Annotated in this window: 54 protein-coding genes (2 of these 54 only partly in view); 40 read left to right on the top strand and 14 right to left on the bottom strand. The window is 59.0% G+C overall.

Going from position 1 to position 57524, the window contains the following annotated elements:
* The 13 genes from ACFO6X_RS11145 to ACFO6X_RS11085 form a co-directional block, all read left to right on the top strand.
* Positions 1–503, top strand: partial view of a class I SAM-dependent methyltransferase gene (locus ACFO6X_RS11145; protein ID WP_382433007.1) — the end only. 682 nt of this gene lie to the left of the window's left edge; 503 of the gene's 1185 nt are visible here — the last part of the coding sequence; the start codon falls outside the window, past its left edge; it ends in the stop codon at positions 501–503.
* A complete protein-coding gene (locus tag ACFO6X_RS11140) occupies positions 500–1273 on the top strand; it encodes a cephalosporin hydroxylase family protein (protein WP_382433005.1) in 774 nt (257 codons plus the stop codon). The genes ACFO6X_RS11145 and ACFO6X_RS11140 overlap by 4 nt, the downstream gene beginning before the upstream one ends.
* Positions 1274–1298: 25 nt before the next feature.
* Positions 1299–2117, top strand: a complete 819-nt coding sequence (locus ACFO6X_RS11135; RefSeq protein ID WP_382433003.1) for a hypothetical protein — start codon at positions 1299–1301, stop codon at positions 2115–2117.
* An 18-nt stretch (positions 2118–2135) separates the two neighbouring features.
* On the top strand, positions 2136–4874 hold the full coding sequence (locus tag ACFO6X_RS11130; RefSeq protein WP_382433001.1) for a glycosyltransferase: 2739 nt from the start codon (positions 2136–2138) through the stop codon (positions 4872–4874).
* A 150-nt stretch (positions 4875–5024) separates the two neighbouring features.
* Positions 5025–5882 (top strand): flagellar motor stator protein MotA, encoded by an 858-nt coding sequence (gene motA, locus ACFO6X_RS11125; protein WP_382432999.1) that lies wholly within the window; start codon positions 5025–5027, stop codon positions 5880–5882.
* Positions 5883–5890: 8 nt separating this feature from the next.
* Positions 5891–6817: a flagellar motor protein MotB gene (gene motB / locus ACFO6X_RS11120; RefSeq protein WP_382432997.1), complete on the top strand. Its 927-nt coding sequence runs from the start codon at positions 5891–5893 to the stop codon at positions 6815–6817.
* A gap of 65 nt (positions 6818–6882) precedes the next feature.
* On the top strand, positions 6883–7266 hold the full coding sequence (gene cheY, locus ACFO6X_RS11115; RefSeq protein WP_281242833.1) for a chemotaxis response regulator CheY: 384 nt from the start codon (positions 6883–6885) through the stop codon (positions 7264–7266).
* A 9-nt stretch (positions 7267–7275) separates the two neighbouring features.
* On the top strand, positions 7276–7911 hold the full coding sequence (locus ACFO6X_RS11110; RefSeq protein ID WP_382432995.1) for a protein phosphatase CheZ: 636 nt from the start codon (positions 7276–7278) through the stop codon (positions 7909–7911).
* A 108-nt stretch (positions 7912–8019) separates the two neighbouring features.
* Positions 8020–9171, top strand: coding sequence for an EscU/YscU/HrcU family type III secretion system export apparatus switch protein (locus tag ACFO6X_RS11105; protein ID WP_382432993.1), 1152 nt, complete (start codon positions 8020–8022; stop codon positions 9169–9171).
* Complete coding sequence (flhA, locus tag ACFO6X_RS11100; protein ID WP_382432991.1) at positions 9168–11255, top strand: flagellar biosynthesis protein FlhA; 2088 nt, start codon at positions 9168–9170, stop codon at positions 11253–11255. Before ACFO6X_RS11105 ends, flhA begins: the two co-directional genes overlap by 4 nt.
* Positions 11252–12841: a flagellar biosynthesis protein FlhF gene (gene flhF / locus ACFO6X_RS11095; RefSeq protein WP_382432989.1), complete on the top strand. Its 1590-nt coding sequence runs from the start codon at positions 11252–11254 to the stop codon at positions 12839–12841. Before flhA ends, flhF begins: the two co-directional genes overlap by 4 nt.
* Complete coding sequence (locus ACFO6X_RS11090; RefSeq protein ID WP_382432987.1) at positions 12834–13649, top strand: hypothetical protein; 816 nt, start codon at positions 12834–12836, stop codon at positions 13647–13649. Before flhF ends, ACFO6X_RS11090 begins: the two co-directional genes overlap by 8 nt.
* Positions 13650–13662: 13 nt before the next feature.
* On the top strand, positions 13663–14382 hold the full coding sequence (locus ACFO6X_RS11085; protein ID WP_382432985.1) for an RNA polymerase sigma factor FliA: 720 nt from the start codon (positions 13663–13665) through the stop codon (positions 14380–14382).
* A gap of 70 nt (positions 14383–14452) precedes the next feature.
* On the opposite strand, the gene ACFO6X_RS11080 is transcribed toward ACFO6X_RS11085, so the two are convergent.
* The 3 genes from ACFO6X_RS11080 to flgA all read right to left on the bottom strand — a co-directional run bounded on the left by ACFO6X_RS11080 (position 14453) and on the right by flgA (position 16085).
* Positions 14453–14845, bottom strand: coding sequence for a hypothetical protein (locus ACFO6X_RS11080; protein ID WP_382432983.1), 393 nt, complete (start codon positions 14843–14845; stop codon positions 14453–14455).
* 56 nt (positions 14846–14901) lie between these two features.
* Entirely contained in the window at positions 14902–15222 is a 321-nt protein-coding gene (flgM, locus tag ACFO6X_RS11075) for a flagellar biosynthesis anti-sigma factor FlgM (RefSeq protein ID WP_382432981.1), read from the bottom strand.
* Between the two features lie 95 nt (positions 15223–15317).
* Positions 15318–16085 carry a flagellar basal body P-ring formation chaperone FlgA gene (flgA, locus tag ACFO6X_RS11070; RefSeq protein ID WP_382432979.1) on the bottom strand — a complete coding sequence of 256 codons (768 nt, stop codon included), beginning with the start codon at positions 16083–16085 and terminating at the stop codon, positions 15318–15320.
* Positions 16086–16344: 259 nt separating this feature from the next.
* Between flgA and flgB the strand changes: the two genes are divergently transcribed.
* The 9 genes from flgB to ruvA all read left to right on the top strand — a co-directional run bounded on the left by flgB (position 16345) and on the right by ruvA (position 23118).
* Positions 16345–16788 carry a flagellar basal body rod protein FlgB gene (gene flgB / locus ACFO6X_RS11065; protein WP_382432977.1) on the top strand — a complete coding sequence of 148 codons (444 nt, stop codon included), beginning with the start codon at positions 16345–16347 and terminating at the stop codon, positions 16786–16788.
* Positions 16789–16816: 28 nt separating this feature from the next.
* The gene (gene flgC, locus ACFO6X_RS11060) at positions 16817–17221 is read left to right on the top strand and encodes a flagellar basal body rod protein FlgC (protein WP_382432975.1); all 405 of its coding nucleotides are present in this window, start codon (positions 16817–16819) and stop codon (positions 17219–17221) included.
* Positions 17222–17258: 37 nt separating this feature from the next.
* Positions 17259–17924 (top strand): flagellar hook assembly protein FlgD, encoded by a 666-nt coding sequence (locus ACFO6X_RS11055; RefSeq protein WP_382432973.1) that lies wholly within the window; start codon positions 17259–17261, stop codon positions 17922–17924.
* Between the two features lie 37 nt (positions 17925–17961).
* Positions 17962–19266: a flagellar hook protein FlgE gene (gene flgE / locus ACFO6X_RS11050; RefSeq protein ID WP_382432971.1), complete on the top strand. Its 1305-nt coding sequence runs from the start codon at positions 17962–17964 to the stop codon at positions 19264–19266.
* A gap of 38 nt (positions 19267–19304) precedes the next feature.
* Positions 19305–20045, top strand: a complete 741-nt coding sequence (locus ACFO6X_RS11045) for a flagellar basal body rod protein FlgF (RefSeq protein ID WP_382432969.1) — start codon at positions 19305–19307, stop codon at positions 20043–20045.
* Between the two features lie 12 nt (positions 20046–20057).
* The gene (flgG, locus tag ACFO6X_RS11040; RefSeq protein WP_382432967.1) at positions 20058–20840 is read left to right on the top strand and encodes a flagellar basal-body rod protein FlgG; all 783 of its coding nucleotides are present in this window, start codon (positions 20058–20060) and stop codon (positions 20838–20840) included.
* 30 nt (positions 20841–20870) lie between these two features.
* Positions 20871–21569 carry a flagellar basal body L-ring protein FlgH gene (locus ACFO6X_RS11035; RefSeq protein ID WP_382432965.1) on the top strand — a complete coding sequence of 233 codons (699 nt, stop codon included), beginning with the start codon at positions 20871–20873 and terminating at the stop codon, positions 21567–21569.
* 98 nt (positions 21570–21667) lie between these two features.
* Complete coding sequence (locus ACFO6X_RS11030; protein ID WP_382432963.1) at positions 21668–22321, top strand: hypothetical protein; 654 nt, start codon at positions 21668–21670, stop codon at positions 22319–22321.
* Between the two features lie 224 nt (positions 22322–22545).
* A complete protein-coding gene (gene ruvA, locus ACFO6X_RS11025) occupies positions 22546–23118 on the top strand; it encodes a Holliday junction branch migration protein RuvA (RefSeq protein ID WP_382432961.1) in 573 nt (190 codons plus the stop codon).
* Here ruvA and ACFO6X_RS11020 read toward each other — a convergent pair.
* Positions 23115–23951 (bottom strand): IclR family transcriptional regulator, encoded by an 837-nt coding sequence (locus ACFO6X_RS11020; protein WP_382432959.1) that lies wholly within the window; start codon positions 23949–23951, stop codon positions 23115–23117. The two genes, ruvA and ACFO6X_RS11020, sit on opposite strands and share 4 nt — an antisense overlap.
* A gap of 122 nt (positions 23952–24073) precedes the next feature.
* Here ACFO6X_RS11020 and ACFO6X_RS11015 point away from each other — a divergent pair, with 122 nt between their 5' ends.
* The 4 genes from ACFO6X_RS11015 to ACFO6X_RS11000 all read left to right on the top strand — a co-directional run bounded on the left by ACFO6X_RS11015 (position 24074) and on the right by ACFO6X_RS11000 (position 28097).
* Positions 24074–25030: an MBL fold metallo-hydrolase gene (locus tag ACFO6X_RS11015; protein ID WP_382432957.1), complete on the top strand. Its 957-nt coding sequence runs from the start codon at positions 24074–24076 to the stop codon at positions 25028–25030.
* 122 nt (positions 25031–25152) lie between these two features.
* Positions 25153–26805 carry an FAD-dependent oxidoreductase gene (locus tag ACFO6X_RS11010; RefSeq protein ID WP_382432955.1) on the top strand — a complete coding sequence of 551 codons (1653 nt, stop codon included), beginning with the start codon at positions 25153–25155 and terminating at the stop codon, positions 26803–26805.
* A gap of 16 nt (positions 26806–26821) precedes the next feature.
* Positions 26822–27082 (top strand): DUF2783 domain-containing protein, encoded by a 261-nt coding sequence (locus ACFO6X_RS11005; protein ID WP_382432953.1) that lies wholly within the window; start codon positions 26822–26824, stop codon positions 27080–27082.
* Between the two features lie 49 nt (positions 27083–27131).
* The gene (locus tag ACFO6X_RS11000; RefSeq protein WP_382432951.1) at positions 27132–28097 is read left to right on the top strand and encodes a Bug family tripartite tricarboxylate transporter substrate binding protein; all 966 of its coding nucleotides are present in this window, start codon (positions 27132–27134) and stop codon (positions 28095–28097) included.
* A gap of 8 nt (positions 28098–28105) precedes the next feature.
* Here the strand turns inward: ACFO6X_RS11000 and ACFO6X_RS10995 are convergent, their stop codons facing one another.
* The gene (locus ACFO6X_RS10995; RefSeq protein ID WP_382432949.1) at positions 28106–29578 is read right to left on the bottom strand and encodes a carbonic anhydrase family protein; all 1473 of its coding nucleotides are present in this window, start codon (positions 29576–29578) and stop codon (positions 28106–28108) included.
* A gap of 102 nt (positions 29579–29680) precedes the next feature.
* Between ACFO6X_RS10995 and ruvB the strand changes: the two genes are divergently transcribed.
* The 6 genes from ruvB to ACFO6X_RS10965 are packed head-to-tail and all read left to right on the top strand — an operon-like array spanning position 29681 to position 40000.
* A complete protein-coding gene (ruvB, locus tag ACFO6X_RS10990) occupies positions 29681–30736 on the top strand; it encodes a Holliday junction branch migration DNA helicase RuvB (RefSeq protein WP_382432947.1) in 1056 nt (351 codons plus the stop codon).
* The gene (locus ACFO6X_RS10985) at positions 30733–32031 is read left to right on the top strand and encodes an efflux RND transporter periplasmic adaptor subunit (protein ID WP_382432945.1); all 1299 of its coding nucleotides are present in this window, start codon (positions 30733–30735) and stop codon (positions 32029–32031) included. Before ruvB ends, ACFO6X_RS10985 begins: the two co-directional genes overlap by 4 nt.
* A gap of 11 nt (positions 32032–32042) precedes the next feature.
* Complete coding sequence (locus ACFO6X_RS10980; protein WP_382432944.1) at positions 32043–33263, top strand: ABC transporter permease; 1221 nt, start codon at positions 32043–32045, stop codon at positions 33261–33263.
* Positions 33260–34003 (top strand): ABC transporter ATP-binding protein, encoded by a 744-nt coding sequence (locus tag ACFO6X_RS10975; protein WP_382432942.1) that lies wholly within the window; start codon positions 33260–33262, stop codon positions 34001–34003. Before ACFO6X_RS10980 ends, ACFO6X_RS10975 begins: the two co-directional genes overlap by 4 nt.
* A 38-nt stretch (positions 34004–34041) precedes the next feature.
* On the top strand, positions 34042–35190 hold the full coding sequence (locus tag ACFO6X_RS10970) for a response regulator (protein WP_382432940.1): 1149 nt from the start codon (positions 34042–34044) through the stop codon (positions 35188–35190).
* A 28-nt stretch (positions 35191–35218) separates the two neighbouring features.
* Positions 35219–40000: a PAS domain S-box protein gene (locus tag ACFO6X_RS10965; protein ID WP_382432938.1), complete on the top strand. Its 4782-nt coding sequence runs from the start codon at positions 35219–35221 to the stop codon at positions 39998–40000.
* On the opposite strand, the gene ACFO6X_RS10960 is transcribed toward ACFO6X_RS10965, so the two are convergent.
* Genes ACFO6X_RS10960 through ACFO6X_RS10940 form a run of 5 tightly spaced genes read right to left on the bottom strand, consistent with a single transcriptional unit; the run spans position 39997 to position 43459 of the window.
* Complete coding sequence (locus ACFO6X_RS10960; protein WP_382432936.1) at positions 39997–40638, bottom strand: histidine phosphatase family protein; 642 nt, start codon at positions 40636–40638, stop codon at positions 39997–39999. The two genes, ACFO6X_RS10965 and ACFO6X_RS10960, sit on opposite strands and share 4 nt — an antisense overlap.
* Before the next feature lie 5 nt (positions 40639–40643).
* On the bottom strand, positions 40644–41588 hold the full coding sequence (gene ttcA, locus ACFO6X_RS10955; protein WP_382432934.1) for a tRNA 2-thiocytidine(32) synthetase TtcA: 945 nt from the start codon (positions 41586–41588) through the stop codon (positions 40644–40646).
* A complete protein-coding gene (locus ACFO6X_RS10950; RefSeq protein ID WP_382432932.1) occupies positions 41585–42241 on the bottom strand; it encodes a lysozyme inhibitor LprI family protein in 657 nt (218 codons plus the stop codon). The genes ttcA and ACFO6X_RS10950 overlap by 4 nt, the downstream gene beginning before the upstream one ends.
* A gap of 19 nt (positions 42242–42260) precedes the next feature.
* Entirely contained in the window at positions 42261–42632 is a 372-nt protein-coding gene (locus ACFO6X_RS10945) for a dihydroneopterin aldolase (RefSeq protein ID WP_382432930.1), read from the bottom strand.
* A gap of 29 nt (positions 42633–42661) precedes the next feature.
* Positions 42662–43459, bottom strand: a complete 798-nt coding sequence (locus ACFO6X_RS10940) for an SDR family oxidoreductase (protein ID WP_382432928.1) — start codon at positions 43457–43459, stop codon at positions 42662–42664.
* A gap of 9 nt (positions 43460–43468) precedes the next feature.
* On the opposite strand from ACFO6X_RS10940, the gene ACFO6X_RS10935 reads away from it, so the two are divergent.
* From ACFO6X_RS10935 to trxC, 3 genes are all read left to right on the top strand, one after another.
* The gene (locus ACFO6X_RS10935; protein ID WP_382432926.1) at positions 43469–44605 is read left to right on the top strand and encodes a class I SAM-dependent methyltransferase; all 1137 of its coding nucleotides are present in this window, start codon (positions 43469–43471) and stop codon (positions 44603–44605) included.
* 30 nt (positions 44606–44635) lie between these two features.
* The gene (locus tag ACFO6X_RS10930; RefSeq protein ID WP_382432924.1) at positions 44636–44830 is read left to right on the top strand and encodes a DUF2905 domain-containing protein; all 195 of its coding nucleotides are present in this window, start codon (positions 44636–44638) and stop codon (positions 44828–44830) included.
* Positions 44831–44898: 68 nt separating this feature from the next.
* The gene (gene trxC, locus ACFO6X_RS10925) at positions 44899–45336 is read left to right on the top strand and encodes a thioredoxin TrxC (protein ID WP_382432922.1); all 438 of its coding nucleotides are present in this window, start codon (positions 44899–44901) and stop codon (positions 45334–45336) included.
* A gap of 16 nt (positions 45337–45352) precedes the next feature.
* On the opposite strand, the gene ACFO6X_RS10920 is transcribed toward trxC, so the two are convergent.
* Complete coding sequence (locus ACFO6X_RS10920) at positions 45353–46609, bottom strand: multifunctional CCA addition/repair protein (RefSeq protein WP_382432920.1); 1257 nt, start codon at positions 46607–46609, stop codon at positions 45353–45355.
* A complete protein-coding gene (locus tag ACFO6X_RS10915) occupies positions 46606–47178 on the bottom strand; it encodes a 5-formyltetrahydrofolate cyclo-ligase (RefSeq protein WP_382432918.1) in 573 nt (190 codons plus the stop codon). The genes ACFO6X_RS10920 and ACFO6X_RS10915 overlap by 4 nt, the downstream gene beginning before the upstream one ends.
* 14 nt (positions 47179–47192) lie before the next feature.
* Here ACFO6X_RS10915 and ACFO6X_RS10910 point away from each other — a divergent pair, with 14 nt between their 5' ends.
* The gene (locus ACFO6X_RS10910) at positions 47193–49229 is read left to right on the top strand and encodes a lytic transglycosylase domain-containing protein (protein ID WP_382432916.1); all 2037 of its coding nucleotides are present in this window, start codon (positions 47193–47195) and stop codon (positions 49227–49229) included.
* Between the two features lie 98 nt (positions 49230–49327).
* Here ACFO6X_RS10910 and ACFO6X_RS10905 read toward each other — a convergent pair whose 3' ends face one another.
* Positions 49328–50884, bottom strand: a complete 1557-nt coding sequence (locus tag ACFO6X_RS10905; RefSeq protein WP_382432914.1) for a diguanylate cyclase — start codon at positions 50882–50884, stop codon at positions 49328–49330.
* A gap of 294 nt (positions 50885–51178) precedes the next feature.
* Between ACFO6X_RS10905 and ACFO6X_RS10900 the strand changes: the two genes are divergently transcribed.
* The gene (locus ACFO6X_RS10900; RefSeq protein ID WP_382432912.1) at positions 51179–53176 is read left to right on the top strand and encodes a methyl-accepting chemotaxis protein; all 1998 of its coding nucleotides are present in this window, start codon (positions 51179–51181) and stop codon (positions 53174–53176) included.
* Between the two features lie 8 nt (positions 53177–53184).
* On the opposite strand, the gene purT is transcribed toward ACFO6X_RS10900, so the two are convergent.
* Positions 53185–54387 carry a formate-dependent phosphoribosylglycinamide formyltransferase gene (gene purT, locus ACFO6X_RS10895; RefSeq protein WP_382432910.1) on the bottom strand — a complete coding sequence of 401 codons (1203 nt, stop codon included), beginning with the start codon at positions 54385–54387 and terminating at the stop codon, positions 53185–53187.
* 238 nt (positions 54388–54625) lie between these two features.
* On the opposite strand from purT, the gene ACFO6X_RS10890 reads away from it, so the two are divergent.
* From ACFO6X_RS10890 to ACFO6X_RS10880, 3 genes are all read left to right on the top strand, one after another.
* Complete coding sequence (locus ACFO6X_RS10890) at positions 54626–55474, top strand: 3-hydroxybutyryl-CoA dehydrogenase (protein ID WP_382432908.1); 849 nt, start codon at positions 54626–54628, stop codon at positions 55472–55474.
* A gap of 115 nt (positions 55475–55589) precedes the next feature.
* Positions 55590–56621 carry a serine/threonine protein kinase gene (locus ACFO6X_RS10885; RefSeq protein ID WP_382432906.1) on the top strand — a complete coding sequence of 344 codons (1032 nt, stop codon included), beginning with the start codon at positions 55590–55592 and terminating at the stop codon, positions 56619–56621.
* Between the two features lie 125 nt (positions 56622–56746).
* Positions 56747–57524 carry the 5' portion of an ABC transporter substrate-binding protein gene (locus ACFO6X_RS10880; RefSeq protein ID WP_382432904.1) on the top strand. It continues 239 nt past the right edge of the window, so 778 of the gene's 1017 nt are visible here — the first part of the coding sequence; the start codon lies at positions 56747–56749; the stop codon falls past the right edge of the window.

Below are 57524 nucleotides of genomic sequence, written 5' to 3'. Positions count from 1 at the left end.
CATCGCTGCGTACCGCCTTTGAGCAGGCAGGCTTTGCAGTGCAACAGGTAGATCACCTCTTTAACGGTCAGTACCTGTGGTTAGAAGCCCAACCTACCGTCGGCCCCCTAAAGACCTCCCCCCACCCGCTCACCGATACCATTGCCTTGGCACTGGCCTACAGCAACGAGGAAGATAAACTGCGCCAACTCTGGCACGAGCGGCTACAGGCGCTGCGCCAACACGGCAAAATCGCCCTTTGGGGCGCGGGTGCGAAGGGGGCTACCCTCGCCAATTTGGTCGATCCAGAGGCTACGCTGATCGACTGCGTGGTTGACATTAACCCGCGCAAGCAAGGCCACTACCTTCCGGGCACCGGCCATCCGATTATTGCCCCCACTGATCTACCACAGCGGCAAATAAAGCAGGCCATTTTGATGAACCCCAATTACCGGCAAGAAAACCTGCAATTGCTGGCCCAAGCCCATATTCCACTGGAACTGATCGACTGGAGCGAATCTTGAAAATTATCCTAGATACCGAAGCACAAACCCTGACGGTCGAAGACGCAGACCAGCCACAGATTTTTCCCCTGTATTCCAAGGCTGCCTTTGAAGTGCTGTCTCGCCAATGGGTGCGGGTGGGTTGGAACCAAAAATACCAATACACTTTTAGTTGGATGGGCCGCCCTGTCATTCAGCTACCTGAAGACATGCTGCGGATGCAGGAGGCTATTTTCCGTATCCAACCCGACGTCATCATTGAAACGGGCGTGGCCCACGGCGGCTCACTGATTTTTTACTCGAGTCTGTGCAAAGCGATGGAGCGAGGGCGTGTGATTGGCATTGACATTGAAATCCGCCCACACAACCGACAAGCCATTGAGGCCCACCCCTTGAGCGACCGCATTACCTTGATCGAAGGCAGCTCTACCGCCCCTGACATCGTGGCGCAAGTAAAATCACAGGTGCAGCCCGACGAAAAGGTGCTGGTCATTTTAGACTCTAACCACAGTTATGCCCATGTGCTGGCTGAGTTACAAGCCTATGCCGATTTGGTGACGCCAGGCTCTTATATTGTGGCTACCGATGGCATCATGTTCGATTTGGCTGATGTTCCTCGTGGCACCCCTGATTGGGCCACAGACAACCCTACTTATGCCGCCCGCGACTTTGCCGCGCAGCATCCAGAGTTTCGTATCGAACAACCAGATTGGCCTTTTAACGAGAGTGAGCTGAACCAAAATATTACCCACTGGCCGGGTGCTTGGTTGCTGCGCTTACCACAACCCTGAAAATTGGCCCTGCGGATAGATTTTTATGCACTCCCTTTTTTGCATTACCCACCAACCCCAGATCACGATTGATCTGGACCCCAGTGCCACCATTGTGTGGCTAGGGGCCGCAGGGCAGGCTCCACAAATGGGGCATCAGGTGCTGGATGTACATCAAGCTTACCCTGACCTCATGGCTTGGCATCCATTTTTAACTGGTGCCGCAGGCACTTTTGCCATTAGGCGATTTTTGAATGCACAAGCCCAAGAATTTTCCGATTTTGATTTAATCACGTTAACACAGTACCGAAAATTTATCTCACGGCAGGCATTTGGACGCACCACCGATAGCTTTCCAACCATGCGTTTTATCAATCAATCAACGCAGGTTCCGAACTATGCTGCTTGGTTTACTGAGCCAGAACAATGTTTTTGTATTGCCAACCCACGCAACATTGGCAATACTTTTCAACAATATATTCACGTTCACCAAGCCCCAGATTTTTTGCGCTATTTAGCCATTGCCGTGGAGCATGGGGTTATCACCCCTGATGAATGTTTTCAGCTCATTAACCATCCCACCATCATTCCTGGTGGCATTGAAGTGGGCACATTGCCCATCAACATCTTTTTGGCGATTGCAGAGCAACTAGAAGTGGTGTGTTTACAGTTTCTGGAACACCACCGCCCGGTCAAACTGGATGCCTACCATCGGCGGGCACTGGCTTTCTGTAATGAGCGGCTGGGCAGCTACTTGCTGCAAAAGGTGTTGCTCGAAATTTTTGGGCCAACCATCCCATCCGAGGTCATCGGCTACATGCACACCGTAGACATTGGTGCTACCGAATACCGCGTCGGAACTTGAGAGGACCACTCATACGCTATGAACCATACTTCTGCCAGCGCCAGTGACAACCGCTCTAAGCTGTCCCAGATCACACAAAAACTCAAAGACCGTCTGGCCCCGGCTGTAGCCCAGGCACGGACTGACGAAAAACACCGTGCCTATGCCAGTTGGCTGGAAGACTTTCGCACCAGCGCAGCCCATTGCTTGCCAGTGCTGCCAGCGCAACGTTTGCACCTGCGGGTATTGCTGTGCTGCGCTGCATCCACCGAAGCGGCTTTGTTAGAGCGCACCCATGCCAGTTTGGCCGCCCAGACGCGCCCGGCAGATCAGGTAGACACTATCTGCAACCACCAAACGCCGCTGTGGCAACAAGTGCCAGAGCAGGGGTGGACACTGCTATTGCACGCTGGCGATACCCTGGAGCCACAAGCCCTTTTTATGCTTGAGCGCACCTTGGTAGACCAAGCCAGCGCCGATACCGTGCTGCTGTATTGCGACCACGATGAATGGGGGCCAGACGGCCAGCCAAAGCAACCACGCCTCAAACCCGCCTTGAATGTCGATTTGTTGCGTAGCCTGCCTTACATGGGCCGCGCCTTGGTGCTGAAAAATGCTTGGGGCCAAGCCCAACTGGGTGAGCAAGGTCTGCCCGATTTGGCCGACGCCTACCACTGCGCCCTGCAAGCCAGCGTGTTGCCCGGCAAGGCTGTGCTGCACCTGCCGCTGGTGCTGCTGCATTTATCCTCTACCGCAGACAGCTTGTTCACCACCCAATCGGAGATGTGGCAACGTCTGGCACAGGTGTTAGTGCAACATTTGCAGGTGCAAGCCCCAGCAGCCGAGGTGCTGGAAGGGCCGGGGCCGGGCACTTTCCATGTGTTGTACCCGTTAGAGCGCACCCCCTTGGTCAGCATCGTCATTCCGACCAAAGATTTGCTACCTTTTCTCAACCGCTGTATCGACTCTTTGCTGTCGCAAACCGACTACCCAGCTTTTGAGATTTTGCTGGTAGACAACGACAGCCAAACCCCCGAGGCACGAGAGTTTCTGGCGGGCCTGTCTGCTTTGGGCAGTGATCAAATTCGGGTGCTATCAGCACCAGGCCCGTTTAATCTGTCCAGATTGAACAATCTGGCGGTGGCCCAAGCGCGGGGCGAGTTCGTGCTGTTGCTCAACAACGACACCGCCGTGCTGCAAGCAGATTGGCTCAGCCAGATGGTACGCCACGGCTTGCGTGATGGCGTAGGCGTGGTGGGGGCGCGGCTGCTCTACCCCGACACCACCGTGCAACATGCAGGCATCATTATGGGTTTGGGTGGGCCCGCAGATCACCCGCTGCTGGGGTTAGATAACAGCGAGCCCGGCTATATGTTCCGGGCCCAAGTGGCACAAAATTTTTCTGCGGTGGCGAGTGCGTGTCTATTGGTGCGCAAGTCTGTCTATGAAGCCGTGGGCGGCATGGACGAAGCCACCTTTGGTGTGTCGTACAGCAGCATGGATTTTTGTTTGCGTGTTGGTCAAACGGGCCAGCGCATTGTCTGGACACCCTTGGCCACCTTGCTGCATGAGAGCGGTGCCAGCCAAAAAGCCCAATTGGAAACCATCAGCCCAGAACAAAAAACGCAACGGTTTCAGCGTGAACAAGCAGCCATGTACCAACGTTGGCCGCATATCATCGCCAACGACCCAGCCTACAACCCCAACCTATCGCTGATTGGTACAGGCTACGAGGTGGAATCAAACCGCCTGCTGCGTTTTGATCACTTTCCACAGCCGCTACAGCACAAGGTGGCAGCCTTTCATGCCGATGTACAGGGCTGCGGCCACTACCGCATCATCCAACCCATGCAGGCCATGCTGGATGCGGGGTTATGCCGTGGCGGTGTTTCGCCAGAAATTTTTAGTCCTAACCTGGCCTTGCGCAGCGGGGCCGATATTCTGGTGTTTCAGCGCCCCAACACCGAAATTATGCTGGCCCACCTCAAAGCCCTGACTGCTTTGAAGAATGTGCGCAAAATTTACGAGGTGGATGACCATCTGAGTAAAGTGCCCGTCAAAAGCGCCCACTACGACCTGATACCTCGGGATTTGCGCGGCAAGATGCTCAAGGCCATTGGCCTGTGCGACCGCTTGGTAGTCTCTACCGAAGCCTTGGCGCATGAGTTGGGGAGTTACAACGACGATGTGCGCGTGGTACCCAACCGCTTGGCCCCAGCCATGTGGGGTGCCACGCCCCCCCAACGCCCAGCACGCAGCCCAGGCCAAAAACCACGCATTGGCTGGGCAGGCGGCATCAGCCACCAAGGCGACTTGGAGATGGTGGCAGCCGTCATCAGAGACTTGGCCGATCAGGTAGATTGGGTCTTTATGGGCATGTGCCCCGACAACATCCGGCCTTACATCAAAGAATTTGTACCCGGAGTGCCCACACTCGAATATCCAGCCAAGCTCATGGCACTGACCCAAGATTGGGACTTGGCCATTGCCCCGGTAGAGAGCAATGCCTTCAACGAGTGCAAATCCAACCTGAAGCTGCTGGAATACGGCTGGTGTGGCGTCCCTGTAGTGTGCTCGGACGTAACACCTTACCATTGTGATTTAGCAGTCAGCCGGGTGAAAAACCGCTACAAAGACTGGCGTGATGCCATCTTGGAACGGGTGTCTGATTTGAGTGCCTGCCACCGTGATGGCCTGACACTACAGGCCCAAGTGGCACAGAATTGGAGGCTCACTGGTCAAAACCTACAAGACTGGTATCAGGCTTGGACAAGCTAATAGACCCCAGTTAGCCCTGCTTTTTGCCATAACTACAGGCATCACAACCAGAGCGCATCCGGTACATTAACATCCGTCAGCATCAGGCTCTGCATTGCAAGAGCTGCTGCTTGTTCTGATCGCCCCTGTCACAGCCACCTTTCATCCAGCATGCCCGTCATTATTGGTTACCTTGTCAGCCTGGTCTGCGTCTTCGGCGTGTTCATCTTGCACGGCGGCAATATTGGCGTAGTGCTCAAGGCCTTGCCCTTCGAAATGGCCACCATTGGTGGTGCAGCGTTAGGAGCCTTCGTCATCAACAACCAACCCAAGGTGCTCAAATCCACCATGAAAGGGCTGGCTGGTGTCTTCAAAGGATCTAAATACACCAAAGCACGCTACCTAGAGCTGATGGCTATGCTGTATGAGATTTTGCAAAAGGCGCGCAAAGAAGGCTTGATGGCCATTGAGGGCGATGTAGAAGCCCCCCACGAGTCTGAACTGTTCAAGAAATTTCCCAACGTGGGCTCCGATCACCATGTGGTTGAATTCACCACCGACTACCTGCGCATGATGGTCTCTGGCAACCTTAATGCCCACGAGATAGAAGCCCTGATGGACAACGAAATTGACACCCACCACCAAGAAGCCCATGCCCCTGTGGCGGCCATGGCCCGCTTGGCTGGCGGCCTGCCTGCCTTTGGTATTGTGGCTGCGGTGTTGGGGGTGGTGAATACCATGGGCTCGGTGGGTCAACCCCCGGCTGTGCTGGGTGGCATGGTAGGCTCGGCCTTGGTCGGTACCTTTCTCGGTATTTTGTTGGCCTACGCCTTTGTGGAGCCTTTGGGTGGTCTGATGGAGCAAAAAGCCGAAGACGCAGCCAAGGAATTGTTGTGCATCAAATGCACTTTGCTGGCCAGTATGCAAGGCTACAACCCAGCAACCGCTATCGAGTTTGGGCGCAAAGTGTTGTTCTCCACAGAACGCCCCACCTTCCTGGAATTGGAAGAATACGTGCGTAAGAAGTAAGCCACATCATGGCCACCGAAAAGAAACTTCAGCCCATCATCATCAAGCGCGTCAAGAAGGGCGGCCATGCTGCCCATGGCGGCGCGTGGAAGATTGCCTACGCCGACTTCATGACGGCCATGATGGCCTTCTTCTTGCTGATGTGGCTGTTGGGTTCCACAGCACAAGGCCAGTTGCAGGGTATTGCAGACTATTTCAACTCGCCACTGAAGGTGGCGCTCAGTGGTGGTGATGGTGCAGGCAACAGCACCACGGTGATGCCAGGGGGCGGCAACGACCTCACCAAAGTGCACGGCCAAGTCAAACGCTCGGACGCCCAAGACAAAACCGAACTGGCCAAAGCCCAACAGGCACAACAGGACGCACAGCGCATCAAGTCGTTGCGTGCCAAAATCGACGCCATCATCACGCAAAACGCTCGGTTGAATGAATACAAATCCCAAATCCGGATTGATGTCACGCCCGATGGCCTGCAAATTCAGATTGTGGATGACCAAAACCGGCCCATGTTCGACAGCGGCAGTGCGTTGGTCAAACCCTATATGCGCGATATTCTCCAGGCCATTGGCTCCTCCCTTTCGGATGTAGAAAGCCGCATCAGCTTGGCTGGTCATACCGATGCTGTACCCTATGGTTCTGGTCAACGGGGTTATAGCAACTGGGAACTCTCTGCTGACCGGGCCAACGCCTCTCGCCGAGAATTGGTAGCCTCAGGCATGCCTGACAACAAACTAGCCCGTGTGGTGGGCCTGGCCAGCAGTGATTTGCTGCAACCGAACGATCCGCGCGCACCAGCCAATCGGCGTATTACCATCACGGTCTTGACACGCGAAGCGGAGGAAAGATTGCTCAGTAAAAGTGCCCTGATTCTCCCCGCAGCACCATTGCCCAATGAAAAGCAGGAAAATCCCCCCGCTACTAGCTCCAAGCCATAGACTGGCGCTATCGATTATGCTTCCCATGACAACATATACTGCAATCCCGACCGAAAGGGTCTCACGTGTCTGACCTTCGCTTCCTGATCGTTGACGACTTCTCTACGATGCGCCGCATCGTCCGCAACCTGCTCAAGGAAAGTGGGTTCTCTGATGCCGATGAAGCCGAAGATGGCGTAGCGGCACTGCACAAGCTGCGTTCAAGCAAGTTTGACTTTGTCGTCACCGACATCAACATGCCCAACATGAACGGCTTTCAGCTGCTGGCAGAAGTCAAGGCTGATGAAAAACTCAAGCACCTGCCGGTGCTGATGGTCACGGCTGAAGCCCGCAAAGAAGACATTGTGGCGGCAGCTCAGGCTGGCGCGGCAGGCTACATCGTCAAGCCCTTTACCAAGGCCACGCTGGAAGAGAAGGTTAACCTGATCATCAAAAAGCAGGGGCTGTAAGCCATCGCCATGGACACCAGCCACACCCCTCCTGCGACCAGCACTCCGGTGAGTGATGTACACCAGCGGATTGGCGTTCTGACGCGTCAGTTACACGACTCGCTCAATGAGCTGGGCTATGCCAAAAAGCTACGCAGCAGCATGAGCGAATTGCCCGATGCCCAAAGCCGCCTGTCGTACATCGCTCGGCTGACGGGTGAGGCCGCAGAGAAAGTGCTGGGGCGCGTAGAGCAGGCCAAGGCACAAAATGATCTGTTGGCCGAAGAAACCCGGCGGGTCACAGCCTCGCTGGTGAAAGACCCAGTGGCTGCGGTGGCCAAGGGTGAAATCATGAATTTCCTCAACGACGTTGAGCAAATTGCCCGTACTTCGGACGAGCATTTGACCGAAATCATGATGGCACAGGACTTTCATGACCTCACCGGCCAAGTCATCGCCCGTGTGGTGTCTTTGGCCGCCACAATTGAGGAGCAACTGGTGCAATTGGTGCTGGACACAGCCCCTCCTGGGGTGGCACCACCGCCCATGCCCGTGGAGCCTGCCCATGAGCATTTGGCAGGGCCAGTGGTCGATCCAGAAAACACCCCTGATGTCGTCACCGATCAATCCGAGGTGGATGACCTGTTGGCCAGTCTGGGCTTCTAACCCACCACCACCTTCACAGCCCGAATAAGCGGTGCCAGTGGCCCGCTTATCGGGCTTTAGATTTTGTCGCTGCTCACGACAATGGCATGACCACCCCGTCATGCCATCATGGAATCGAGCCAAGACCGCACCCTTCCCGCGACCGAGCGCAAGCTCCAAAAGGCCCGCACCGACGGGCAGGCCGCGCGTTCGCGCGATTTGTCTCATCTGGCCATCTTGGGCATGGGCGCGGCCAGCATGATGGTGTTGGCCCCTCACCTGTTGGATCGCATCCAATTGGAGATGAGCCACCAATTGGTGTTTGATGCCGCTACGGTGCGCACCCCTGCCCACATGCTGGAGCGGTTGCAACAGATGATGACTGTCGGCCTGGTAGCCAGCGGTGTGTTTGCATTGCTCACCAGCGCCGCTGCCCTGCTCAGTGCCGTGGCCTCGGGTGGATGGGTCTGGAGCTTCAAGCCCATCACGCCTCAATTTAGCCGACTCAATCCGCTCTCTGGCATCGGCAATCTCTTTTCTAAGCAGCAAATGGCCAACGTGGCCAAGATGGTGCTCATGACCTGCATCCTGAGTTTTGTGGCCTGGAAATACATGGGCAACAGCATTGAGGAGATGGCTACTTTGATTTTGCAACCCTCGTCAGATTCGATTGGCTTTGTTGCCAATTGGCTGACGGGTGGCATGGCCATGCTGCTGCTGGTCGTTTTTCTGATGGCCTTGATTGACGTGCCGTTGCAAGCCTTCTTTTTCAAAGACCGGCTCAAGATGTCCCACGAGGAAGTCAAGCAAGAGCACAAAGAATCGGACGGAAATCCAGAAATCAAGGGCCGCCAGCGCCAGCGCCAACGCGAGATTGCCGATGGTGCCAGTGTGGGGGCTGTGCCCAAGGCCGATTTTGTGGTGATGAACCCCACCCACTATGCCGTGGCCTTGAAGTACGACAATACCATGACGGCGCCACAGGTCATTTCCAAAGGCACGGACCTGATCGCCATGACGATTCGCGATCTGGCGAAGTCACACAACATTCCGGTGTTGCAGTCGCCCATGCTGGCGCGCGCCTTGTATGCCCATGCGGAGTTGGATCAGCCCATTCCGCACACCCTCTACACCGCCGTAGCCCAAGTGCTGGCCTATGTGTATCGCCTCAAAGCCGCTTTGCGCGGTGAAGGGCCGATGCCCGATGCCCTGCCCGAAGTCAACGTACCCCCCGAACTTGATCCGCTGAATCGCCAAGCCCAGCAAGGAGCGACCCCATGAGCCTTTCTGTGAACTCTGCCCGCCAATGGGTAGGCAACAATGCCGCCGCTGCCCAAGGCCTATCGGCCCCGCTGCTGGTGGTGGCCATTCTGGCCCTGATGGTGCTGCCCATTCCAGCATGGATGCTGGACGTGTTTTTCACCATCAATATTGCTGTGGCATTGATGGTGATGATGGTGGCAGCCTACATGCTCAAGCCGCTGGACTTTGCGGCGTTTCCATCGGTGCTACTGCTGTCTACGCTGATGCGCCTGTCGCTGAACGTAGCCTCTACCCGTGTGGTACTGCTAGAAGGCCACACCGGCCCCGGTGCTGCGGGGGCAGTGATTGAGGCCTTTGGTCATTTTCTGATTGGCGGCAACTTTGCCGTGGGTCTGATTGTGTTCTCAATTCTGGTGGTGATCAACTTTATCGTGATTACCAAAGGTGCCGAACGCATCGCTGAGGTGTCGGCTCGGTTTACCCTGGATGCCATGCCCGGCAAGCAAATGGCCGTGGATGCTGACTTGAACGCCGGGCTGATAGACGAGAAGGAAGCCAAGCGCCGCCGGGCCGAAGTAGGGGAAGAAGCCAACTTCTTTGGTTCTATGGACGGTGCCTCCAAGTTTGTGCGTGGCGATGCCGTGGCCGGTATTCTGATTTTGCTGATCAACATCATTGGCGGCTTCACCATTGGTGTGTTGCAACATGGCCTGTCGGCCAGCAAAGCTGCGGACACTTATATTTTGATGGCAGTGGGTGATGCACTGGTGGCACAGATTCCAGGGCTGTTGATCTCGGTGGCGGCTGCGATGGTGATCTCCCGCGTGGGCAAAGACTCGGACATGGGCCAGCAGATCGTGCATCAGCTGTTCACCTCGCCACGCGTGCTGGGCATTACCGCTGGCATCCTGATTTTGTTGGGCGTGATTCCTGGCATGCCGCACATGGTGTTCTTGGGTGTGGGCTCGGTGCTGGGGTATGCCGCTTGGGTACTGATGCAGCGGGCCAAGGTGCCCCCACCATCGGAAGCCCCGGCTGCCGTAGCTACACCAGCAGAAACCGATGCTACTTGGGATGATCTGCAACCCGTAGACTTGCTGGGTCTGGAGTTGGGCTACCGTTTGATTGCGCTGGTAGACAAATCCCGCCAGGGCGACCTGCTCACCCGCATCAAGGGGGTACGGCGCAAGTTTGCCCAAGAAGTCGGCTTTCTGCCACCACCAGTGCATGTGCGCGACAACCTCGAACTCAAGCCCAGTGCCTACCGCCTGACCCTGCGTGGCGTGGTGGTGGGCGAGGGCGAAGCCTTCCCCGGCATGTATCTGGCCATCAATCCCGGCGGCATCACCACGCCACTGATCGGCACCCCAACCACCGACCCTGCCTTTGGTTTGCCCGCCCACTGGATCGACGATCAGCAAAAGGAAGCGGCGCAAATGGCAGGCTTTACCGTGGTTGATTCGGAAACTGTGATGGCGACACATTTGTCACACTTGATGCAAGTTCAAGCCGCCAAATTGCTCAGCCGCACAGAGACGCAGCAATTGGTGGAACATGTTGCCAAGCTGGCCCCCAAATTGATAGAAGAGGTGATCCCGAAAATGGTTTCGATCACAACGTTCCAGAAGGTGCTGCAATTGCTGCTCGAAGAGTCGGTGCATATCCGCGATATCCGCACCATCATTGAGACTCTGGCCGAACATGCAGGCGCCATCACCGATCCGCACGAGCTGGCACGCCGGGTGCGGGTTGCACTGTCGCCCGCCATCGTGCAGCAAATTTACGGCCCCACCCGTGAGCTGAGTGTGATTGCCATTGAGCCGGGGCTGGAGCGCCTGCTGGTGCAGGCTCTGGCCAATGCCAATGGCCCCTCGCTAGATCCCGGTGTAGCAGACATCCTGACGCAGCGCGCCGCCGAGATCGCGCTCAAGCAAGAAGAAATCGGGTTGCCCGCCTGCCTGCTGGTGCCCGACACCATCCGCAGCGCCATCTCCCGTCTGGTGCGGCGCGTGGCACCTCGCCTGCAAGTGCTGGCACACAGCGAAATTCCTGAAACCCACACCATCCGCATTGGGCCCATTCTCAAAGGAGCATCGGCATGAACATCAAACGCTTTTATGCAGCCACTGCACGCGAAGCACTGGCCAAGGCACGCATGACCTTTGGGGAGGGTACCGTCATTCTGTCTAACCGCACCACCCCAGAAGGCGTGGAAGTGGTTGCCACCGCAGAAGAGTCCCTGACTTCGCTAGAGCAAGCTGGAGAGCCAGCAGAGCCCACCAGGGCATCACCAGCTCCAAGCCTTAAACCTGTGGCCCCAGCCCGTGCTGCTGCCCCCCTGACAGAGCGCGAGCCTGTGGCGGAGCGCAACCCAGTGCATGAAGACACAGAGCAACTGGCGATGAGCACCCTGTCATTCCAAGACTATGTGCGCGAACGCATGTTGCGCCGCCGTCATGAGGCGTTGCAGGGGGATGACAGCAGTATCGAGAGCAGCCCCGCTCCTCACCAACCAGCCCCCGCCCGGCGCCCAGAGCCTGCCCGAACCGCCCCCGTGGCCCGCGAACGCACTGCGCCAGCGCCACAGGCAGCCACTCCTGGCCTGTACCCGCCCGGCTTTGACGTAGCGCCAGAGCACAGCCCCCCAGTGCGGGCCACAGCGCAACCCATCACAACCCGGCGTAGCACCGAACCCATGGTAGCCCCTACCAAGGCCGTAGCTCCAGCGCCTGTCCGGCAAGAGAGCGTGATGGAAGAGTTGCAATCGATGAAGGATTTGATCGAAGAACGATTCAACACGCTGTCTTGGCTAGGTCAGGCCAAGCAAAACCCGATCCAATCCAATCTGATGCTCAAACTGATTGGTGCAGGTTATTCGCCCACCTTGGCCCGTGCCGTGCTGGAGCGCCTGCCCGACAACTTCAACGCTGGCGATGCCGTGCGGTGGCTGATGGAAGTGCTGGAACGCAACCTCAAGACCGATGCAGACACCGAAAGCCTGCCACAAGAAGGTGGTATCTATGCTTTGGTTGGCACGACTGGCGTGGGCAAAACCACCACCAGCGCCAAACTGGCTGCCCAATGCGCACGCATGTATGGGGCCGCGAGCGTAGGTTTGATCACTCTAGACACCTATCGCATTGGTGCCCATGAGCAATTGCGCTCTTATGGCCGCATGCTGGGTGTGGTGGCCCATTTGGCCCACGACCAAGCGGCCCTGCAAGACCTGCTCGGACTGCTCAGTGGCAAAAAAATGGTGCTCATCGACACGACTGGTGTAGCTGCGCGCGACCCGCGCAAGCGTGACATGCTGGATGTGTTGGACTTGCCCGAAATCAAACGTCTACTGGTGGTCAATGCCAGTAGCCACGGCGACACTCTGGACGATGTATTTGCCTCGTTCAAGAGCCGGGGACCACAACAAGCGATCTTGTCCAAGGTGGATGAGGCCGTCAAACTGGGCCCACCGCTGGATGCGTTGATTCGTAACCGCATGGTGCTGCGTGGCGTGACCAATGGTCAACGGGTGCCCGAAGACTGGGAAACCGCCGATGCCAAAAAGCTGGTCAGCCTGTCGATGCGTTCTACCGCCCGCTCCGCCTTTGAACCCAAGGTGACGGATTTGAACTTCTTCTTTACCCGGCCCACCGCCTCTTTTGCCCAAGAAGGGATGGCTGGCCATGCTTGACACCCATTTCCACCAGGGCATGGGTCTGCAATGCCACCAGCCCCAAGATGAGCTGCGCCTGCTGGTGGTCACCAGCCAAGAAGACGGTGGCAAAACACTGTCTACCCTATGGCAGTTGTGCGGCCACTTACAACGCTTAGGCTACCCAGTGGTGGTGCTGGATGCCACCGCCGTGGAGACCGAGCGCGCCCCAGGCCTGCTACAGCTACTCACCCATGCCCCGTGGGCCGATGCCAGCACACATGGCGTGCATGCAGATGCGTCTGCCCTGGCCGTAGTGCCTGCAGCCCTGGGCATGCTGACGCTGGCCAACACCGCCCAGCGCAAAGGCCAAGCGGCACAAACACTGGAGCAGCTAGAGCCTATTTTCCGCCGCTATGCGGTGATGGTGCTCTATGCGCCCATCGAATTGTTGAGCACCCCTTTGTTGGCAGGCAGCAGCACCATGCCACTGTTGGTGACCAAGCCCGGCAAAAATGCTCTGATGGAGTGCTACCGCCAGATCAAGCACCTAACGCTGCATGCCAACCTGAACAGCATGGTGGCCTACGTCAGCCCCAGTGCCACCGGCAAAAAAGCAGAACAAGCCCGCAACAGCCTACAGGCACTGGAACGCTGTGTGGCCCACCACCTAGGCCAACGCCTGCACGGCACCCTTCTACCAGACAACAGCAACGCTGACTTGCAGCGTTTGGCATTGTTGCTGCTGGACAATGCCAGCGCCATTACCACGCCCAGCTCCATGGCTTGGCATGCTGGGCAATGGGCAGCCAGTTCAGCCGCATCACATCTTTTCCAGAGCCATTGACACTGCTCCAGTGATGTACACCGCCAAAGGCCAGCTTGACCGCGATGCCCTGATCCGCCAATACCTGCCGCTGGTGCGGCGCCTGGCCACACATATGCTGGCCAAGCTGCCTCCGAATGTGGAACTGGATGATTTGGTGCAGGTGGGGATGATCGGTTTGACCGAGGCGCTCTCGCGCTACGAAGCCAGCCAAGGCGTGCAGTTTGAAACTTTTGCCACCCAACGTATCCGGGGGGCTATGTTGGATGAACTGCGCAACGGTGACTGGATGTCGCGCAGTTCACGCAAAGGGCAAAAGGACATTGAACGAGCCATACAGCGGTTGGAACAGAGTCTGGGCCGTAGTCCGCTGGAATCAGAAATTGCGCAGGAGATGGGCATGGAACTGCAAGAATATCAACACCTACTGAGCAAAGTGCGCGGCACCCAATTGCTCTATCTAGAAGATTTGAGCCGTGGAGACGGCAACGGTGCCCATGATTTTCTGGATCGCCACCTCGCAGACAACCAAGCCGACCCGGCCAGTCTGTTGCGCAGCCAGCGCCTGCGGGATGCGCTGGTACAGGCCATCACCCAACTGCCCGAGCGCGAGCAGTATGTGATGAGCATGTACTACGAGCACGACATGAATCTGAAAGAAATTGCCGCCGTGCTGTGCGTGACTGAATCACGCGTGTGCCAATTGCACAGCCAAGCCATTGCACGCCTGCGTGCCAAAATGCGAGCACACTGAACAGCCGCCGCGCAAACGTGCGGCCTGCTGCCCTCTGGTATACGCCCGGTCTGACCGGGCGTTGTGCTTTTTAGCCAGCCGCACTGTAGATGCGTGCAGCACTTGCCGTGCTGGCCTGCACACCCAGCGCCACACCATAGGTGGGTGTGGGGTGAACAGGGGGTGGCAACAGCACAGCCGCCTGGCGCTCGGCCAGTGCGGCCAAACGGGCCAGACTGTCGCGCTGCACCGATAAGGTGCTGTGAATTTGCTGGATGCGCTGCTCTAACCCTTGGGTCACAGTGGCTACCTGCAAACCCTCTAGCGCAGCAATGAAGTCTACCGATACCTGGCGCATACGCTCACTGCATGTTTGCAAGGCCAGAGGATCGGCGGCCAGCAAGGCTGCCGACAATTCTTGCAATTGCAGCTCAACGGCGTGCAAGGCATGTTCGAGAAAGGCAGGAGAAGAAGGAGCAGTCATGGGAATGTGGACATCAAGGACGTGAAAAACAACACCAAACCAAAATGGCTTGGCACTCAGCCATCACGCGCTGGCACCAAGGCCAGCGACTCTTGGGCATCAGACAACAGCCGATCTGCAATGGCCCCAGCATTGATCTGGAACGTACCAGCGGCAATGGCCGCACGCACTGCCTTGACCCGTTCTGCATCAAAATCTGCGGCGGCATCCCCCGCAGACTCCAGTTCGCGGGCACCACGCGAGAAGCTGACCATGACCGGCACACCAGCAGCCCGCGCTGCTGCCGCACCTTTGGCAACCCCCTCGGCGCCCGGTGCTGCCGCCGACCGCGCCTGCGCCACGGCACTGGGCAACTCCGCTTGATGTCCTATCTTCATGTTTTTTCTCCACACCCCTGCCACTGCCGGGGCTTCAGTGCTGATGTTATCGGCGCCTGAACCGCAGACTTTAGCCACAAGGCGACAAGGCCACTTCAGAACTGGGTCTCAACCCAACCGTCTTCATTGACCACTCCCGTAATGATCTTGCCATTGGGCATACGCACCCGCACCGTATCACCAGCGCCTGCAGCCCCCATCGCCTGCCCACTACCGCTGATGGCAAAACCGCCCCCCTTGGAGAGCACGCGCACCTGTGCGCCAGCTTGAAACAGCCGTGGCGCCCGCAACATCGACTGGCGCAACGCCTGCCCCGCCGACAAAGACCGGGCCGCCACCTTGCCCACCCACTGAGCGGGATCTGCCACGACCATATCGACTTCGGCGGCCCAGTCCACTTCAGCCTGTGCTGCATCTGCCTGTGACAACACCGCTCCCAAAGCCACTGGCCCAGTCAACACCCAAGCGGGGCCGTGGGCTTTGATGGTAATGGGCAAAAATACATTCCAACGGCTAGGGCCAATGGCACAACGCAAGCCCAAACGGCTGCGCCCCCACAGGCGGGTGCCTGTGGGCAAATAGGGTTCAATGCGCTCGCACGGTGCCAAGCGCAGCCGGGGGTCTAAGGCGCCCACGACCACTTCCATACGCAATGGCACCGCCATCTGACTGGCGGCCTGGGTACTGTGCAGCATCTGCTCTACCCACTGGCGGGTGGTTTCTTCAATGCCGGGCTGCTGTGCCCATGACACGCCAGCACTGCACAACCATGCAAGCAGCCATGCCCACCTGCGCGCCACACCGACACAGGCAACACGCCAGCGGCACAACAACACCGGCACAGAAACAAGCGCAACGAGCATGAGACCTCTCTCCTGTGCTGACAAGCCGACGTCCCCATCCGCGCACCCGCGTGGATAGACAGACAAGACGGACAGACGGGCAGCGTAATAGCCCCAACTATCCCCTGTTTTTACCCCACCCAATGGCACAAACTGCACAGACAAACCAGCCTTCTTCGGTGCTTCATCCACAGGCAGCCTTTTCATAATTGCCGCACGCCCAAGCCTCTTTTTCCCCTGGCGGTGGCGCACCACGCAAACCACGGCAAAAGGCACCGCCATGATCAACAAGATGACCGAGCGACTGGACTTTCACGGCAACGCATTGCTGCTGCGGGCCGAGCGTCAGCGTGCCATCGCCAGCAATATTGCCAATGCCGACACGCCGGGCTACTTGGCCCGTGATTTTGACTTTGCCAGCGCATTGCAGGAATCCATGCGTAGCGGCCAAGTGCTAGGCCAGCAACAAGAGTTGCCCAAAGCACCTGTCGTACACCCCAGCCATATGGCATTGCCCACCGTGCAGGTAGGCCAAGCCCGCACTGGGGACAACCCAGCCGCCTTGGGCTACACCGTACAGACGCAGCCCAGTGTGGACAACAACAGTGTCGATCTGGATCGCGAACGGGCCAACTTTGTGGACAACTCCGTGCGCTATGAAGCCACGCTGCGCTTTATCAATGGCAGCGCCAAAACCATGCTCAGTGCTATTCAGGGCCAGTGAACCGGAATCGGATTAAAGGATACCTACCATGTCGATGTTCTCGATCTTCAGCGTTTCGGGCAGCGCCATCAGTGCCCAATCCCAGCGTCTCAATGTGGTGGCCAGCAACTTGGCCAACGTCGATGCGGTGGCTGGCCCCGATGGTCAGGCGTACAAAGCCCGTCAAGTGGTCTTCCAAACCGCCCCCATGGGTCCAGACAGCTCGGCAGGCGTACGCATCCAGGCCATCCAAGAAGACAACACCCCTGGCAAGCGCGTGCACGACCCCAATCACCCTTTGGCCGATGCCCAAGGCTATGTGAATCACTCCAACGTCAATGCAGTAGAGGAGATGGTCAACATGATCTCTGCCTCACGCTCCTACCAAAACAACGTCGAAGTCATGAACACGGCCAAGTCGCTGCTGCTCAAGACCCTGCAAATGGGCCAATAAAGCCCGGCCCCGCACCTCTTTCTGAAAGCGCATCGCCATGAGCACCACCATCAACTCGACCACGGCCAGCACGGCTGCCAGCGGCACCACCAGCACCAGCGGCATCAATGTCAACAGCGCAGACGCTCAGCAGGATCGTTTTCTCAAGCTGCTGGTGGCACAGATGAATAACCAAGATCCGATGAATCCGTTAGACAACGCGCAGATGACCTCACAAATCGCGCAGATCAATACGGTGACCGGCATTGAAAAACTCAACACCACTGTGCAAAGCTTGGCCAGCCAATTTGCTGCACAGCAACTGATGCAGGGCACCTCCATGGTGGGCCGACAAGTGCTGGTCGAAGGCAACCAACTGGCGGTGGACAGCGAATCCAAACAAGCTTACGGCGCGGTTGAACTGGCCAGCTCGGCCAGCAACGTCAAAGTGCAGGTGCTCGATGCCAACAACAAGGAAGTGGGCACAGTGGAGCTGGGCGCCCTGAAAGCTGGGCGCCACAACTTTGCTTGGGATGCCTCAGCTTACGAAGGCGAAGGCACCTTGCGCTTCAAGGTCGTGGCAACCAATGGCGAGACCGCTGTGGGCAGCACCGCACTGAATATCGACCAAGTCTCTGCGGTCAGCCTGAGCAATGGTGCATTGCAATTGGAGCTGGCCCGTGGCGGCAACACCACCCAGTCGGCCCTGAAGGCCGTTCTTTAATTTCATTGGTCTCATTACAGGCTAACAGGAGCACACCATGGGTTTTCAACAAGGTCTTTCGGGCCTGAACGCCGCCAGCCGCAATCTGGATGTCATCGGGCACAACATTGCCAATGCCAACACCACGGGCTTTAAAGGCTCACGCGCTGAATTTGCCGATTTGGTCGCCTCGTCCATGGGCGTAGCCAGCGGCCAGAACAACGGCATGGGCGTGGAAGTGGCTGCGGTATCGCAGCAATTTACCCAAGGCAACATCACTGCCACCGGCAACAGCATGGATTTGGCCATCAATGGCAATGGCTTTTTCAAGGTCAAACTGCCCAGCGGCCAAGATGCCTACACCCGTGCTGGTAATTTCCAGCTCGACAAGAACGGGGATGTACGCACCAATGGCGGAGCCCAAGTCATGGGCTTTGAGGTAGACCCGACCACCGGCATTGCCAGCACCACCACGGTGCCTTTGAGCTTTCCGTTGGGGGCACCGATTGCAGCCAAAGAAACTACCAGCATCACGGCAACGTTCAACCTTGATGCCCGAGCCAAGGATGCAGCAGGTATTGCTGCGCAGGTAGGCCCACCCGTTGTAGCTGCGGTGCCTGCCACGCCCCGTTCGACCTATGGCACTTCGGTGGACGTCTACGACAGCGAGGGCGTTGCCACGCCGGTACAACTGTATTTCATGAAGACCGCCAACGCCAACGAATGGGGGGTCTACACCACGTTGGATGAAACCGCACAGCCCACCGGCAGCCCGCCCTACACCATCACGTTCGATGACAACGGCAAAATCACCGGCCCAGCTGCAACGGCACCAGACACGGGCTTTGGGGTGCGCATGACCGACATCATGCCCACCAACAACGCCAACTTGACCGCAGCCATCAACAGCACCGGCACTCCGGCTGGCGTTTTTCTCGATCTCTCGGCGGTCTCCCAATTCGGCACAGCTTTTGCCGTCTCCGACCTCAAACAAGACGGCTACACCGCTGGCAACCTGACCAGCATCAACATCGGCAACGATGGCTCCATCATGGCCAGCTACTCCAACGGCGTGACCCGTGCTGAAGCCCAAGTGGCCCTGGCGAGCTTTCGCAACCCACAGGGGTTGACGCCCATTGGTGGCAATAACTGGGTAGAGACCGTTGACTCGGGTGCCTCCATGCTGGGTAAACCGGGCAGTGGCAGTTTTGGCACGCTGCGCTCGGGCGCGTTGGAAGACTCCAACGTTGACCTGACAGCCGAACTGGTGGGCATGATGACCGCCCAGCGCGCCTACCAAGCCAACGCCCAAACCATCAAGACGCAAGACCAGGTGTTGTCCACCATCGTCAATCTGCGTTAATTGCCTTAGCCCGCCCGCCCTGATTACTGAGAAACGCCATGGACCGCATCATCTACACCTCCATGACCGGCGCCAACGCTGCCGCCCACCGGCAGGCGGTGCTGTCGCACAACTTGGCCAACGTCTCTACCCAGGGCTTTCGGGCCGAGATGTCTACCTTCCGCTCTGTACCTATCCAAGGCAGTGGCTCCAGCACCCGTGTGTTTGCGCTGGAGGCAACCTCTGGTCACGTCGAGACCCCTGGGCCGGTGCAGCGCACAGGACGCAACCTGGATGCGATGGCAGTGGGCAACTCTTGGTTTGCCGTGCAGGGGCTCGATGGCACCGAAGCCTATACCCGCAATGGCAGCTTTGAAGTCACACCGGCGGGCCAACTCGTCACCAACACCGGACTGACCGTGCTGTCGGACGGTGGTGGTCCGATTGATGTGCCCCAAGGGGCAGAAGTATCGCTAGGTTCGGATGGCACCCTTACCGCCAAAACCGCAGGCCAGCCGCCTGCCACCATTGGTCGCCTGAAACTGGCTACGCCCACAGCCGAAGATCCATTCAAACGTGGCGATGATGGCCTGTTTCGCCCCGCCTCCGGCAACCCTCTGCCCAACGACGCCAACGCCCGCCTGCTGGCCGGTGCTACCGAAGGCTCCAACGTCAATGCAGTGGAAAGCATGGTGGGCTTGATTGCGGCCTCGCGCCAATTTGAACAACAGATGCGCCTGCTGCAAACCGCCGAAACCAACGACAAAACCGCCAGCCAGTTGCTGAGCATGAACGGTTAAAAGGAAAACGCCATGATCAACTCCCTGTGGATTGCCAAGACTGGCATGGAAGCCCAGCAGACCCAGCTGGATGTCATCTCGCACAACCTGGCCAACGTCTCGACCACCGGCTTCAAGCGCAACAATGCCGTCTTTGAAGATCTGATTTACCAGAACCTGCGCCAAGTAGGTGCCAACACCACCGAACAGAACCAACTGCCCACCGGCTTGCACTTGGGCTTGGGTGTGCGCACAGTGGCTACCAGCCGCAACTTTACCCAAGGCAGTTTGCAGCAATCCAACAACAGTCTGGATGTGGCTATCAACGGCAACGGTTTTTTTAGCGTGACCATGCCCGATGGCACGTTGGGCTACACCCGCGATGGCTCCTTTCAACTCGATGCCCAAGGTCGGTTGGTCACCTCTAGCGGCCTGCCAGTAGCCAACGGCATCACCATTCCGCCAGGCACCACCAGCATCAGCATTGATGCCACTGGTGCGGTGTCGGCACTGCTGCCGGGCAACCCACAACCGCAACCGATGGGCCAGTTGGCCATGTCTAGCTTCATCAATCCAGCCGGGCTCGAGCCTATGGGGCAAAACCTGTTTCGGGAATCGGCGGCCTCGGGCCAACCACAGGAAGGCACCCCCGGAACCAACGGTTTGGGCGTGGTGAAACAGGGCTATCTGGAAACCTCCAACGTGAACGTGGTGCAAGAGCTGGTGACCATGATTCAAACCCAACGGGCCTACGAAATGAATTCCAAGGCCATCTCCACCTCGGATCAGATGCTAGCCAAGCTGAACCAGCTTTGAGCACGCCCGCCATTTTCTGGAGATCGCACCATGTCTCGCTCCCCCACAGCTTTTCTGTTTTGCGCCAGCCCCGCGCTGGCGCTGTTACTCACTGGCTGTGCCAACCTCTCGCCGCCGCCACCCGTGGATGTGCTGCCCACGGCTGCACCGGCCATCAGCGCCCCCATCGTGCGCACCAGCGCCCCCATAACAGGCAGCCTGTTCCACAGTGCCAGTTACCGCCCCGCGTTTGAAGACCGCCGTGCCCGCATGGTGGGTGACACAGTGACCGTACAGATCACCGAAAACATCACCGCCAAGCAAACATCGTCTTCTACCGTCGATCGCGAGAGTGGCATCAGTGGTGGCATTACGGCCTTGCCCTTCATGAACAGCACTACGCTGACCAACAAGACCAAGATTGCTGCCGAATCCACCAACAATTTTTCAGGCAAAGGGGGCACCGAGAGTGCCAATACCTTTACGGGGTCCATCACTGCCAGCGTGATCGACGTCCTGCCCAATGGGCATCTGGTGATTGCGGGCGAGAAACAAATTGGCGTCAACCAAAATGTGGATGTGCTACGCTTCTCGGGTACGGTAGACCCACGCTCCTTGCAGCCTGGTAGCTTGGTGGCCTCCACCCAAGTGGCCAATGTGCGCATCGAGTCACGCGGCCGTGGTGCCCAAGCCGAAGTGCAGGCTATTGGTTGGCTGGGGCGGTTTTTTAACAGCATATCGCCGTTTTAATGCCGCATCCCACGGCCAAGGCCGTGGGCCACATCATCCGCTGACTCTTTCAAGGTACGGGGTTTTCTTCCCTCGTTTCTTTTTTAAGAGTGTTGACCATGCGTTCTTCAAAATTTTGGCTTGCTGCTGCGCTGGCTACAACGGCAGTATCCAGTGCGTATTCTCAAACGGCTGCAGAGTACACCAAATACTCCGTGGTGATTACCACCACAGTGCCTAAGGGCTCAGCGTCTGAAACCATCGCCAAGAGTAAAAAAACAGCGGTGCCCACCAACACCAAATATACGCCCTGTATTACGGGTGATGTGGGTCGGGATCAGCTGTCTTTTACCATCAAGTTTGATGCAGGCGATGCCGCTGAAAACCTCAGAAATTTTTATGTGGTTCTCAAATCACCCACCAACAAGCTGTACTCTCTATTGCGTGAAGTGCAAGGCGGCAGCTTGAGGGTGGTTTTTTCTGAGTCGTTGTTGGTTGGCAATACCTATACCGACCTCAGCGATAGCAGTGCCTACACCCACAGAGATAACAATCTTGGTGGCGCACAAACCGAAATACTGCTGGGTGGCAATATGCTGTTGGATGGCTTGGAACCCGGTTTGTGGTCTGTTACAGGTATTATTGCCAAAACCAACGCCGCTTTGCCCATCATGAAGCCCAGAAGCTGGGCCGCTTGGGATACGGCCTCTTTTGTGGTGGGCTCGCCTTGGCCCCTGGCTGGATATGCGTGCACAACGTATGCCATGGGTTAATGATGGCAATGTAGCCATCCAACAATAGCCCGTCATCACAACACGGGTTTATGTTGTCCGCCCTTTTTGATTTTCTTGGCACCGCACACCAAGCCACCAATGGTTAAGAATATCCGTGGGGCGGCGGTGGACGTCCACAGCACAGCACAGCACATGACCACCATGCCTGTTCCCCAAGCCCAACGCTATGATGCAGCCCCTGTCCTCTAGCACCACAACACCCCATGATTGGACGCCTCCAAGGCACCCTGGCCCAAAAAAACCCACCCCAGGTATTGATTGACTGCCACGGTGTGGGCTATGAGGTAGATGTGCCCATGAGCACCTTCTATCAACTGCCCCATTTGGGCGAAGCCGTCACCCTGCTCACCCATCTGGTGGTGCGCGAAGATGCGCAATTGCTCTATGGCTTTGCCACGGCAGCAGAGCGCGAGGCCTTTCGCCAACTCATCAAAGTCTCGGGTATTGGGCCACGTATGGCACTGGGTGTGTTGAGCGGCATGGGGGTGGCCGATTTGGCCCAAGCCATCACCTTGCAAGAAGGCGGACGGCTGGTCAAGGTGCCAGGCATTGGCAAAAAAACTGCCGAGCGCCTGCTGCTCGAACTCAAAGGCAAACTCGGAGCGGACATCGGCACACCGGCACAGGTCTCTAGCCCCGCACAGACGGATATTTTGCAGGCCTTGTTGGCACTGGGCTACAACGACAAAGACGCCGCAGCCGCCCTCAAAGCACTGCCCACCGATGTGGGTGTGAGCGAGGGCATCAAACTAGCCTTGCGTGCATTGGCACGCTAGCGTTGCACCGCCTCACCCACCAGTCCCGGCCCAGAAGCCCCCAAACGGCGCGAGAGCGACTGCGCCGTTTCACGCAACTGCTGTGCCGCCATGCCCTCCACCCCCACATCTAATGTGGCTACCGGGCCGATGGCCGTCAGGCACAACACCAGACGGCCAAAACCATCAAACACCGGGGCAGCCACAGCCCCAATGCCACGCACCAGCCCCTCGCGCACGGTACTGACCCCCTGCTGGCGAATGGCCCTCAACTCCTGCGCAAACAACGGGTCTTGCAGTGCCTGGGCATCTCCATCGTGTGCCAGCGCCTGCTCGACCTGGGCACGGGGCATAAACGCGGCAAATAACTTGCCATTGGCCGTGTAACGCACCGAGGCCGTGGTGCCGTGGCGCATGGTGACATGCACATCCGCCGGCCCCTGCTCCACTTGGATGATGGTCGGGCCGTGGTTGCCCCAAACAGAAATAGCCACCGTGGCCCCGACACGCAGCGCCAGCCCCGGCAACTCAGTAATCGCCATGCGCACCGGATCTTTCTGTTGCAGGCTGATCAACCCCAACTGCATGGCGAGTGAACCCAAACCGTAGTGCCCCGTGGCAGGGTCTTGCTCTACCAAGCCCAATTTGCCAAAGCTGACCAGATAGGGATGTGCCTTGGCCGCCGTCATGCCAGCCTCTCGCGCCAAGTCTTTGAGCGCCATCGGGCGCCCGGTATGCACCAGCGCCTTAAGCAACTGGCCGCCCACCTCCACACTCTGGATGCCCCGCGATGTACGCGGAGCCACTTCTTCGGGCATGGATTCTGAAAGGGAATGTTCACTGTGCATTGGCATAGCCTCAATTGTGTCTGGATTCGGAGGGTGCGGGTTTCTACCTAATGAAATGAATTCGACTAAAACAAATAATCAACTATCATTGTTCCATTCCATCAAATTCATTTGTTGATAACAAACCCATGAGCACCAAAACTTTTGCCTCTGCCGCTGATCTGGACATCAAGAAGGTGAGCTTCGACAAGCTTTCTGACCATGCCTATGCCTACACCGCCGAAGGCGACCCCAACACGGGCATCATCATTGGCGATGATGCCGTGATGGTGATTGACACCCAAGCTACGCCGGTGATGGCACAAGATGTGATCCGCCGCATTCGCGAAGTGACCGACAAGCCCATCAAATACGTCACCCTGAGCCACTACCATGCGGTGCGCGTGCTGGGTGCCAGCGCCTACCAGCCCGAACACATCATTGCCAGCCAAGACACCTACGACCTGATTGTGGAGCGCGGCGAGTTTGACAAGGCGAGCGAGATTGGCCGCTTTCCACGCCTGTTCCAAAACGTAGAAAGCGTACCGCCCGGCCTGACTTGGCCCACCATCACCTTCACGGGCAAGATGACGCTGTGGCTGGGTAAGCTGGAAGTGCAGATCTTGCAACTGGGCCGGGGCCACACCAAGGGCGACACCGTGGTGTGGCTGCCCCAAGAGAAAATCTTGTTCAGCGGCGATCTGGTCGAGTTTGATGCCACCCCCTACGCTGGCGATGCCTACTTTAAAGACTGGCCGCACACGCTCGATGCCATTGCCGCCCTGCAACCCGAAAAGCTGGTGCCAGGCCGTGGTGCTGCCCTGCAAACACCTGAGCAGGTGCAAGCCGGTTTGGCGGGCACCCGTGCCTTTATCAGCGACCTGTACGAAAGCGTGCAAGCCGGCGCTGCCGCAGGCCAAGACCTGCGCAAAGTGTACGAAGCCACCTTTGCCAAACTGCAACCCAAATACGGCCAGTGGGTGATCTTCAACCACTGCATGCCTTTTGACGTGACCCGTGCCTACGACGAGGCAACGCAATACCCCGACCCCCGCATCTGGACTGCCGAACGTGACGTGCAGATGTGGCAGTCGTTGGAGGGCTGACCTGACCCAGCCCACTCCCCTCCACGCTTACTGATTTTTATCTCCCCTCCCAACGGGCGCGCACGGGTTGCGCAGCCTGCTGGGCGGAGCTTTGCCCTCCCCTCCATGCCCACCAGCACACCATGACATCTGCCCACACCCCCTCTTACCCCTTCCACGGCACCGGTGCCGAGGTACAGGCCATCGAGTTTCCCTACACCCGCTCACCCGATCAGGATGCGGCCCAACCGGTGCAACACCCCATTGTGGTGATTGGTGCAGGGCCAGTGGGCCTGAGCATGGCAATTGACATGGCCCAACGCGGCCACCGCGTTGTGGTGCTGGACAACGACCACCGCCTGTCGATTGGCTCGCGGGCGCTGTGCTTTTCTAAGCGTGCGCTGGAGGTTTGGGATCGCCTAGGCGTAGGCCAACCAATGGTGGACAAAGGTGTGTCGTGGAACCTGGGCAAGGTGTTTTTCCATGACGATCTGGTGTACCAATTTGACATGTTGCCGGAAGAAGGCCACGAGCGCCCAGCCTTTATCAACTTGCAGCAGTACTACTGCGAAGGCTATTTGGTAGAACGCTGCCTGCAACTGCCGCAAATTGACATCCGCTGGGACAACAAAGTCACTGGCATTGCACCCCGCAATGACGGCGCGCTCTTGAGCATTGACACCCCCGATGGTGCCTACCAAATTGATGCCGACTGGGTGATTGCCTGCGATGGGGCACGCTCCACCATGCGTGGTTTGATGGGGCTCGAGAGCAAGGGCCGCATCTTTCAAGACCGCTTTTTGATTGCCGATGTGAAGATGAAGGCGGACTTTCCAGCCGAACGCTGGTTCTGGTTTGACCCGCCCTTTCACCCTGGCCAAAGCGTGCTGCTGCACATGCAGCCCGATGGCATGTGGCGCATTGACTTCCAATTGGGTTGGGATGCCAACCCCGAAGAAGAAAAGAAACCCGAGAACATCATCCCGCGCGTGCAAGCCTTGTTGGGCAAAGACACCGAATTCACGCTGGAATGGGCCAGCGTCTATACCTTTGCCTGTCTGCGCATGGACAGCTTTGTGCATGGCCGAGTGCTGTTTGCTGGCGACTGCGCCCACGGCGTCTCCCCCTTTGGTGCCCGAGGAGCCAACAGCGGCGTGCAAGATACGGACAACCTGTCTTGGAAGCTCGACTGGGTGCTCAAGGGGCGCGCTGGCGTAGAACTGCTGGCCACCTACGGCCCCGAGCGCGAATACGCTGCCGATGAGAACCTGCTCAACTCCACCCGTGCCACCGACTTCATCACGCCCAAGAGCGAGATCAGCCGCCTGTTCCGCGATGCCACGCTCGATTTGGCCCGCGACCATGCCTTTGCCCGGCGCATTGTCAACAGTGGGCGCTTGTCGGTGCCAGCCACACTGCACCACTCCAGCCTGAACACGCCAGACGTTGATACCTTTGCAGGCACGCAGGTGCCCGGTGCCGTGTTGTTGGACGCCCCCGTGCGCCGCAACGGCCAGCCCGGTTGGCTGCTGCGCCAGTTGGGTATGGATTTCACGCTGCTGGTGTTTGGCGAAGTGCCCGCTTGGGCACATGGTCTGCCCCATGTGCAGGCGTTGTCTATCGGACAAGACATTGAAGATGTGCAATGGTTGGCAGCCCAGCGTCTGGACGCCCGGCCAGGCACTGCCTACCTGATCCGCCCAGATCAACATGTCTGCGCCCGCTGGCGCAACCCCACCGAAGCCGCCGTGCGTGCCGCTCTGGCCACGGCCACCGCCACCCCTTTCCAGTCTTGAATTCGGAGTCGCCGCCATGCTCAATACCCAGCCCACCCTGTCGTCATACGATGACTTTTATGAAGCCCTGCTCACCGCCCACCAAGGCCTGACCACAGCGCAAAGCCATGCCATGAATGCACGACTGGTGCTGCTGCTGGCCAACCACATTGGCGACAACGCCGTGCTGGCCCAGGCGCTGCAACTGGCCCGCGGCCAAAGTGCATCCACCGAATCTGCCTCGATGGCCGGGCGTGCAGCCATCACCCCCGTGGCCCCCGTGCACACAGACGTCTGAAGCCCTGCCATACACTGATCCATACCTATTATTCGAGGAGACAAATTTCATGCAACGCAAACACTTCATCAGCTCTTTGCTCGGTCTGGCCCTCGCCGCAGGCACTTTCAGCGCCAGCGCCCAGCAAAAGCCGATTGAATGGGTGGTGGGCTATGCCGCTGGTGGCGGCTCGGACGTAGTAGCACGCACCATTGCCGAAGAAATGGGCAAGAGCATGGGCCGCAGCATCGTTGTGACCAACAAGCCCGGTGCTGGCACCAACATTGCCGCCGAGTACACCGCCCGCTCCAAAGATTACGGCAACACCCTGTTTACTGCCGACTTTGCCACCCTGGCGGCCAACCCTACGCTGTTTAGCAAGTTGGCTTACAACGCCGAAAAAGACTTCCAACCCGTGGGCCTGCTGGTGCGCTTTCCGCTGTTCTTGGTGGTATCCAACAACGTACCGGCCAACAACCTGAAAGAGTTCACCGCTTGGGCCAAGAGCCAGCCCGAAGGTGTGAACTGGGCCTCGGTGGGGCTGGGCAGCCCTCACCATCTGGTGGGAGAGTTGTTCCGCGAACAAAGCGGCCTCAAACTCACGCATGTGCCCTATAAAGGCGCAGCCCCAGCCATCCAAGACGTGATCGGCGGCCAGGTTTCGGCCATGTGGGTGGAAAGCTCCACCGCTTATCCCTTCCTTAATGGCAAGAAGGTGAAAGCGATTGGGGTAGCCAGCCCGCAGCGGGTGCCCACCATGCCTGATGTTCCTACCATCCACGAACAAGGAATCAAGGGTTTTGAAGGCTATGCCTGGCAAGGACTGGTAGTGCCCACAGGCACTTCTAAAGAGGCCACCGGCCAGTTCTCTCAGGCGCTGCAAAGCGCCTTGGGTTCGACTCCAGTCAAGGCCAAGCTGCAAGCTTTGGGCGTTGAACCCATGCCGGGCACAGCCGAGCACATGGCTACGTTTTCACGCAATGAACGCGAAAAATGGGGCAAGATCATTACCAAAGTGGGCGTGAAACTGGACTAAAGTGAGGATCACGGCCCGGCCAGCACTTGGCGCCCATACAGGGGCTGGGGTGGCCGAGCATGGGGCGGCAGCAGAGCAACCAGGCGCTGCCACTGCTCCGGTGCCACGCTGGCGGGGGTTTTGAGCACCAGTCGCAACACGCCCTCTGTGCAAGGGGGCGTGGTGAGAGAGCCGAGGTACTGGTAGTAATGCCGCTCGGCAGGCAACAGGTCATAAAGCTGCAAGTTGCCCGGAGATAACGGCACCCGCTCGCCCGCATGCAACGGCAAATGCCTCCACAACTGGGCCAGAAAGGGGTTGGGTGCCCCCAGCCGCAAAGGCACCGACACCACAGCCCACTGGCTGGTGGGCGCACGGTAGAGCAAGTCCACCGCCATCACCACATTCTCTACGGCGCCAATGCGCTCCTCTGCGGGGTAGTGCATCTGCACGCGTTGCAACTCCCACTCCATGCCACGCAACGTGAGCGTGCTCAAGCCTTGCACATTCAGCTCCAGAGAGCGGCCCGTATGCTCTAACACACCAGTAAACACTTGATTGCCCAGCGGCAAAGACGCCGTAGGCCCAGGCTTTTCTGGTGGCTTAGCCAACTCGATGGGCGATTGGCGCTGGCCGCTGGCACAGGTAGCAAACGATGGATGCAACTGCCCCCAAGCCTGCGGGCCTGTAGGCCCAGCGTAGCCCCAAGGCACCGCCGCCGCATCATCCCACACAGACAAGGGGGAAGGAGAGGGCACTAACACCTGTGCTGCAGCCAACTCGGCGGCACGGTCGGCAGCGTAGCGGCGGCTGGCACTGGCACTGGCACTGGCACTGGCACTGGCACTGGCACTGGCACTGGCACTGGCACTGGCACTGGCACTGGCACTGGCACTGGCACTGGCCTCGGCTGGTGCTGGTGCTGGTGCTGGTGCTGGTGCCTGTGGTGCCTGTGGTGCCACCACAACGGGCATGGGTGCTGGCGCAGGGGCTGCAACCGGCACCACAGGAGCCGCCGTGGGTGGCGTGGTAGATAACTCGATGGTGGGTGGCAAGGGAGTGACCGGTGCCGTGCCCTCTTCTGCCACTGGAGTAGCCGCTGTAGCGGCTGCTGTGGCGGCCAAGCCAGCCGCCGCGGCAGCCGTGGCTTTGTTGCGCCTGCGCGGGGCTGGGGCCGCAACCGGCTGGCCCAACTCCACCGCCAAGGTAGGAATGGTGTAGCGCGGTTCGTTTTTTCCCTTGCCCGAGCGCCCGGTACGCCGGGGCGACGCATGTTTTTGGTTGGTGCGCTCCAGCGCAGCATTGATGCGCTCAATCAACAAAGCACGCTCTTGAGGATTACTCAAGCGCAAGGGTGCTGGCGCTGCAGGCGCTCGGGCAGCAGGAGCCGATGCTGGCTCGGCCGCACCAACAGGGCTGCACAAAGCCACAACCACCAGCATTGCCAAAGCCGGGCAGGTGCAGCGCAAGGCAGGCAGACAGAAAGCAGGGGCGATTTTCATGGCAAGAAAGCGGAGGCGAGCAGGATCACACTTTAACTTGGCTCTGCCAAGTCGGGGGCAGGGAGGCTATAGTTTCGGCCTGCCTTGCCTGCCGGAACCACCGTGACCATCCACACCGACGATTTTGCCCCCGCACCGCCCAAACGCATGGTATCTGCCGCCCCGGTCTCGCCGCAGGAGGAAGCCCTTGAACGTGCGCTGCGCCCCAAAAAACTCCAAGAATACGTAGGCCAAGCCAAGGCGCGCGAACAACTGGAGATTTTTATTGGCGCCGCACGCAAGCGCCAAGAGGCACTAGACCATGTGCTGTTGTTTGGCCCCCCAGGTCTGGGCAAAACCACCCTCAGCCACATTATTGCGGCCGAGTTGGGGGTGAATTTGCGCCAGACCAGCGGCCCCGTACTAGAAAAGCCCAAAGATCTGGCGGCACTGCTGACCAATTTGGAAGCCAACGATGTGCTGTTTATTGACGAAATTCACCGCCTCTCGCCTGTGGTGGAAGAAATCCTCTACCCAGCACTGGAAGACTACCAAATCGACATCATGATTGGTGAGGGGCCAGCGGCCCGCTCCATCAAGCTGGACTTGCAACCCTTCACCTTGGTCGGAGCCACCACCAGGGCTGGCATGCTGACCAACCCACTGCGCGACCGCTTTGGCATCGTGGCCCGGCTAGAGTTTTACACCCCCGAAGAATTGGCACTGATTGTGACCCGCAGTGCGGGCCTGCTGGGCACCCCCATGGATGCTGCTGGTGGCTTTGAACTGGCCCGGCGCTCACGCGGCACACCACGCATTGCCAACCGCTTGCTGCGCCGTGTGCGAGACTATGCCGAGGTCAAAGGCGACGGACACATCACCCAAGAGATCGCCCAACGGGCGCTGGCCATGCTGGATGTAGATCCACAAGGCTTTGACGTGATGGATCGCAAGTTTCTGGAGGCCCTGATCCACCGTTTTGACGGTGGCCCCGTTGGGCTGGACAACATTGCTGCCAGCATTGGCGAGGAGTCGGGCACCATTGAAGACGTGATCGAGCCCTACCTCATCCAGCAAGGCTATGTGCAGCGCACGCCGCGTGGGCGCATAGCAACGTTGGCTGCCTACCGTCACTTGGGCGTAACGCCCCCACAGGGCAATAGCCCACCACAACCATGAAACGCCGCACCATCGCAGCCATTGCGGGCGCACTGGTGCTAGGCGCTGGACTGCTGGCGGCCCTGACCCTGCGAGCCCCCACCGTAGAGGCCGTGCAGGTACAAGCCATGCCACTGGTGCGCACCTTGCAGTTTTCGGCACGGGTGGCCACGTTGTCGCGGGTGGACATAGGCAGCACCATCACCGGGCGCGTACAACAAGTGCAGGTGCAAGAAGGCCAAACCGTGCGCCAAGGCGATGTGCTCATCCAACTAGAAAGCGATGAACTGCGCAGCGCACTGGCCCAAGCCGTGGCCGCCGAACGCCAAGCCCACGCCCGCTTGGCCGGGCTGCGCAGCACGGGCCGCAGCAGCACGCAAGCCACACTGGCCCAAACAGAGGCCACCTTGCATACCGCCCAAGCCACGCTGGCACGGGTGGAGCCGCTGGTGGCCCAAGGCTTCTACAGCACGGCACAGCTTGACGAGGCGCGCCGTGCTGTCGCAGTGGCCCAAGCCCAGCAAAGCAGCGCCCGCGCCCAACTACAAGCCAATGCCGAAGCAGGCAGCGACATTGTGCAAGCCCAAGCACAATGGGAGGCCGCCCGAGCCGCCACCGCCAGCGCACAGGCCCGGCTAGAACAAACCCAACTGCGGGCACCATTGGCTGCCCAAGTGCTTCAGCGCAGTGTAGAGCCAGGCCAGATCGTGCAAGCAGGCAAAGCCCTGCTGCGGCTCGCACTGGCTGGCCCCACCCAACTGGTGGCGCAAGTGGATGAGCGGTTTTTAGATCAGCTCCAGCCCGGCCAGCCCGCCACCGTGGTGGCGGATGCCTTTGCGGCACAGCCCTTTGCCGCACGGGTGCTGTCTATCGCCCCAGCAGTGGATGCCCAACGTGGTGCCATAGAAGTGAAACTGGCCTTGGAACAACAAGCCCCAGCCCACCTGCGTGAAGACATGACGCTCTCGGTCGAGGTAGAAACCGCCCGGCGTGAGCGTGCTTTGGTGCTGCCACTGTCGGCCTTGCAACCCGGTAGCACACCCACTGGCCCCGAAGCCACGGTGCTAGTGCAGCACCAAGGCCAAGCCCAAGCGCGCAAGCTGCGCCTAGGGCTACGCACGCTGGATGCAGTAGAAGTGCTGGACGGCTTGAGCAATGGCGACACCGTACTGCACAGCACCAAGATACAGGCAGGTGAGCGAGTGCAAGCCCGCCCCTTGGTTTGGAAGCCCGGCACAGCCCTCTCGGGCAGCCCGGCAGCGGGCAAAACTGGCGGCGAGGCAGGCTCTGCCATGACCAACGCTATGGGCCGCTAGGCTGCACCGTGATGTGGCTTGGCTTTGAACTGCGCGTAGCCCTGCGTTTTTTGCGCGAGGGCCGAATGCAAACCCTGCTCATCCTGGTGGGTGTGGCCGCTGGGGTGGCCGTGATCGCCTATATCTCAGCCCTCATCAATGGCCTGCAAAGCAACACCTTGGCCAAGACACTGGGAGCGCAAGCCCACATCAGTCTGCGCGCCCCCGACGATGTTGTCACACCAGCGGCCGCCCACCCCAAGGGCACCACCACTGTGAGCGATGTGCAGCCGCGCGCCCAACGTCTGCGCTCGGTGGCCAACTGGCAAGCACTGATGCCGCTGCTGGAACAATGGCCAGGCGTGGCCGGAGTCTCGCCCATGGTGTCTGGCTCTGGGCTGGCGCTGCGTGGCGAGGCGGTGCAATCGATTGCACTGATGGGCATAGAGCTGGAACGCTACGACCGCATGATCGGCCTGCGTGGCAAGGTGGTGAGTGGTACGGCACGGCTGGCACCGGGCGAAGCCATCATTGGCCGCGAACTGGCCCAAGACCTGGGCCTGCGCGTGGGCGACCGCCTGACCGTGCAAACCAGCAGCCTGAGCGAGGCCGTGCGTGTGACGGCATTGGTCGATTTGGGCGTCAAAGACCTGAACCGACGCACCGTGATCGTGCCACTGCGGGCCGCACAGAACCTATTGGCACTGCCCGGTGGTGCAACGGGCCTAGACCTGACGCTGCACGACGTTTGGGTGGCACAGGCTTTGACCGATACCCTGCGTCGCCAGTTTCCGTACAAGATTGAGAGCTGGCAAGAGAACAACGCCCAGCTGGTGTCGGCACTGAACGCACAATCCATCAGCACCCGCATCATCCGAGGGGTGGTGCTGGCCGTAGTGGTATTGGGCATTGCCAGCGTGCTGGTGGTGTCGGTGGTACAAAAAGGCCGAGAAATCGGCATTTTGCGGGCGATGGGCGCCACGCGTGGGCAAATTTTGCGGGTGTTTTTGCTGCAAGGTGCCGTGCTGGGCGCCATAGGGTCGGTGCTGGGGCTGGCTCTGGCCGTGGCACTGATTTGGGTATTTACCCATTTTGTGCGTGGCTCAGACGGCCTGCCACTGTTTATCATCAGCCTGCCGCCGCGCACGGGTTTGCAGGTGGCGCTGATTGCCACGGTCTGTGGCGTGCTGGCTGCCGTGGCCCCAGCGCGCCGGGCCGCTGCACTAGACCCGGCACAGGCCATTCGCCTATGAAGACGTCTTTGCCCATCCCCCCCTCACCCGCTGCAGCCCCCAGCCTGATCACACTGCAAGGGGTGACCAAGCAATACCACATCGGCCAACCCAGCGAAACCGAGGTTCTACACGGCCTGGACTTGCAAGTGCAGCGGGGTGAATTTATCGCTCTCATCGGCCCCTCTGGCTCGGGCAAAAGCACCTTGCTCAATATTTTGGGGCTGCTAGAGCCACTCACCCAAGGCAGCTACCAACTGGCTGGTGAGGCCGTGCAAGGGCTCAACGATGCCGAGCTGACGCTGCGCCGACGCCGCCTGCTAGGCTTTGTATTTCAGTTTCACCACCTGCTGCCTGCATTTTCGGCACTAGAAAACGTCACCCTACCGGCCTTGATGGCTGAAGGCCATGTCAGCGCCCGCGAGCAAGAGCGCGCCCGCAGCCTGCTGGCTGCCGTGGGCTTGGGTCAGGCGCTGCACAAGCGCCCCAATGAACTCTCAGGTGGTATGCAGCAGCGCGTGGCCATTGCCCGTGCCCTCATCATGGAGCCGCCACTGGTACTGGCCGACGAGCCCACTGGCAACCTCGACACCGCCTCCTCCAGTGAGGTGTTTGCGCTGCTGCGGCGCATCCATGCCGAGCGCGGCACCACCTTTATTGTGGTCACCCACGACCCCCGGCTCGCTGCGCGCTGCGACCGGCAGGTGGAGTTGGTGGATGGCCGCATTGCCCGTGATGGCAATCCCACACAGGATGCCTGAACGCACTACGATGCCCACGAGGCCTAGGAGAGCGCACCGTGACCGAAACTGCCCCCCGCACCAAAGCCACCATCCTTGTCGTCGATGACATGCCCGACAATCTGACCTTGATTGCCGGGTTGCTGCGCGGCTTGTACCGCGTGGTGGCAGCCAACAACGGCGAAAAAGCCATCGCCATTGCCCACAGTGAACACCCGCCCGATCTGATTCTGCTCGACATCATGATGCCCGGCTTGTCGGGCTACGAAGTTTGCCAACGGCTCAAGGCCGATGCCGCTACGCGCGACATTCCCATCATTTTTCTCACCGCCATGACTGGCACCCAAGACGAGACCAAGGGGTTGGAGATGGGGGCGGTGGACTTTATTACCAAACCTGTCAATCCACCCGTGGTGCTGGCCCGCGTGGCAACGCAATTGCAAGTCAAGGCGGCCGCCGACTTCTTGAAAGACCAAAACGCCTACCTAGAGGCCGAAGTCGAACGCAGGGGCCAAGCACTGGCGGCCATCCAAGACGTCACTATTTTGGCAATGGCCTCCCTGGCAGAAACCCGCGACAACGACACCGGCAACCACATTCGGCGCACCCAGCACTATGTGCGGCTGCTGGCACAGCACCTGCAAACGCACCCACGCTTTCGGGATTTCCTGAATGACGAGACCATCGACCTGCTGTTCAAATCGGCACCATTGCACGACATCGGCAAAGTGGGCATTCCCGACCGCATTTTGCTCAAGCCGGGTCGCTTCACACCAGAAGAGTTTGAGATCATGAAAACCCACTGCCAATTGGGACGCGATGCCATCCAGCACGCCGAAGACCAGTTGGGCATTCAGGTGGACTTTTTGCACTACGCCAAAGAAATTGCCTACAGCCACCAAGAAAAATGGGACGGCAGTGGCTATCCGCAAGGTCTGGCAGGCGACGCCATTCCTGTCTCAGCCCGCCTGATGGCCGTGGCCGATGTTTATGATGCGCTCATCAGCCGCCGGGTGTACAAAGAAGGCATGCCCCACGCCCAAGCCGTAGAAATTATCTGCCAAGGGCGCGGCAGCCACTTTGACCCCGATATGGTGGATGCCTTTGTGGCCCTCACCCACGAGTTTCAGGCCATTGCCCGGCGCTATGCCGACAGCGATGCCGATCTGGCGCGCAAGGCACAACGCCGCGCCCCTACCCCCACCTAGGGGGCCGACCCAGCGAAAGCACCATGCCATGCCCCCATTGCTGCGCTTCTTTGAACGCCAATCCCTGCGCACCAAACTAGCGACCGGATTTGCCGTATGGCTGGCCTTGCTGATGGTGCTCAATGCCTCCAGCATCCACACCCAGCAGCAATTGCAGGTGCAAATGCAGCAGAGTTACGAGACCGACCTGATAGGCTTGTCGCGCAGCAAAGAAATACAGGCCCAGTCTATTCTGCTCGGGCGTGTGGTGCGCCAAGCCCTGCTGGCAGGCAACGAGTTGCAGCGTGCCGACATGCTGCAACAGATCAGCCAAGTACGCACCAAGGTATGGCAAGAGCTTCATACCTTGCAGACATTGCCACTGCCCCCCCAGACACGGGCAGCCCTGCAACGCTTCCAGGCTGGATACGAGCAGTATCTGCGCCAGCTTGAAGCGCAGGTTCTCCCCCTGTTACAGCAAGGCAAGACTGAGCAGGCCATTGCCCAATTCAACTCCAGTGAGCTCCAACGCATTGGCGTGCAGGCCATCACCGCAGTCAATGAAGTAGCCAGCCAATTGGAAGAGCAAGCCCGCCAAACCATGCTGCAAGTGCAGGTGCGTGGCCGAGAGAGCCTCACCTGGAGCTACCTGCTGCTGGCACTGGGGGCGGTAGTGGGCAGTGTCTGGGGCTGGGTGATGGTGGTCTCTATTCGACGCCCGAGCGAACAGGTGCGCCAAGCCGTGGAACAGTTGGCCCAAGGCCAATTGCAACAACCCATACCGCACACCGGGTGGGACAACGAAGTGGGGGCCATGGCCCGCGCCGTGCAGGTATTGCAGCAAGGCGCGCAGCAGCGTGAAATCCAAAGTTGGGTCAAAACCCACCTGTCCAACTTAGCGCAAAACCTGCAAGCTGCGGCTGACCTGCAAACCTTGTCGCAGACCCTATTTCGTGAGCTGGCACCACTGGTGCAATTGGGTTACGGCGTTCTCTACCAGCACGAAGAAGACCTGCAACGGCTGCGCCTCTTGGGCTCCTATGCCCATCGTCAGTGCCCCCCTTTGCCCTCCTATTTAGCCTTGGGCCAAGGCCTGCTAGGCCAGTGCGCTATCGACCGCAACCCCATCGTGCTGCAACCCCCGCCTGGGCACTATGTGCATATCGGCTCGGCCCTGGGCGATGCCACGCCCTGTGCGGTGGCCATCCTACCGGTACTGCACAAACAACGCCTGTTGGGGGTGCTGGAGTTGGCACTGCTCGACCCCATCAGCGCCCAAGAACAAACCCTGCTCGATGACCTGATGCCACTGCTGGCTATGAACATCGAAATCCTAGAGCGCAGCCTCAGTACCAGCCAACTGCTCAACGAGACCCAGCGCCAAGCCCAAGCCCTGCAAGAGCAAGCCGTGACGTTGGAGGAGCAGGCCGTAGAACTCGAAGCCCAACAAAACAGCCTGCGCGACACAGAAGCCTGGTACCGCAGCATCATTGAATCAGCGCCAGATGGCATGCTGGTGGCCGACGACAACGACACCATCCTGCTCGCCAACCCACCGCTGGAAGCCATGTTTGGCTACGCTCCAGGCACGCTAGTTGGGCAGTCGATTGAACGGCTACTCCCCGTGGCCCTGCGCGACACCGCCGAAACCGACCACCCGCCCCCCTGCGACACACAGGGCAACAGCAGCCTGCAATGGAATGGTATGCGCCAAGATGGCCGCGTGTTTCCTGTAGAGGTTGGTTTGTCTACACTGCCCGCCGTGGGCGGACGCCGTGGCAGCCTGTGCATGGCCGTGCGCGACATCAGTGAACGCAAAGCCGCCGAAGACCGGCTGGCCGCACTGGAAGAACACAGCCGCCTGATTTTGGCCTCCGTCAACGACGGCATCGTAGGTTTAGACCTGCAAGGGCGGCTGACCTTCGCCAATGCGGCTACCACCACCATTTTGGGCTACACCGAAGCCCAATTGCTCGGCCAGCCCATACACCCGTTGCTGCACCACAGCCACGCCGATGGCAGTGCCTACCCCATTGACGAATGCCCCATGCGGCTTACCACCCAAGATGGACAAGCACGCAGCACCGACGATGAAGTGCTCTGGCACCAGAACGGCACACCCATTGCGGTGGAATACACCACCCAACCCACCTGGAAAAACGGAGAACTGGTTGGCACCGTGATGGTGTTTCGCGACATTACCGAACGCAAGAGGGCCGAACAGGCATTACTGGACGAGCGTGCCCGGCTGCAAAGCATCCTAGACCGCAGCCCGATTGGCATAGCCTTTAGCACCCAGGGGCGGTTTCGCTTCACCAACCCACAATTCACAGCCATGTTCGGCAGCCGGGTGGGCGATGCCGCCAAAGATATTTATGTGGATGTGCAAGACCGCGCCCGCATCAGTGATGCGCTACAACACGGTGAGGTGGTACATGGCCAAGAAATTCGCATGTATGACAAAGACCACCACGAGCGCAACATGCTCACCAGCTTTATGCCCATTGTCTACGACGGCGAGGAGGGCATTCTGGGCTGGCTGCTTGACATCACTGAACGCAAAATGGCCGAAACGGCTATTGTGCGGGCCAAAGAAATTGCCGAAGAGGCCACCCAAGCCAAGAGCGATTTTTTGGCCAACATGAGCCACGAAATCCGCACCCCCATGAATGCCATCATTGGCATGTCGCACCTGGCGCTGCAAACCGCACTCGACAAACAGCAGCGCAACTACATTGAGAAAGTGCACCGCGCTGGTGAAAGCCTGTTGGGCATCATCAACGACATTCTGGACTTCTCCAAGATCGAGGCGGGCAAGATGAGCATGGAAGTCATCGATTTTCGCCTCGAAGACGTGATGGACAACATGGCCCACCTGATCGGTATAAGAACCGAAGAGAAGGGGCTAGAGCTGCTGTTCAGCGCCGCGGACGATGTTCCTACTGCGCTGCGCGGTGATCCGCTGCGCTTGGGCCAAGTGCTGATCAATCTGGGCAACAATGCCGTCAAATTTACCCAAACGGGCGAGATCGTACTCGGCATCGAGAAACTGTCAGCCAACGCCGATGGCGTGGAGTTGCACTTCTGGATTCGAGACTCTGGCATTGGCATGACGCCCGAACAATGCGCCAAACTGTTCAAGCCTTTTACGCAAGCCGATGCCTCCACCACACGCCGTTACGGTGGCACCGGGCTGGGGCTGGCCATCTCGCGCACGCTGGTCGAAATGATGCAAGGCCGCATCTGGGTCGAGAGCGTATCCGGCCAAGGCTCCACTTTTCACTTTACCGCCCGTTTTGGCCTGCAAGCCGACCCCATGCCCCGGCGCATGTGCAGCGCCGAAGAGTTACACGGTGTGCGCCTGCTGGTCGTGGATGACAACGCCGTGGCGCGCGAGATTCTCTCTGCTATGGCGCGCAACTTTGGCATGGAAGCACACACCGCCTCCAGTGGCAGCGAAGCCCTGACCCAAGTGCAACAGGCCGATGCCCAAGCCCAACCCTACGATTTGGTGCTGATGGACTGGAAGATGCCCGCCCAAGACGGTGTGGAAACGGTGCTACAGATTGAACAAACCCCCTTACGACAGATGCCCACCATCATCATGGTGACGGCTTTTGGCCGCGAAGATGTTCTGAGTGCCGCACAAGCCCGTGGCGCACGGCTCAACACTGTGCTGACCAAGCCGGTCACTTCGTCATCGCTCCTCGAGGCCATTGGTCATGCCCTCAACCGCTGCAAAATGCCCGAAACCCGTGCTGCCGTGCGGGCCGACAACCAGCGTGATGCCATGACCCAACTGCAAGGTGCACGGGTACTGCTGGTAGAAGACAATGAAATGAACCAAGAACTGGCGCTGGAGCTGCTGCGCCATGCAGGCATGGAGGTCGTGCTGGCCAACCACGGCCAAGAGGCGCTCGACATCTTGGCCCACGACAGCCGCTTTGATGGCATCTTGATGGACTGCCAGATGCCCGTGATGGATGGTTACACCGCCACCCAAGAAATACGCAAAAACCCCGCATGGAATGCCATTCCCGTTTTAGCCATGACTGCCAATGCGATGGCTGGCGACCGCGAAAAGGTGCTGCAAGTCGGCATGAACGACCATATTGCCAAACCACTCAATGTGGGCGAGATGTTTGCCACCATTGCCAAGTGGGTGCATCCACAGCCGCCCGCTGGCACCACAGCGCCAGCCACTGCTCCCCAGCCCAATCCACTGCCAGCCCACCACAGCATGGCGCTACCCGCCTTGCCCCACATTGATGTGCAGGCCGGGCTGGCCACCACGATGGGCAACCAGACCCTATACACCCGGTTGCTGGGCAAGTTTCGTGACAGCCAAGGCGATTTTGCCAACCAGTTTGCCAGTGCGCGCCAGAGCTCCGACCCGGAGGCCGCTACCCGTGCCGCCCATACCCTCAAAGGCACCGCAGGCAATATTGGCGCCAAGGGCGTGCAAGCTGCCGCAGCCGCCCTAGAACAAGCCTGTCGCGAAGCAGCACCGGCTGCTCGCATCGACACGTTGCTCACTGCCGTGCTCGAGCAACTGACGCCCGTGCTGGCAGACTTGCAAACGCTGGCCCCCCCCACCACCGCCCCAACGCCCGTGTTGGCACACCACCTATCCCAGCTCACACCGGATCTGGAACGGTTGGTTCAGCTGCTGCAAGACAATGATGTGGATGCCGATGTGGTGCTCGAAGCTCTGCAACGCCAAGCCAGCGGTACCGCCTTGGCCCCCGTGCTGGACAAGGTTGCCCATGCGCTGGCCGCCTTTGACTTTGATGCCGCACTGGCAGTGCTACGGGCGGCCACCGCCCCTTAAACGGTGGACTCGTCGCGGGTGTTGTTGGCGTCCAGATGTTGGGTATCGGCCCAACCCACCAGCGTCAGTCCCTCAGGAGTCCAAAGCAGACGGTTGATAGCGGCATTGGTCAACATCCAAGTGCGTGGTGCTTGCAGGTCTTGGCCGGTGGCTAGACGATACAAAATGTCCATCACGCCACCGTGGGCCACCAATACCACCAGCCCGCCCAAGTGCTGCTGCGCCAAGCGGTTGGTGGTGGCTGCAATGCGTTCACGCAATTGCAGCAGGCTCTCGCCGCCATCGGCGGCAAAATGTGGGTCGCGTTGACGCCAGCGCCGAGCCTGCTCGGGGTGGCTGACCTCTACCTCGGCAAAGGTACGGCCCTCCATGTGACCGAAACAGCGTTCACGCAAACCCGGCTCGGGCGTCAACGGGGCGCCGGTCACATCGGCCAAGGCCTGTGCCGTGGCTTGGGCACGTTGCAAATCACTGGCATAAATGGCCGTGATGGGCTCGGCAGCCAGCGCGTGCGCTACCTGACGGGCCTGCCAATGGCCCACCTCATTGAGTGGGATATCCAAATGGCCCTGAATGCGCGAATCCACATTCCAAGCGGTTTCGCCGTGGCGAATGGCAATCAATCGGGTGGCTTGCATCGCACTTAACCTATCTGCACCACTTGCACCCCCGGCAAGTTGGAGGGTGCTGGGAATTCTTCGGTATCAAAGGCTTTGTCGCCGTTGTCATCGGCAATGCCTGTGGCTTGGGCGTTGGCAAAGTCAAACAGGCGGCCATCCAACAAATGGCTGGGCACCACGTTTTGCAAGGCGTTGAACATATTTTCGATGCGGCCCGGAAAGCGTTTATCCCAATCGCGCAGCATTTCACCCACCTGTTTGCGTTGCAGGTTTTCTTGGCTGCCACACAGGTTGCACGGAATAATCGGAAAATTGCGGTGCGCGGCCCAACGGCTGGTGTCTTTTTCTGCCACAAAAGCCAGCGGGCGAATCACCACATGCTTGCCATCGTCACTGACCAGCTTGGGCGGCATGGATTTGAGCTTGCCACCAAAAAACATATTGAGCAGCAGCGTTTGCAAAATATCATCACGGTGGTGGCCCAAGGCGATTTTGGTCGCCCCCAATTCATCGGCCACCCGGTACAAAATGCCCCGGCGCAGGCGACTGCACAGGCTGCAAGTGGTTTTGCCTTCAGGGATGATGCGTTTGACAATGCTGTAGGTGTCTTCGTTTTCAATATGAAAAGGCACCCCCGTGCTGCGCAAGTAGTCGGGCAGTACGTGCTCCGGAAAACCGGGCTGCTTTTGGTCAAGGTTGACAGCCACCAAGTCAAAATGGATGGGTGCCCGCGCCTTGAGCTTGAGCAGGATGTCGAGCAGCGTAAAACTGTCTTTGCCACCCGACATACACACCATGACCTTATCGCCTTCTTCGATCATGTTGTATTGCACGATGGCCTTGCCCGTTTCACGGCACAGGCGCTTTTCTAGCTTGTGCGTTTCGCGTTCAATTTTGTGCGCCTTATCTGCGCTGGGGGCCGTAGGCAGTTCGCCCGTCCAGTGGCCAGTTTCCAAAGAGTGGTTCATTTTTTCCGGTAATCCCCAATAAAGGTGACGTTCAATCCACCACAGCCTGATTCTTCCTGTACCACCAAGCCGGTAGCGGTCAGTGCGATGGTGGCGTTGCAGCCATCCAAGTCGAACAGGGCTTTGCCCGCTTTGATCTGCCCTACGCCTTCAATTTCACCCGTATGCACCTGCCCTTGGGCCGCGTTAGGCCCAAGCCAAACGGCATGGCCGGTGGCAAACACCTTGTTGCCATGCAACCCCATCAGCATGATCTCGGCCGAGTCGTTGTCGCGCACCCCGTTGATAAAGCGCACATAGCTGCCATGCCAGCGAGCCGCAGGGGTTGTGCTGCCCGCTACGGCATCGAGCATCTGAATACGGGTGTTCATAGCCTGCGTCAGGCAGGCAGCCGTTGTGCAGCGAGACACCTCGCCGTTTTTCAGCCAATCACGCTGCCACTGGCGGATGGTGGATTTAGCCCCTGAGCGCGCTAGTGCGTCTTTATAGGAGGCATCCAATTGCTCATCCAGCGCAGACAACTGAGGGTCGGCACAAATCATTCTTTCTTTGGCCGAACGGGCCAAAGCGCAATCAAAGCTGGCTGCTTGGGCCAGCCCACCCAGACAGAACAATGCAGTCCACAAGACCGTGGGGCGCAGATATTTTTTCATAAGGGGCGGTTGGGTTGGTTTACCACTGTCCAGTTTCCACGCGAATGGCAACCTCGCAGTCGTCAAAAATTTCGAGTTTGGCAATTTTGACGCGCACGCCCAACACACCGGGCAACAGCATCAGCCGGTGCGCCAGCTTGCCAATCAGGCTTTCGAGCAGGTTGACATGCTCGGCGGTACATTCGTCGATGATGATTTGGCGCACCTTGCGGTAGTCCAATACATGGGCAATGTCGTCGTCGCGCGGGCGCAGCGGTTGGGTGCCCAAATTGAGTTCAGCATCCACCTGAATGGGCTGGGGTGCGGTTTTTTCGTGGTCTAGGATGCCCAAATTGGCGTCAAAACGCAATCCGGTCAGGGTCAGAATATGGGTGCCTGCGGCGTTGTACATAGTAGAAGATCAAGGCGTGCGCCGCCGGGTTACATCAGCGAAAAATCGCGCTCAAATTTCATCAAATGCTGGCCGCCATCCACCAACAACGTGGTGCCAGTGATAGAGCGGTTCTCCAGCGCAAACTGCACCGTGGCCGCCACATCTTTGGGGGTAGACGAGCGCCCCAGCGGGCTCAAGCGGTGCAGTTGTTCAAACTTTTCTGCCGTCAAAAAGGGGCTGGTGAGGGTCAGGCCCGGTGCAACCCCCACCACGCGCAGGCGCGGTGCCAAGGCCAGCGCCAGCATGGTGTTGGCGGCCTCCAACGCCGCCTTGGACAGGGTGTAGCTCAAAAAATCTGGGTTTTGGTTCCAGAGTTTTTGGTCTAGCAAATTCACCACCACGCCCTGCACTGGCACCTCGCCCGCTGCGGCCCGTGCCTCCAAGTGCTGGTGTAGGGCTTGTGCCAACAGAATGGGGGCCGCCGTGTTGCTGCGCAGGTGCCGCTCCAACGCGGCAAAGCCGAAGTGGGCAGCATCATCGTGTTCAAACAACGAGGCACTGTTCACCACCGCATCCACGGTGCCAAAATGGGCAGCTACCTGCGGCAGCAGGCTGCGCACAGCGGCTTCGTTGTCAAAGTCGGCAGCAAAGCAGGCACTGGCCACGCCCAAGGCTTGGCAGGCTGCCACCGCATCGAGTGCCTCAGGGGCCGAGCTGCGGTAATGCACCGCCACCTGCCAACCTGCCGCAGCCAGCGCAAGGGCAATCTGGCGGCCCAAACGCCGGGCTGCGCCAGTGACCAGCACCGTGCGAGGTGGGGCGCAAGAGGGAGAAGAATCAAACATTCAGAGACAATGCAGACTGTGAGCACAGAACACCCAAGTTTAACGACCGCCCTGCACCAGCACATCGTGCAGGCCATTCAATCTGCTGGCGGCTGGATTGGCTTTGACCGCTTTATGGCGCTGGCGCTGTACACGCCCGGTCTGGGCTACTACGCCAACGACAGCACCAAGTTTGGCACGCTGCCGCAATCGGGCAGTGATTTTGTAACGGCCCCAGAGCTGTCACCGTTGTTTGGTCAAACGCTGGCCGTGCAGGTGGCCGAAGCGTTAGAGCACACCGGTACCCACGAGGTTTGGGAGTTTGGTGCAGGCTCTGGCGCGCTGGCACTGCAACTGCTCGACACTCTGGGCGATGCCGTGCATCGCTACACCATCGTCGATGTGTCAGGCAGCCTGCGCGCACGCCAGCAAACGCGGTTGGCAGCCCACCAAGATAAAGTCCGTTGGCTCGATACCCTGCCTGCACAATTGGAGGGCGTGATCGTGGGCAATGAGGTGTTGGACGCCATGCCCGTGCAATTGCTGGCCCGCCACGGCGGCGCACAAGATGGCGTGTGGCATGAGCGCGGCGTAGCACTGGACGAAAACGGCCGCTTTGTCTGGGCCGACCAGCCCACCACGCTGCGCCCGCCGGTAGAGATTGAAGGCCCGCACAACTATCTGACCGAAATCCATCCACAAGCCGAGGCTTTTATCCACACCTTGGGTGATCGCCTGACCCGTGGCGCGGCCTTCTTGATCGACTACGGCTTTGGCGAAAGCGAGTATTACCACCCACAGCGCCACATGGGCACGGTGATGTGTCACAGGGCGCACCAATCCGACGACAACCCACTGGCAGACGTGGGCCTCAAAGACATCACGGCCCATGTCAACTTTACGGCGATAGCGTTGTCGGCACAAGACCAGCCCTTGCCCGAAGGCATGGGCTGGAGCGTACTGGGCTACACCACACAAGCACATTTCCTGATCAACTGTGGCTTGGCGGCCCGGATCGACCAACAACCACTGGCCCAACGGGTACAGGCGGCCAAGCTGATCATGGAGCACGAAATGGGGGAACTGTTCAAAGTGCTGGCGCTGTGCAAAGGCCAACCTTGGGAGGCCATCGGTTTTGTCCGTGGCGACCGCACCCACCGGCTTTAAGCAAAGCCACGCCCCCATCCCTCACCTCCCATGATCCGCTGGCTGATCGTCCTTTTTCTGGCACTGGTGTTTATCAACGGACTGGCCCCTTGGTTACGCAAGCTGGGACTGGGGCGGCTGCCAGGCGATTTTTCCTTCCGACTGTTTGGCCGAGATTGGTTTATTCCGCTGGCCAGCACCGTATTGCTGAGTGTGCTGCTCAGTTTGGCAGTCAAATGGTGGTAACAACAACTTGAATTGGGCCCCTGGCGGCCCGATCTCAGAGCACATCTGTTCCTGTCCGAAAGCCTGCCATGACCCAAGCCCTGCATATTGTCTGCCCGCACTGCCACACCACCAACCGTGTACAGGCCGTGCATTTGGGCAGCGCCCCCGACTGTGGCAGCTGCCATCGGCCCTTGTTCATGGGAGAACCCTTGGCGCTCGATGCCCACAGCTTTGCCCGCCATGTGCAGCGCAGCCATCTTCCGGTGCTGGTGGACTTTTGGGCGCCTTGGTGTGGCCCCTGTCGCCAAATGGCCCCGGCCTTTGCCCAAGCCGCGCGGCAGCTAGAGCCGCAACTGCGCCTGGCCAAGCTCGACACCGAAGCACATCCTGAGGTGGCAGCGCCCTACCACATCCGCAGCATCCCCACGATGGTGCTGTTTTCAGGGGGGCAAGAGCTAGCGCGCATCTCTGGCGCCCTCAGTGCCCCAGACATCGTGCGCTGGGTGCAGTCGGTGCGGCCCTAAAGCGCAGGACACTGGTTCAATCGGAGGCAGCGCAAACCCGACCCAGCCACAAAGACACAGCCTGCACCCGTGCGGCATGAATGGCCTCGCCTACGGCCTTGCCCTGCTGGCCTCTGGCAGCAGCCAATGCCGCTACATCGGCCGTCACCACCGACAAAGCTGCCTGCAACACAGCATTCAGTCGTGCGCGTTGCGGATAGGCTGCCTCCTCAAAACCCAACCGCCCACGGGCATCACATTCGCAGGCTTGCAAAATCTCGTCGAGCCGGGCCGGTTTGCGGATGGCATCGCAGCGTTCTAACAAGCGCAGCAAGGCCGCGGCCCCCAAGTCGCCACTGCGGTGGATATTGCCATGCTCTCGCGCCACCACATCCGCCAGCTCTTTGCAGTCGGTAGGCACGCGCAGGCGCTCACACAGGCCTTTGAGCAACCGGGCGCTGCGCTGCTCGTGGCCAATATGGCGCGGCAACATATCGGCAGGGGTCGTGCCTTTGCCCAAATCGTGCGTCAGGCAGGCAAAGCGCACTGCAAGCGGCGCTTGCAACCGGGCTGCCATGTCCAGCACCATCATCAAGTGGATGCCCGTGTCCACCTCCGGGTGGTACTCGGCACGCTGTGGCACGCCCCAGAGGCGATCTACCTCGGGCAGCACCACACGCAAGGCACCACATTGGCGCAGCACCTCAAACATGCGCGAGGGCTGTGGCTCCATCAGCCCCCGGCTGATTTCTTGCCACACACGCTCGGCCACCAAGTGGTCGGCCTCACCATGCTCCACCATCGAGCGCATCAGCGCCAGTGTCTCTGGAGCCACCGTAAAGTCGGTAAACCGTGCTGCAAACCGCGCCACACGCAAAATGCGCACCGGATCGTCATGAAAGGCATCCGTTACATGGCGTAGCACCTTGTCGCGCACATCCTGCACGCCACCGTAGGGGTCGACCAAACTCTCGGGCGTGACCGGATCAGTCAGTGAGGCAATGGCATTGATGGTCAAGTCACGCCGCGACAAGTCCTCTTCCAGCGTCACGTCGGGCGATGTCTGCACCACAAACCCGCGGTAGCCGCGCCCACTCTTGCGCTCGGTGCGGGCCAAGGCATATTCTTCACGGGTATGCGGATGCAAGAACACCGGAAAATCCCGCCCCACCGCCAAAAAGCCTTGGGCTGCCATCTGCTCGGGTGTGGCCCCTACCACCACCCAATCGTGGTCGTTGACCGGACGGCCCAACAGACGGTCGCGCACGGCGCCACCCACCATATAAATCTTCATACCGGCCAAACAACACCGTTGTCATTGAGGATGGCGTCCAGTGGCTGATCGTGCGGCTCGGGCTCAAACTCGTCCAGATAGCCGTTGGTATAGCCCAGCCCCACCGTGGTGGGGCGCGGTTGCAAGGTCGCCAGCGTGCGGTCGTAAAAGCCACCGCCATAACCCAGGCGGTAGCCACCAGGCCCATAGCCCACACAGGGCACAAACAACAGTGTAGGCACGATCAACTCGGTATCTTTGGGCTTAGGAATGCCGTAAGCGTCCTCCTCCATAGGGCAGCCGGGATACCACACATGAAAGGTCAGTGTTTTGTGCTGCTTGTTGATCACTGGCAGGCCAATGCGGCGGCGCTGGGGCTGATCCAGCAGCTCACCATCTTCTTTCCAGCGGTGCAGCGCAGGCAAGGGATCAAACTCCCCCTTGATCGGCCAATAAGCGCCAATCACCGTATCGGGTCGGTTCAACAACCAAATACGCATGACTTGCTGGAGGTGGTCGGCTCGCTCCAGCCGGTGGGGCAAGTTCAGACGCTGTTCAATCAGAGCGCGGCGCAGGGCTGCTTTGTCCATCCGATAATTCCTCTATGCAATTGCCCAAGATTCTGACACCCTTCGCTGCCACCGCCCTGCTGGCGGCCTGTACCGCGCCTTTGGCGAGCACACCACAGCGTGTAGCCAGCGCAGTATCTACCAGCACCGAGGTGCAAGCCCCCTCCGGCGGCGACGATGTGCTGCGGGAGATGCAGCAGGCCTTTCGCAAGAATGACCGCAAAAAGCTCTCTCTGCTGCTGCCCGCTGCCCGTGGTCATATTCTGGAGCCTTGGGCCGCCTACTGGGAACTGCGTGCCCGCCTAGACGAAGCCAGTGCCGACGAGATTCAGGCGTTTTTCCAACGCTGGGCTGGCACTTACCAAGAAGACCGCCTGCGCAACGACTGGCTGCTGCTGTTGGGCCAGCGCCGCGACTGGGCACGCTTTAGCCAGCAACATGCCCAGTACCGCATGTCAGATGACCGCGAAGTACGCTGCTACGCGCTCACCATCGACCTGTTGCGCAACCACAAGCCCGCAACCGCCATTGCCGAAGAAGTGCGCCGCCACTGGCACAACGCCCGCGATGCCGACGATGGCTGCACCTACGCTGCCAGCGAACTGTTTGCTGCACGCCAACTGCCAGCCCTGGATGTATGGCGTGAGGCCCGCCTGAGCATGGAGGCCAACCGCCCCCGAGCTGTGCGCAATGCAGTCGCCATTGTTGCCCCCGAAGCGGTGGCCCAAATCAATGCACTGTATGACAAGCCCGCGGCCTTCCTGCACAGCCGCGCCACCGCCGCAGGCCGTCAGCGCCAAGAGCTGGTGGTGCTGGCCCTGATCCGGCTGGCCGCCAGCAACCTCGACAGCGCCGCCGAGCTGCTAGAAAACAAATGGGGCGTCCACCTGAGCGCCGAAGAGCGCCATTGGGTGTGGGGAGTGCTTGGCAAACAGGCGGCGCTGCGCCTGTCCCCTTTGGCGCAAGACTATTTTGGAAAGGCAGAGCGCGACTCGCACCTGAACGATGAATTACTGGCTTGGAAAGCCCGCACCGCCTTGCGCACCGGACAATGGAAAACTGTGCGCCAAGCCATTGACGCCATGAGTGACGAGGCCCGCCAAGACAGCACCTGGGTCTACTGGAAAGCCCGCGCCTTGTTGGCGGGCAAACCCTCAGAAACCGAGCGCAGCCAAGCGCGCAATCTGCTGGAGGGCATTGCCAGCCCGCGTGGTTTTTATGAGCAATTGGCAACCGAAGAGTTGGGCCGCAGCATCACCCTGCCCCCAGCCCCACCGCCACTCACGGCAGAAGAAAAGGCCACTGCCCGTGCCCACCCTGGGCTGCAACGGGCGCTGTATGCCATACAAATAGGCCTGCGCCCCGAAGGCACCCGCGAATGGAACTACAGCACCAACTTGCACACCCCCGGCGGCATGACAGACCGCGAGTTGCTGGCTGCTGCCGATCTGGCCTGCCAACGCCAAGTCTGGGACCGCTGCATTAACACCAGCGAACGCACCCGCAGCCTCATGGACTACACCCAGCGTTACCCCATGCCTTTTCAGAGCACGGTGGTAGCCCGCAGCCAAGGCATTGGCCTTGACCCCGCCTATGTGTATGGATTGATACGCCAAGAAAGCCGCTTCATCATGGATGCCCGCTCTGGCGTAGGAGCCTCGGGGCTGATGCAGGTCATGCCCGCCACCGCCCGCTGGACGGCCAAGAAAATTGGCTTGGAAGGCTTTACCCCCGAGCAGATCAACGACCGCGACACCAACATCACCATCGGCACCGCCTACCTCAAGCTGGCATTGGACGACTTTGCAGGCTCCATGCCCATGGCTGCTGCCGCTTACAACGCGGGGCCAGGCCGCCCACGCAACTGGCGCAACGGCCCAGTGCTGGATGCTGCCATTTGGGCCGAAAACGTGCCCTTTACCGAAACCCGTGACTATGTGAAAAAAGTGCTGGCCAACACCACCAACTACGCCGCCCTGCTCACAGGCCAACCACAATCGCTCAAAAGCCGCTTGGGCACCGTAGGGCCAAGAGACAGCGCGCAAGCCGTGCCCAACAAAGACCTGCCCTGAGCCGCCCTACGCCCCCACCGTACCAAGAGCTGCCGCGAAGATTCCGGTCATGAGCGGTTGACACCCGCCCTCGCAGTAGGCCAGGTTAGCCACTGCTCTCAACCCATCTGGCACTCTGGGGCCGTGCAAACACGGTTCTTGCCACTGCGCTTGGCTCTGTACAGCGCCTCATCGGCGCGTTTGAGCCAATCCTCTATGTTGTGCACCTCGGGCGTCAAGCATGCCACCCCGGCACTGGCACCCACACACACGGACGGCCCCCCATCGCCCAACCTGATAGGTTGCGACACCGCTGCAATCACCTGCTCTGCCGTAGCAACAGCCTCGGGGGCTGTGATACCGTGCCCCAGCACCAAGCAAAACTCATCCCCCCCAAGGCGGGCCGCCACATCGGCACGCTGATTCAGCCACTGCAATCGGGTGCCAATGGTGCGCAAGACCTCATCGCCCGCATCGTGCCCATAGTGGTCGTTGACCGGCTTGAAGCCATCCAAGTCCAGCATGACCAGCACACCGCTCTGGCCACCTTGGTCTCTGGCATTGATAGCCAACTCTAGCGCCACTTGCAGACTGGCCCGATTGGGCAAATCGGTCAGTGCATCACGAAAGGCCAGACGCTTCATGGTCTCTTCAGCCCGGCGGCGCAAGGTGATGTCCTCCACCGTCAATATCGCCATTACGGGTGTAACGCCCTCGTGCAGCACAATGGACAACTCGCAAATCATGGGCGTACCGTCATTTTTGCGCAGCACCACCTCGGTCTTGTTGATGAGCTTTTCTGCCGCACTGTGCATGCGGGCGATCAGGTCTGACCATGTGGCCGGATCAGCCCAGATAGGAGACTCACCAATGCGGTCATCTTTGCCGCCCAAGGGGCCAATGCGGCGCTCCCAAGCCTCATTGATACTCACAATGGTGCCGGTATCAATACGCACCACCGCTGCTGCTACCGGCAGCACCTTGAGCAAATCGAGCAAGCGCCGCTTCATTTGCTGCACAGCGGCCACCAGCGGCATATTGCCGTGGGCCAATACAGCCGATGGCGTGCCATCATCCATCAAATTGCCCTGCACCACCTGCTGGGCCAGCACAATCACATGCTGGGCCTCATAACCCTCGCGCCGCAACCAGACCGACAGGTAAACCATCATGGCAATAAAGGGCAAAAAATACGCCACATGCACGCCAAACAGCACCCAAAAGTTGTTCTGGTCAAACACATACACGGGCACACCCAAGGTTTGGGCATAGCCGAGCACCAAATGGTGTAGATAGATAAACACCGTGGCGGCCACAATACTGCGCCAATCGCGGTAGTAAAGCAAAACACCAATCAGGCCAAAGGCTGCAAAATGCGCCTCAATATCGCCCCCAGACTGGTGGATGATGAGGCCGGTATAAGCCATAAATGCACAGCCCATAAAAAGCCGCGTCACCAGTTGCCCCGGCCAAGCCTGTGCCAAGGCATAGGCCAACAGCATCGTAGGCAACCCAACCAGCCCGACCACCGCATAGGTTGCCCGCCACGGTGCCAGAGCGGTACACACCAACAGCAAGAACAAGTTCATCCACACCATGATGCGGTCGGCACGCACACGGTAGGGCCACAGCAGCCCATCGTAAGCTGCCTCCGCCTGTAATAAACGCAATATCACGGTGCAGCCTGGCAAATCCAACGGTTCAACACCTCATGTTGGGCGTAATAGCCCAACCAGAGCAAAGACCAGACGGCCCATAGCAGCACCCAAACCACCGGCCTGCGCAACCACCCAAACCGGGCAGGCACAGCGTCACTATGGCGCGAAACAAGCGTAGGAACCGTCACAGACATCACCACAGTATCCATCCATTTGACGGCATTGGTCACTCTGATTTTGATCAAGTTACAATTAGTCACGCGATGTACGAACTGGATGGCTCCTTGTCATCCTCTCTATGACAAAAAACCCATGACGCTTCTATCCAACAAATACCAATCCCTGGGTCTAGGCCAAAAACTGGCCGCTGCCAACTTCATTTTGGTATCCCTTGTATTGGCAGCATTGATTGGTTTGATTGGTTTTTTTGTTTCAAAAAACATTGAGCAGCGAGCCGAAGACGAACTGGCCCAGCATATTCACATGATGGTGAGCTTTTTGGAAGCCAGTGATACAGATCTGTACCGACGCGCAGAATTTTTAGCCCAAAGCTTTTCTCGTAATTTTTCTGGCAATTTTGAAATTTCTGCCGAGAAAATGCCCATCAAAGATCGGCAAGTTCCGGTGCTTGGGGTCAATGGCACCCCCATCAATCTTAATTATCAGGTAGTAGATCACTTCACACAAAGCACAGGGGCCATCGCCACGGTGTTTGTCAAAGACGGGCATGATTTTGTGCGCGTCACCACTTCCCTCAAAGATGACAAAGGCGAACGTGCTGTAGGCACCCTGCTCGACAAAGCCCATCCTGGCTACCCCAAAGTGCAAAGTGGCCAAGCTTACATGGGTATTGCCACCTTGTTTGGGCGGCGCTATATGACCCGCTACGACCCCATCAAAGATGCCCAAGGCAATGTGCTGGGTATTCTTTTTATTGGCTTGGATTTCTCAGAATTCTTTGCCAACATGAAAGAATCCATCAAGAAATTGAAGGTCGGCCAATCTGGTTACTATTACATCTTAGATTCTAAGCCTGGCAACAACATGGGCACACTGGTAGTGCATCCAGTGCTAGAAGGCAAAAACCTGCTAGACACCCAAGATGCAGATGGGCAGTTCTTTATTCGCGAAATGCTGGAGAAAAAGAACGGCACCCTGCATTACCGTTGGATGAACCAAGGCTCTGACGAAACCACCCCCAGAAAAAAACTGATTGCCTATGCCCACCACCCCAGCTGGGACTGGGTGATTGCTGCCAGCACCTATGTAGAAGAGTACACAGCGCAAGCACATCGACTGATTTTCTGGTTTGCCATGTTGGGACTGTTGGCAGTGGGTTTATTAGCAGCCGCCTGGTTTGTGTTTATCCGGCGCATGATTGTGCAACCCATCCAACAAGCCTGCACAGTAGCCGCCACCTTGGCCTCGGGCGATTTGTCCGGGCATCTGACAGAATCACGGCACGACGAAATCGGCGATTTGCTGCACGCCATGAACAGCATTGGCGAAGGCTTGACCCGTGTGGTCACCACAGTGCGCACCGGCTCCGAGAGCGTCGCTCTGGCCAGCGCCGAAATTGCGCAAGGCAACCAAAACTTAAGCCAACGCACAGCCAGCCAGGCCAGTGCCTTAGAGCAAACAGCCGCCTCTATGGAAGAGTTGGGCAGCACCGTCAAAACCAACGCCGATCATTCGGAAACAGCCAACCATCTGGCCCAAGATGCCAGCCAAGTGGTGATTGACAGTGGTCAAGTGGTGGAGCAGGTGGTACAAACCATGAAGGGCATTGAGGCCAGTAGCCACCGTATTGCAGAAATCATCACGGTGATTGATGGCATTGCCTTCCAAACCAATATCTTGGCCCTCAATGCAGCAGTAGAAGCTGCCCGCGCCGGAGAGCATGGCCGGGGCTTTGCCGTGGTAGCCAGTGAAGTGCGGGCATTGGCAGGCCGCTCGGCCCAAGCCGCCCAAGAAATCAAAGAGCTCATTAGCAACAGCGTGGAGCAAATCCAGCACGGGGGCGTACTGGTAGAAAAGGCAGGCCACAGCATGCAATCGGCGATTGCAGAGATTCAGAAGGTTGCCTCACTGATGCATGAGATCAGCAACGCCAGCCATGAACAAAGTGCAGGCGTGCAACAGGTGGGAGAAGCCATCGTTCACATGGACCAGACCACCCAACAAAATGCCGCACTGGTGGAAGAGATGGCCTCTGCCGCCAACAGCCTGCGCCAGCAAGCCGCAGATCTGGTCAGAACCGTGTCCGTCTTCAAGCTCGCCACGGCACATGCACACGCCGATGGCGCCTAACCACCCACTCAGACCCGGCGTGGACGCACCTTGCTGGCAGCCAACTTGGCATTTTGGCGAGCCACGTCTACATCAGTAGCACGGGCCAGCGCCACCCCCATGCGGCGCTTGGCAAAGCTCTCCGGCTTGCCAAACAGGCGCAAATCGGTATCTGGCACGCGCAATGCGTCGTCTACACCGTCAAACACCATGCCAGTGGCCTCCATGCCACCATAAATCACGGCGCTGGCACCGGGGTTGCGCAGGCTGGTATCTACCGGCAAACCCAAAATGGCACGGGCATGCAGTTCAAACTCACTCTGGTGCTGGGTACACAGGGTGACAAGGCCCGTGTCATGTGGACGGGGGCTGACCTCGCTAAACCACACTTGCTCCCCCTTCACAAACAACTCGACGCCAAACAGCCCTTGGCCGCCCAGGTTGTCGGTCACGGTCTTGGCAATATGGCGGGATTTTTCTAACGCCACCGGGTGCATGGGGTGGGGCTGCCAGCTTTCAACATAATCGCCGCCAACCTGCACATGGCCAATCGGATCACAAAAATGGGTGGCTACTTGGCCCTCAGCATCCAAGGCGCGCACTGTGAGCTGGGTGATTTCATAATCAAAATCAATAAAGCCCTCCACAATCACCCGTCCGTGGCTGACCCGGCCACCGGCCATCGCCACATCCCACGCCTTTTGCACATCTTGTGGGCCATCTATTTTGCTTTGGCCCTTGCCCGAGCTGCTCATGACCGGTTTAACGATACAGGGGTAGCCAATGCCGCCATCAATGGCGGCTTGCAACGCTTGCAAGGAATCGCAAAACCGATAGGGGCTGGTGGGCAGGCCCAGGGTTTCGGCTGCCAAGCGGCGAATGCCTTCACGATCCATCGTTAGGCGCGCAGCACGGGCGGTAGGAATCACACGCACCACACCGGCTGCCTCCAACTGCTCCAGCATCGGGGTGGCAATGGCCTCAATCTCAGGCACGACCCAGTGGGGCTTTTCGGCCTCGATCAAGGCTTGCAATTGTGCTGGGTCGCTCATGGCGATGGTGCGCGCATGGTGGGCAACCTGCTGACCAGGAGCATGGTCATAACGGTCTACGGCGATGGTTTCTACACCCAGGCGCTGCAAGGCAATCAGCACCTCCTTGCCCAACTCGCCCGAACCGAGCAGCATCACTTTGGTGGCATGGGGAGACAAGGGAGTGCCAAGGGTGGTCATGGAGTGCTTTCAAAAAAATACAGATCAAACCAGAAGAACAGGGCCAGCGGCCCACGCAACGCCAAACTGTAATCCAGACGGCACACACCAGCCCACCAGCAAAGACGGGCCGATATGCGCCTCCAAAATCGCGATGCTGTCAATGAACTTGGTTATGCTGTGTCACTGCGCATCGTGGGGCTACTCCCACGGGCAGCTTTTGTGTGGCCTTTGTTCTACTTTAAAGAGGATTTTGTATATGACCATCACCACTGTCGGCATCATCGGCGCCGGAACCATGGGCAACGGCATTGCGCAAGCCTGCGCAGTTGCGGGTATCAACGCCATCCTGGTAGACATCTCTGACGCCGCCGTACAAAAAGGGTTGGCCACTGTTGCAGGCAGCTTGGATCGCCTGGTCAAGAAAGAAAAGATCAGCGCCGCCGACAAAGATGCCATCTTGGCCCGCATCAAAACCAGTACCAGCTACGACGACCTGAAGGCCGCACAACTGGTGATTGAAGCCGCCACCGAAAACCACGACATCAAGGTGAAGATTCTCAAGCAGGTTGATGCGCTGGTCGATCCTGAAGTCATCATCGCTACCAACACCTCGTCTATCTCCATCACCGAGTTGGCCGCCACCACAGGCCGCCCCGACAAGTTTGTGGGCATGCACTTCTTCAACCCCGTGCCCATGATGGCGCTGGTAGAGGTGATTCGAGGTCTGCAAACCAGCGATGCAACCCACGATGCCGTGCAGGCACTGGCCAAGGCATTGGGCAAGACGCCCATCACCGTCAAGAACAACCCCGGCTTTGTGGTCAACCGGATTCTGGTGCCCATGATCAACGAAGCCTTCTTTGTGTTGGCCGAAGGCTTAGCCACCGCCGAAGACATCGATGCAGGCATGAAGCTGGGTTGCGGGCAGCCCATGGGCCCACTGGCGCTGGCCGATCTGATTGGTCTGGATGTCTGTCTGGCTATCATGGAAGTGTTCCTAGACGGCTTTGGCGACAGCAAATACCGTCCTGCCCCACTGCTCAAGGAAATGGTGGCCGCTGGCCGCTTGGGCCGCAAGACGGGCCAAGGCGTATACAAGTACTGAGCAACACCCCCACCAGCCAACAGGGCCATGCCCTGTTGGCGCCATCAAGCCGGCATGTACCACCACGGTATATTTCCGGCTTTTTTTATTGCCAAGGGCACGCGACAATGGCTGCATGAACGCCTCCACTGCCCCTAGGGCTGCACACCACCCTTTTTCTTCCCTCACGCCCGATGTGGTGCTGGATGCACTGGCTGGCGTTGGCCTGTATGGTGATGGGCGTTTGATGGCGTTGTCATCCTACGAAAACCGCGTCTACCAAGTAACGCTAGAGGACAGCAGCCGTGTGGTGGCTAAGTTCTATCGCCCCGAACGCTGGAGCCAGACACAAATTCTGGAAGAACACGCTTTTGCCGCCGAACTGCAAGAGGCCGAGGTGCCTGCCGTGGCTCCACTGGTGTTGCAAGGCCAGACATTGCACCAACATGGCGGGTTTGCCTTTTCGGTCAGTCCTTGGCGTGGTGGCCGCCAGCCTGAGCTGGACGATTGGGAAGTGCTGGAATGGCTGGGCCGCTTTCTGGCCCGCATCCACAACGTGGGGGCAGCCCAGCCTTTTGTCGCCCGCCCAGCACTCGATGCCACCAGCTTTGGCAGCGAGGCACGCGACTGGCTGCTGGCGCAAGCCATCATTCCACTGGACGTGCAATCTGCTTGGCGCGATGCTTGCGAACAAGCACTGGCCTTGATCGCTGCCACTGGTGGCCCCCACGGCGGCCTGCCCCATGCCACCGCCTTGCGCCTGCATGGCGACTGCCACCCCGGCAACATTCTCTGGACACCACTGGACGAATACGGGCGCGGTGGCCCACACTTTGTTGATCTGGACGATGCACGCATGGGGCCAGCCATTCAGGACTTGTGGATGCTGCTCTCGGGCGACCGGCGCCAGCGCACCGGGCAACTCAGTGCCTTGCTAGAGGGCTACGAACAACTGCGCCCATTTGATCGGCGCGAACTGGCCTTGATAGAGCCCCTGCGCACACTGCGCCTCATTCACTACAGCGCCTGGCTGGCCCGGCGTTGGCAAGACCCCATTTTTCCGATCAACTTCCCGTGGTTTGGCAGCAGCGACTATTGGCGCGGCCAAGTAGACATGTTGCACGAGCAAATCGAGGCCATGCAGGAAGAACCCCTATCGGCATATTAGTAAAAACCTATACGATTCCAGCTACTATTTGTTTCATCTTATCTTGATGCAAGCATTTGCAAGCTCTACGGGTTGTCCATTTTTAGAGTTTCAGAACAAAAACCGTTCTTCACTATGGGATCACCATGCACCATCGCCTCGATTGCCCGAGCAAACGCCAGTTATTGCAAACCGGCTGCGCATTGGCTGCCAGTGCTCTGGGTTGGGCAGGCAACGCCCTAGCGCAGGGCCACCACCGGATCATCCGTATTGGGGTTACACAAATCGTCTCCCATGCAGCACTGGATGCCGACCAAAAAGGCTTTGAGGCCGCACTGCTCAGTGCGGGCTTTAAAGAAGGGACCAACCTTCGCTATCTGCGCCACAATGCCCAAGGGAGTCTAGAACAAGCCCATGCCATTGCCCAAACCTTGGTGCGCGAGCAAGTCGACCTGATCCACAGCATTGCCACGCCCACCACACAGGCCGTAGTGCAGGCCACACGCAGCATTCCGATTATTTTTTCTTCCATTACCGACCCACTGGGTGCAGGCATCGTGCCCCAGCGCAGTGAGCGCGGCCAGACCACACAGACCAATGTGACCGGCGTCAGTGATTTATGGCCTGTGGTGTTGCAAATGGAGACCTACGCCAAGATGGCGCCGCAGGCCAAACAGTGGGGCACCATTTATAACCCCGCCGAAGTCAACTCCATCACCCATACCAAGGCCATGCGGGCAGCGGCGCAACAGCTAGGGCTGGAGCTGATCGAAGTACCCATCCGCCACAGCAACGAGGTCGGCCCAGCAGCCACTTCGTTGGTGGGCAAAGTGCAGGCTTTTACCATCACCTCCGACAACACCACCGTCGCCAATCTGGAAGCACTGGTGGCCGTGGCCAACCGACACCGAATACCCCTGTTTG

This window comes from Giesbergeria sinuosa, assembly GCF_042652905.1.
GTDB lineage: Bacteria > Pseudomonadota > Gammaproteobacteria > Burkholderiales > Burkholderiaceae_C > Simplicispira > Simplicispira sinuosa.
This window is presented reverse-complemented; position numbering and strand designations above follow the sequence as displayed.

Bases quoted from the DNA above. Each gene is read 5' to 3' on its own strand.
- ACFO6X_RS10885 (WP_382432906.1), top strand. From the start codon at position 55,590: ATGAACGCCTCCACTGCCCCTAGGGCTGCACACCACCCTTTTTCTTCC.
- flgM (WP_382432981.1), bottom strand. From the start codon at position 15,222: ATGAAGATAGGACATCAAGCGGAGTTGCCCAGTGCCGTGGCGCAGGCG.
- ACFO6X_RS10980 (WP_382432944.1), top strand. From the start codon at position 32,043: ATGTGGCTTGGCTTTGAACTGCGCGTAGCCCTGCGTTTTTTGCGCGAG.
- ACFO6X_RS11055 (WP_382432973.1), top strand. From the start codon at position 17,259: ATGAGCACCACCATCAACTCGACCACGGCCAGCACGGCTGCCAGCGGC.
- ACFO6X_RS11080 (WP_382432983.1), bottom strand. From the start codon at position 14,845: ATGACTGCTCCTTCTTCTCCTGCCTTTCTCGAACATGCCTTGCACGCC.
- ACFO6X_RS10920 (WP_382432920.1), bottom strand. From the start codon at position 46,609: ATGAAGATTTATATGGTGGGTGGCGCCGTGCGCGACCGTCTGTTGGGC.
- ACFO6X_RS11000 (WP_382432951.1), top strand. From the start codon at position 27,132: ATGCAACGCAAACACTTCATCAGCTCTTTGCTCGGTCTGGCCCTCGCC.
- flgC (WP_382432975.1), top strand. From the start codon at position 16,817: ATGTCGATGTTCTCGATCTTCAGCGTTTCGGGCAGCGCCATCAGTGCC.
- ACFO6X_RS11030 (WP_382432963.1), top strand. From the start codon at position 21,668: ATGCGTTCTTCAAAATTTTGGCTTGCTGCTGCGCTGGCTACAACGGCA.
- trxC (WP_382432922.1), top strand. From the start codon at position 44,899: ATGACCCAAGCCCTGCATATTGTCTGCCCGCACTGCCACACCACCAAC.
- ACFO6X_RS10995 (WP_382432949.1), bottom strand. From the start codon at position 29,578: ATGAAAATCGCCCCTGCTTTCTGTCTGCCTGCCTTGCGCTGCACCTGC.
- ACFO6X_RS11035 (WP_382432965.1), top strand. From the start codon at position 20,871: ATGTCTCGCTCCCCCACAGCTTTTCTGTTTTGCGCCAGCCCCGCGCTG.
- flgE (WP_382432971.1), top strand. From the start codon at position 17,962: ATGGGTTTTCAACAAGGTCTTTCGGGCCTGAACGCCGCCAGCCGCAAT.
- purT (WP_382432910.1), bottom strand. From the start codon at position 54,387: ATGACCACCCTTGGCACTCCCTTGTCTCCCCATGCCACCAAAGTGATG.
- flhA (WP_382432991.1), top strand. From the start codon at position 9,168: ATGAGCCTTTCTGTGAACTCTGCCCGCCAATGGGTAGGCAACAATGCC.
- flgB (WP_382432977.1), top strand. From the start codon at position 16,345: ATGATCAACAAGATGACCGAGCGACTGGACTTTCACGGCAACGCATTG.
- ACFO6X_RS10910 (WP_382432916.1), top strand. From the start codon at position 47,193: ATGCAATTGCCCAAGATTCTGACACCCTTCGCTGCCACCGCCCTGCTG.
- ttcA (WP_382432934.1), bottom strand. From the start codon at position 41,588: ATGAACCACTCTTTGGAAACTGGCCACTGGACGGGCGAACTGCCTACG.
- ACFO6X_RS11135 (WP_382433003.1), top strand. From the start codon at position 1,299: ATGCACTCCCTTTTTTGCATTACCCACCAACCCCAGATCACGATTGAT.
- ACFO6X_RS11105 (WP_382432993.1), top strand. From the start codon at position 8,020: ATGGAATCGAGCCAAGACCGCACCCTTCCCGCGACCGAGCGCAAGCTC.
- ACFO6X_RS10965 (WP_382432938.1), top strand. From the start codon at position 35,219: ATGCCCCCATTGCTGCGCTTCTTTGAACGCCAATCCCTGCGCACCAAA.
- ACFO6X_RS10945 (WP_382432930.1), bottom strand. From the start codon at position 42,632: ATGTACAACGCCGCAGGCACCCATATTCTGACCCTGACCGGATTGCGT.
- ACFO6X_RS10930 (WP_382432924.1), top strand. From the start codon at position 44,636: ATGATCCGCTGGCTGATCGTCCTTTTTCTGGCACTGGTGTTTATCAAC.
- motA (WP_382432999.1), top strand. From the start codon at position 5,025: ATGCCCGTCATTATTGGTTACCTTGTCAGCCTGGTCTGCGTCTTCGGC.
- ACFO6X_RS10900 (WP_382432912.1), top strand. From the start codon at position 51,179: ATGACGCTTCTATCCAACAAATACCAATCCCTGGGTCTAGGCCAAAAA.
- ACFO6X_RS10975 (WP_382432942.1), top strand. From the start codon at position 33,260: ATGAAGACGTCTTTGCCCATCCCCCCCTCACCCGCTGCAGCCCCCAGC.
- ACFO6X_RS10985 (WP_382432945.1), top strand. From the start codon at position 30,733: ATGAAACGCCGCACCATCGCAGCCATTGCGGGCGCACTGGTGCTAGGC.
- ACFO6X_RS10960 (WP_382432936.1), bottom strand. From the start codon at position 40,638: ATGCAAGCCACCCGATTGATTGCCATTCGCCACGGCGAAACCGCTTGG.
- ACFO6X_RS11045 (WP_382432969.1), top strand. From the start codon at position 19,305: ATGGACCGCATCATCTACACCTCCATGACCGGCGCCAACGCTGCCGCC.
- ruvA (WP_382432961.1), top strand. From the start codon at position 22,546: ATGATTGGACGCCTCCAAGGCACCCTGGCCCAAAAAAACCCACCCCAG.
- flgG (WP_382432967.1), top strand. From the start codon at position 20,058: ATGATCAACTCCCTGTGGATTGCCAAGACTGGCATGGAAGCCCAGCAG.
- ACFO6X_RS11090 (WP_382432987.1), top strand. From the start codon at position 12,834: ATGCTTGACACCCATTTCCACCAGGGCATGGGTCTGCAATGCCACCAG.
- ACFO6X_RS10950 (WP_382432932.1), bottom strand. From the start codon at position 42,241: ATGAAAAAATATCTGCGCCCCACGGTCTTGTGGACTGCATTGTTCTGT.
- ACFO6X_RS11085 (WP_382432985.1), top strand. From the start codon at position 13,663: ATGTACACCGCCAAAGGCCAGCTTGACCGCGATGCCCTGATCCGCCAA.
- ACFO6X_RS11130 (WP_382433001.1), top strand. From the start codon at position 2,136: ATGAACCATACTTCTGCCAGCGCCAGTGACAACCGCTCTAAGCTGTCC.
- ACFO6X_RS11015 (WP_382432957.1), top strand. From the start codon at position 24,074: ATGAGCACCAAAACTTTTGCCTCTGCCGCTGATCTGGACATCAAGAAG.
- flgA (WP_382432979.1), bottom strand. From the start codon at position 16,085: ATGCTCGTTGCGCTTGTTTCTGTGCCGGTGTTGTTGTGCCGCTGGCGT.
- flhF (WP_382432989.1), top strand. From the start codon at position 11,252: ATGAACATCAAACGCTTTTATGCAGCCACTGCACGCGAAGCACTGGCC.
- ACFO6X_RS10935 (WP_382432926.1), top strand. From the start codon at position 43,469: ATGCAGACTGTGAGCACAGAACACCCAAGTTTAACGACCGCCCTGCAC.
- ACFO6X_RS10915 (WP_382432918.1), bottom strand. From the start codon at position 47,178: ATGGACAAAGCAGCCCTGCGCCGCGCTCTGATTGAACAGCGTCTGAAC.
- ACFO6X_RS10890 (WP_382432908.1), top strand. From the start codon at position 54,626: ATGACCATCACCACTGTCGGCATCATCGGCGCCGGAACCATGGGCAAC.
- ACFO6X_RS11110 (WP_382432995.1), top strand. From the start codon at position 7,276: ATGGACACCAGCCACACCCCTCCTGCGACCAGCACTCCGGTGAGTGAT.
- ACFO6X_RS11020 (WP_382432959.1), bottom strand. From the start codon at position 23,951: ATGCCAATGCACAGTGAACATTCCCTTTCAGAATCCATGCCCGAAGAA.
- ACFO6X_RS11005 (WP_382432953.1), top strand. From the start codon at position 26,822: ATGCTCAATACCCAGCCCACCCTGTCGTCATACGATGACTTTTATGAA.
- ACFO6X_RS11010 (WP_382432955.1), top strand. From the start codon at position 25,153: ATGACATCTGCCCACACCCCCTCTTACCCCTTCCACGGCACCGGTGCC.
- ACFO6X_RS10940 (WP_382432928.1), bottom strand. From the start codon at position 43,459: ATGTTTGATTCTTCTCCCTCTTGCGCCCCACCTCGCACGGTGCTGGTC.
- motB (WP_382432997.1), top strand. From the start codon at position 5,891: ATGGCCACCGAAAAGAAACTTCAGCCCATCATCATCAAGCGCGTCAAG.